General features: G+C 52.1%; 46 protein-coding genes (2 of these 46 cut by a window edge). 31 read left to right on the forward strand and 15 right to left on the reverse strand.

The window, feature by feature from the left end; all coding sequences use genetic code 11:
* From QET40_RS03715 to QET40_RS03730, 4 genes are all read left to right on the forward strand, one after another.
* Positions 1–2,901: the end of an alpha-2-macroglobulin family protein gene (locus QET40_RS03715; protein WP_280125836.1), read on the forward strand. 2,901 nt of this gene lie to the left of the window's left edge; the window shows 2,901 of its 5,802 coding nt (coding positions 2,902–5,802); its start codon lies off the left edge, out of view; the stop codon is at positions 2,899–2,901.
* Between the two features lie 43 nt (positions 2,902–2,944).
* Positions 2,945–5,218, forward strand: coding sequence for a transglycosylase domain-containing protein (locus QET40_RS03720; protein WP_280125837.1), 2,274 nt, complete (start codon positions 2,945–2,947; stop codon positions 5,216–5,218).
* Positions 5,219–5,309: 91 nt separating this feature from the next.
* A complete protein-coding gene (locus QET40_RS03725) occupies positions 5,310–6,755 on the forward strand; it encodes a sulfatase-like hydrolase/transferase (RefSeq protein WP_280125838.1) in 1,446 nt (481 codons plus the stop codon).
* Between the two features lie 2 nt (positions 6,756–6,757).
* Positions 6,758–7,981, forward strand: coding sequence for a DUF2264 domain-containing protein (locus QET40_RS03730; RefSeq protein WP_280125839.1), 1,224 nt, complete (start codon positions 6,758–6,760; stop codon positions 7,979–7,981).
* 100 nt (positions 7,982–8,081) lie between these two features.
* On the opposite strand, the gene QET40_RS03735 is transcribed toward QET40_RS03730, so the two are convergent.
* On the reverse strand, positions 8,082–9,077 hold the full coding sequence (locus QET40_RS03735; RefSeq protein ID WP_280125840.1) for a 2-enoyl thioester reductase domain-containing protein: 996 nt from the start codon (positions 9,075–9,077) through the stop codon (positions 8,082–8,084).
* A 202-nt stretch (positions 9,078–9,279) separates the two neighbouring features.
* Between QET40_RS03735 and rpmB the strand changes: the two genes are divergently transcribed.
* Entirely contained in the window at positions 9,280–9,543 is a 264-nt protein-coding gene (rpmB, locus tag QET40_RS03740; RefSeq protein WP_280125841.1) for a 50S ribosomal protein L28, read from the forward strand.
* A gap of 158 nt (positions 9,544–9,701) precedes the next feature.
* Here rpmB and QET40_RS03745 read toward each other — a convergent pair whose 3' ends face one another.
* Positions 9,702–10,136, reverse strand: a complete 435-nt coding sequence (locus QET40_RS03745; RefSeq protein ID WP_280125842.1) for a hypothetical protein — start codon at positions 10,134–10,136, stop codon at positions 9,702–9,704.
* A gap of 122 nt (positions 10,137–10,258) precedes the next feature.
* On the opposite strand from QET40_RS03745, the gene QET40_RS03750 reads away from it, so the two are divergent.
* From QET40_RS03750 to QET40_RS03775, 6 genes are all read left to right on the forward strand, one after another.
* Entirely contained in the window at positions 10,259–11,545 is a 1,287-nt protein-coding gene (locus tag QET40_RS03750; RefSeq protein ID WP_280125843.1) for an ankyrin repeat domain-containing protein, read from the forward strand.
* 215 nt (positions 11,546–11,760) lie between these two features.
* Entirely contained in the window at positions 11,761–11,946 is a 186-nt protein-coding gene (locus QET40_RS03755; RefSeq protein ID WP_280125844.1) for a hypothetical protein, read from the forward strand.
* A gap of 150 nt (positions 11,947–12,096) precedes the next feature.
* Positions 12,097–12,321 (forward strand): hypothetical protein, encoded by a 225-nt coding sequence (locus tag QET40_RS03760; protein WP_280125845.1) that lies wholly within the window; start codon positions 12,097–12,099, stop codon positions 12,319–12,321.
* 178 nt (positions 12,322–12,499) lie between these two features.
* Positions 12,500–13,642, forward strand: a complete 1,143-nt coding sequence (locus QET40_RS03765; RefSeq protein WP_280125846.1) for an acyltransferase — start codon at positions 12,500–12,502, stop codon at positions 13,640–13,642.
* Positions 13,643–13,711: 69 nt separating this feature from the next.
* A complete protein-coding gene (gene recA / locus QET40_RS03770; RefSeq protein ID WP_280125847.1) occupies positions 13,712–14,752 on the forward strand; it encodes a recombinase RecA in 1,041 nt (346 codons plus the stop codon).
* 529 nt (positions 14,753–15,281) lie between these two features.
* Positions 15,282–17,675 carry a M60 family metallopeptidase gene (locus tag QET40_RS03775; protein WP_280125848.1) on the forward strand — a complete coding sequence of 798 codons (2,394 nt, stop codon included), beginning with the start codon at positions 15,282–15,284 and terminating at the stop codon, positions 17,673–17,675.
* 66 nt (positions 17,676–17,741) lie between these two features.
* Here QET40_RS03775 and abc-f read toward each other — a convergent pair whose 3' ends face one another.
* Entirely contained in the window at positions 17,742–19,352 is a 1,611-nt protein-coding gene (gene abc-f / locus QET40_RS03780) for a ribosomal protection-like ABC-F family protein (protein ID WP_280125849.1), read from the reverse strand.
* Between the two features lie 134 nt (positions 19,353–19,486).
* Here abc-f and QET40_RS03785 point away from each other — a divergent pair, with 134 nt between their 5' ends.
* The 11 genes from QET40_RS03785 (at position 19,487) to QET40_RS03835 (ending at position 28,118) form a co-directional block, all read left to right on the forward strand.
* Positions 19,487–20,122, forward strand: coding sequence for a hypothetical protein (locus QET40_RS03785; RefSeq protein ID WP_280125850.1), 636 nt, complete (start codon positions 19,487–19,489; stop codon positions 20,120–20,122).
* Positions 20,123–20,253: 131 nt separating this feature from the next.
* The gene (atpB, locus tag QET40_RS03790; protein WP_280125851.1) at positions 20,254–21,153 is read left to right on the forward strand and encodes a F0F1 ATP synthase subunit A; all 900 of its coding nucleotides are present in this window, start codon (positions 20,254–20,256) and stop codon (positions 21,151–21,153) included.
* A gap of 88 nt (positions 21,154–21,241) precedes the next feature.
* Entirely contained in the window at positions 21,242–21,466 is a 225-nt protein-coding gene (locus QET40_RS03795) for an ATPase (protein ID WP_280125852.1), read from the forward strand.
* A 73-nt stretch (positions 21,467–21,539) separates the two neighbouring features.
* Complete coding sequence (locus QET40_RS03800; protein ID WP_280125853.1) at positions 21,540–22,079, forward strand: ATP synthase F0 subunit B; 540 nt, start codon at positions 21,540–21,542, stop codon at positions 22,077–22,079.
* A gap of 46 nt (positions 22,080–22,125) precedes the next feature.
* Positions 22,126–22,533 (forward strand): F0F1 ATP synthase subunit delta, encoded by a 408-nt coding sequence (locus tag QET40_RS03805; RefSeq protein WP_280125854.1) that lies wholly within the window; start codon positions 22,126–22,128, stop codon positions 22,531–22,533.
* Positions 22,534–22,573: 40 nt separating this feature from the next.
* Entirely contained in the window at positions 22,574–24,106 is a 1,533-nt protein-coding gene (atpA, locus tag QET40_RS03810) for a F0F1 ATP synthase subunit alpha (protein WP_280125855.1), read from the forward strand.
* A gap of 32 nt (positions 24,107–24,138) precedes the next feature.
* Positions 24,139–25,011: an ATP synthase F1 subunit gamma gene (gene atpG / locus QET40_RS03815; RefSeq protein ID WP_280125856.1), complete on the forward strand. Its 873-nt coding sequence runs from the start codon at positions 24,139–24,141 to the stop codon at positions 25,009–25,011.
* A 78-nt stretch (positions 25,012–25,089) separates the two neighbouring features.
* On the forward strand, positions 25,090–26,511 hold the full coding sequence (atpD, locus tag QET40_RS03820) for a F0F1 ATP synthase subunit beta (RefSeq protein ID WP_280125857.1): 1,422 nt from the start codon (positions 25,090–25,092) through the stop codon (positions 26,509–26,511).
* A 21-nt stretch (positions 26,512–26,532) separates the two neighbouring features.
* Positions 26,533–26,949 carry an ATP synthase F1 subunit epsilon gene (gene atpC, locus QET40_RS03825; RefSeq protein ID WP_280125858.1) on the forward strand — a complete coding sequence of 139 codons (417 nt, stop codon included), beginning with the start codon at positions 26,533–26,535 and terminating at the stop codon, positions 26,947–26,949.
* 100 nt (positions 26,950–27,049) lie between these two features.
* A complete protein-coding gene (locus QET40_RS03830; protein ID WP_280125859.1) occupies positions 27,050–27,580 on the forward strand; it encodes a hypothetical protein in 531 nt (176 codons plus the stop codon).
* Between the two features lie 124 nt (positions 27,581–27,704).
* On the forward strand, positions 27,705–28,118 hold the full coding sequence (locus QET40_RS03835; RefSeq protein WP_280125860.1) for a hypothetical protein: 414 nt from the start codon (positions 27,705–27,707) through the stop codon (positions 28,116–28,118).
* 185 nt (positions 28,119–28,303) lie between these two features.
* Here the strand turns inward: QET40_RS03835 and QET40_RS03840 are convergent, their stop codons facing one another.
* Positions 28,304–28,873, reverse strand: a complete 570-nt coding sequence (locus QET40_RS03840) for an elongation factor P (RefSeq protein ID WP_280125861.1) — start codon at positions 28,871–28,873, stop codon at positions 28,304–28,306.
* Between the two features lie 90 nt (positions 28,874–28,963).
* Positions 28,964–29,482: a SprT-like domain-containing protein gene (locus QET40_RS03845; protein WP_280125862.1), complete on the reverse strand. Its 519-nt coding sequence runs from the start codon at positions 29,480–29,482 to the stop codon at positions 28,964–28,966.
* An 83-nt stretch (positions 29,483–29,565) separates the two neighbouring features.
* Here QET40_RS03845 and QET40_RS03850 point away from each other — a divergent pair, with 83 nt between their 5' ends.
* Positions 29,566–30,675 (forward strand): DUF5009 domain-containing protein, encoded by a 1,110-nt coding sequence (locus QET40_RS03850; RefSeq protein WP_280125863.1) that lies wholly within the window; start codon positions 29,566–29,568, stop codon positions 30,673–30,675.
* 171 nt (positions 30,676–30,846) lie between these two features.
* Positions 30,847–32,286 (forward strand): Gfo/Idh/MocA family oxidoreductase, encoded by a 1,440-nt coding sequence (locus QET40_RS03855; protein ID WP_280125864.1) that lies wholly within the window; start codon positions 30,847–30,849, stop codon positions 32,284–32,286.
* A gap of 64 nt (positions 32,287–32,350) precedes the next feature.
* Here QET40_RS03855 and QET40_RS03860 read toward each other — a convergent pair whose 3' ends face one another.
* Positions 32,351–34,354, reverse strand: coding sequence for an SEL1-like repeat protein (locus QET40_RS03860; RefSeq protein WP_280125865.1), 2,004 nt, complete (start codon positions 34,352–34,354; stop codon positions 32,351–32,353).
* A 79-nt stretch (positions 34,355–34,433) separates the two neighbouring features.
* The gene (locus tag QET40_RS03865) at positions 34,434–35,576 is read right to left on the reverse strand and encodes an alkaline phosphatase (protein WP_280125866.1); all 1,143 of its coding nucleotides are present in this window, start codon (positions 35,574–35,576) and stop codon (positions 34,434–34,436) included.
* Positions 35,577–35,751: 175 nt separating this feature from the next.
* On the opposite strand from QET40_RS03865, the gene ilvN reads away from it, so the two are divergent.
* A complete protein-coding gene (ilvN, locus tag QET40_RS03870; protein ID WP_280125867.1) occupies positions 35,752–36,255 on the forward strand; it encodes an acetolactate synthase small subunit in 504 nt (167 codons plus the stop codon).
* A 119-nt stretch (positions 36,256–36,374) separates the two neighbouring features.
* Here ilvN and QET40_RS03875 read toward each other — a convergent pair whose 3' ends face one another.
* Entirely contained in the window at positions 36,375–37,244 is an 870-nt protein-coding gene (locus QET40_RS03875; RefSeq protein ID WP_280125868.1) for an HAD family hydrolase, read from the reverse strand.
* A 288-nt stretch (positions 37,245–37,532) separates the two neighbouring features.
* On the opposite strand from QET40_RS03875, the gene QET40_RS03880 reads away from it, so the two are divergent.
* Positions 37,533–38,981 carry an alpha-L-fucosidase gene (locus tag QET40_RS03880; RefSeq protein ID WP_280125869.1) on the forward strand — a complete coding sequence of 483 codons (1,449 nt, stop codon included), beginning with the start codon at positions 37,533–37,535 and terminating at the stop codon, positions 38,979–38,981.
* Between the two features lie 82 nt (positions 38,982–39,063).
* Here the strand turns inward: QET40_RS03880 and kdpC are convergent, their stop codons facing one another.
* From kdpC to QET40_RS03910, 6 genes are all read right to left on the reverse strand, one after another.
* Positions 39,064–39,624 carry a potassium-transporting ATPase subunit KdpC gene (kdpC, locus tag QET40_RS03885; RefSeq protein ID WP_280125870.1) on the reverse strand — a complete coding sequence of 187 codons (561 nt, stop codon included), beginning with the start codon at positions 39,622–39,624 and terminating at the stop codon, positions 39,064–39,066.
* A gap of 35 nt (positions 39,625–39,659) precedes the next feature.
* Complete coding sequence (kdpB, locus tag QET40_RS03890) at positions 39,660–41,768, reverse strand: potassium-transporting ATPase subunit KdpB (RefSeq protein ID WP_280125871.1); 2,109 nt, start codon at positions 41,766–41,768, stop codon at positions 39,660–39,662.
* 27 nt (positions 41,769–41,795) lie between these two features.
* Positions 41,796–43,499 (reverse strand): potassium-transporting ATPase subunit KdpA, encoded by a 1,704-nt coding sequence (gene kdpA, locus QET40_RS03895; RefSeq protein ID WP_280125872.1) that lies wholly within the window; start codon positions 43,497–43,499, stop codon positions 41,796–41,798.
* A 147-nt stretch (positions 43,500–43,646) separates the two neighbouring features.
* On the reverse strand, positions 43,647–45,632 hold the full coding sequence (locus QET40_RS03900) for a hypothetical protein (protein ID WP_280125873.1): 1,986 nt from the start codon (positions 45,630–45,632) through the stop codon (positions 43,647–43,649).
* A 194-nt stretch (positions 45,633–45,826) separates the two neighbouring features.
* Positions 45,827–46,516 (reverse strand): response regulator, encoded by a 690-nt coding sequence (locus QET40_RS03905; RefSeq protein ID WP_280125874.1) that lies wholly within the window; start codon positions 46,514–46,516, stop codon positions 45,827–45,829.
* 24 nt (positions 46,517–46,540) lie between these two features.
* Positions 46,541–49,219, reverse strand: coding sequence for a sensor histidine kinase KdpD (locus tag QET40_RS03910; protein ID WP_280125875.1), 2,679 nt, complete (start codon positions 49,217–49,219; stop codon positions 46,541–46,543).
* 256 nt (positions 49,220–49,475) lie between these two features.
* Between QET40_RS03910 and QET40_RS03915 the strand changes: the two genes are divergently transcribed.
* The 4 genes from QET40_RS03915 to QET40_RS03930 all read left to right on the forward strand — a co-directional run bounded on the left by QET40_RS03915 (position 49,476) and on the right by QET40_RS03930 (position 55,501).
* On the forward strand, positions 49,476–51,329 hold the full coding sequence (locus QET40_RS03915) for a sugar-binding domain-containing protein (protein ID WP_345783052.1): 1,854 nt from the start codon (positions 49,476–49,478) through the stop codon (positions 51,327–51,329).
* A gap of 267 nt (positions 51,330–51,596) precedes the next feature.
* Complete coding sequence (locus QET40_RS03920; RefSeq protein ID WP_280125877.1) at positions 51,597–53,660, forward strand: discoidin domain-containing protein; 2,064 nt, start codon at positions 51,597–51,599, stop codon at positions 53,658–53,660.
* A gap of 25 nt (positions 53,661–53,685) precedes the next feature.
* Positions 53,686–54,894, forward strand: coding sequence for a hypothetical protein (locus tag QET40_RS03925; RefSeq protein ID WP_280125878.1), 1,209 nt, complete (start codon positions 53,686–53,688; stop codon positions 54,892–54,894).
* A gap of 400 nt (positions 54,895–55,294) precedes the next feature.
* Positions 55,295–55,501 (forward strand): hypothetical protein, encoded by a 207-nt coding sequence (locus QET40_RS03930; protein ID WP_280125879.1) that lies wholly within the window; start codon positions 55,295–55,297, stop codon positions 55,499–55,501.
* Positions 55,502–55,885: 384 nt separating this feature from the next.
* Here QET40_RS03930 and QET40_RS03935 read toward each other — a convergent pair whose 3' ends face one another.
* On the reverse strand, positions 55,886–56,671 hold the full coding sequence (locus QET40_RS03935; protein WP_280125880.1) for an MBL fold metallo-hydrolase: 786 nt from the start codon (positions 56,669–56,671) through the stop codon (positions 55,886–55,888).
* 54 nt (positions 56,672–56,725) lie between these two features.
* Here QET40_RS03935 and recN point away from each other — a divergent pair, with 54 nt between their 5' ends.
* Positions 56,726–57,671, forward strand: the 5' portion of a protein-coding gene (gene recN / locus QET40_RS03940; RefSeq protein WP_280125881.1) for a DNA repair protein RecN. Its footprint extends 707 nt past the window's final position; the window shows 946 of its 1,653 coding nt (coding positions 1–946); it begins with the start codon at positions 56,726–56,728; its stop codon lies off the right edge, out of view.

A 57,671-nucleotide genomic window follows, 5' to 3' on the forward strand; every position in this document is an offset into this window, starting at 1 on the left:
TCGGATGAAACACTCATCCAGGCTCACCCGGCACACCCCGAAGCAATCCTGCCGAAGCGCGTCACCATTCCCGCCAACCTGCCGGGTATCTATACCGTTACCATCACCGGGCAGGATGAAGAAGGCCACCCCTTCCTCACCGCCACCAAATACTGGGTGTACGGCGATGGGCGTTCCCCCTGGCTGTATCGCAACGGTCTGGGAATGACACTCGTCCCGGACAAGACGCTTTACAAGGCAGGTGACACAGCCAAAATCCTTCTCCAGACCCCAATTGAAGGTGACGTAGTCGTCATGGTGGAACGCGATCGCGTCATGAGGACCTTCCGCAAGCGAGTCACCCTGACGGACAGCACGGTCGAGGTACCTCTCGAAGAAGGCGATGCCCCCAATGTCTATGCCTCCATCTTTCTGGTCAAGGGAGCCATCGACAGTGAACGCATCGCTGGCATGCCCCAGTTGAAACTCGGATACTGCTGCCTCAAGGTTGACCCTGAAGCATACCGCCTCAAGGTCGCTTGCAACACGCCTAAAGCCAGCGTCCTGCCCGGCTCTCAGCAGAAAATTTCCGGGGTAGTTACCGACTCCGCCAACCAGCCCGTCAAGGGAGCCGAAGTCACCCTCTTCGTCGAGGATGAAGGCATCCTCTCCATTCTGGGATACAAGAACCCCATGCCCCTGGACCACTTCTACCAGACGCGCATTCTAGGCGTCAAAACCCACTCCCCGCTGGGGCGGCTTCTGGATGAAAACCTGACGTCGAGAAGCTTCGACAATAAAGGCATCTTCGTCGGCGGCGGCGATGCGCTCAACATGCACTCCGATCATACCGATCTCCTGCGCCGCAACTTCAACCCCAGCGCATTCTGGAAGGCCGACCTGGTCACCGACGACAAGGGTTCCTTCCAGGTCAGCTACACCAACCCGGATACCCTGACGCGTTACCGCGTTGTCGCCGTTGCCGTCCAAGGCGCGCGCTTCGGTACGGGCACATCCGCCTACGTCGTCAGCAAGCCCGTGATGGCAGAACCCGGAACGCCGATGTTTGCCTCGCAGGGAGACGAACTGGAACTTACCGTCGAGCTCTCCAAGACCTCCTCCCGCCAAGGCAAATGGCAGGTAACGCTGGAATCGGCAGACCCGTCTATCGCCCGCATCAACACCGCCTCCTGCACACTCACCATCCCGGACAAAGGCACGGCCACCGCCTCGCTCCCCGTCACCTTCACGGGGACCGGAGAAGCCGCCCTGACCTGGATTGTCCGCCCGGTTGACGAACAGAACAAGCCCCTGCCCGAAACCGATGCGGCGGGACTCTCAGACCGCGTGGAATCACGCTTCCCGGTCACCTTCCCCGCCCCTCTGCTTCGAGAACGCCACACCTTCGTCCTCGACCAGTCAACGACGTGGGATCCCGCCGGGGCACTCACGCCCGAATTGCAGCAAGTTAAAGGCTCGCTGAATGTGGAGTTGTCCTCCTCCCCGTTGGTGTTCACGGCGGACAGCATGCGCTTCCTTCTGAACTACCCATACGGGTGCTTGGAGCAGGTCTCCTCCGCCATGGTACCATGGATCTACGCCGATGTCTTCTCGAAGTATTGCCCGGACTTCCCGACCTATACCACGGCCAAGCGCAAGAATACCCTCAACAAGGCTGTTGCCGACCTCCTGACGAGACAGGGGTCGAACGGGGCTCTCCCCTACTGGAACTCCGGGGAAAGCAATTGCGTGTTCTCTCCCTATGCCGCCCTCGTTTTGATGCTGGCCAAAGATGAAGGAATCCCCGTTCCGGAACAGGCTCTGAAAAGGCTCAACAAGAGCCTCGACAATCTGCCCCACGTCGATGCCAAGCCGTTGGCACAGTGGGTGCGCGCAAAGAGCAAACTCCTGACCGAAGCCGACTTCAACAAGCTGCTCGACTCAGCGGGTAAAACTGGCTCGCGCTCGGACATGTTGCTGGAAATTCTCGCCCTTTCGGAAAGTCCCGTGGGAAATCACCGCAGTGCCGCCACCGCCATGCTGGACCGTCTCCCCACGCAGGAAGAAAACACCGTTTGCGGCAACATTTCCCCTGCTTTGGAACTGCTCGCAAGAACGGCTCTGAAGCCGCAGGGGACAGATACGCTGCAGTGCCTCGACAGACTCTTCCAACCCTATGCTTCCGGTACCCGTTTCAACACGACCTGGAAAAACGCCTGGGATCTCATCGCCATAGCACACTTCCTGAAAGATGCCAGTCCCACCCAGCAGGATGCCACTGTCATCTGGAACGGTCAAACGACTGGCAGCCCCCTCACCGTACCCGCCAGTGGACAAGCCGTCAACCAGTCCCTCCCTCTGCCGTTCACCACGCCGGGCAGCTTCACCGTCTCCGGCGAAGGCAAGGTCTTCGGTCACTGTCTGGCGCAGGGCAAACCCACCCGCATCGACTTCCCCGGCATCACGGACAAGGGCATGACGGTTCTCCGCAAATACGAGATCATGGGCAAGGACGGTCAGTGGACACCCGCCTCGCGCTTCGTCGTGGGCGATACGGTGCGCATCACGCTGGAAGTCATCCCGACAGACCAGGGTTACCGCTACGTCGCCATTGAGGACAACATGCCTTCATCTTTCGAGGCTATCAACCCCGGGCTCCAACAAAATCCCGAAGCCATGCCAGACGGCTTCTCCTATCCAAGGGAAACATCCAACCTGCAATTCTTCAAGGACAAGGTCCGTTTCTTTGTGGACGATATGCCGGAAGGCCGCTCCTTCCGAGCCTCATATCTGGCACGCGTCGTTCGCGCCGGCCAGGCGACTGTTCCCCCAGCCAAGGCGGAGCTGATGTACGAACCTCAGGTATATGGATTGTCGATCAGTGAACGTTTCACCGTCACCAACAAAGAAAGCAGCAAATAAAGCATCTCCCCGGCTTCTGCTCCCGGTCGCCCGAAAGCTTCTCATGACAGTGGGAGGACTCGTGCTTGGAGTCGCCTTGTTCTGGTGGGGACTCCCGTGGTTCTTTCCTATCCCGGAGGCGCTTCGGGAACCGCTGATGAAGGGACTGGTCGTTCTCGACCGGAATGACGAATTAATCGCACGCATCCCGGACAAAGAACACAAACTCTCCCTTCCTGTGGGTATGGAGGCAATGCCTTGCGAGCTCGTCCAGGCCATTCTTGCCGCCGAAGACAAGCGCTTCTTCGAACATGACGCCGTTGACTTTATCGCCACCTGCCGCGCCGCAGGCTCCCAACTGGGCATCGGGAAGGGCATTCCCTCCGGGGCATCGACCATCAGCCAGCAACTCGTCAAAATTTCGCGTCCTAAATCGCGGCGTTCCATCCCTGTCAAGTTAAGGGAGATCCTCACGGCCAGGCGGTTGGAAATGAGTAAGGACAAGACATGGATCCTCAGGGAGTACTTGAACCGTACGGACTTCGGAAGCATGGCCTTCGGCGTGGAAGCAGCTTCGATCAAGTACTTCGGCAAGAGCGTCTCCCAACTATCGCTCGCACAGTGTGCGTTGCTGGCCGGCCTGCCCCAGGCACCGGGACGCTACAACCCCATCCTCCATCCCGACGCGGCGAGAGCTCGCCGCAACTACATCCTTACCCGGATGCAGGCCGAAGGAATGATCACGGAGGAACGGGCGACTCGTGCCAAAAATGAAGAAGTGGGCCTCGTCCGTACACTTCAGGGAAACCCGGAGATACCGTCTTCGATCGCCCCGCACTTCGTCTCACGGTTGTTGCGTTCCGGCAAAACGGGAATCATCTCAACAACGCTGGATGCCGGCATCCAGCGTCGGGCTCAAGCCATCGCCATCGAAGAAATGGGACACCTCCGCAACAAGGATGCCGGGCAGGCTGCGATCCTCGTTGCCAATCACGCCACCGGAGAAATCCTTGCCTGGGTCGGCTCCACCAACCGGCTGGATCCGAAGGGAGGCTTGCTGGACGGTGTCGTCACCCCTCGTTCTCCCGGTTCTACGCTTAAACCGTTCGTATACGGTATGGCATTTGATAACGGGGCGGCATGGCCCGGGCAAATCATTCCGGATGTCCCCTCCGAATTCCGCGATGCAAAAGGAACAAGTGCCCCAAAGAATTATAATGACCGCTACTCCGGTCCCGTTTCCGTCCGGAACGCCCTGGCTTGTTCCCTGAACATCCCCGCCATGCGCATCCTGAATCTGGCTGGTGGCACCGGAGCGCTCGTCAACGTACTACGCCAAGCCGGGTTCACTACCATCAACAGACCAGCCCGGGAATACGGACTGGGCCTCTCCATCGGCAACGCCAACGTCTCCCTTTTGGAACTGGTGCAAGCCTATGCCCTTCTCGCCCGGGGCGGCATGCCCGTCACATTGTACTGGGACCGCCTCAATCCTCCCGTCCGCACCTCAGGAAAACACGTTTTTTCTTTGGCAACCTGCAAGGCCCTGGCAGACATCCTCTCCGACTCCCAGGCGCGAGTAGAAGCATTCGGCATCGGAGGACCGCTTGACCTCCCTTTCCGAACAGCCGTCAAAACAGGGACATCCTCCGACTTCCGCGACAATTGGTGCATCGGCTTCACCGGACAATTCACCGTCGGCGTCTGGGTCGGCAATTTCGACTTCCGAAGAATGAAGGCCATAAGCGGGGTCAGTGGGGCAGGCCCTATCTTTCACCGCGTCATGGTCGCCTGCGCCAACGGCTCCAACCCGGGTTTCCCCGAAACGAAACAGGGACTTGTACGCGTACGCGTCGATAAACGCAACGGTCTGCTCTGGCCATCTACCCCACTCCTTTCCCCGGACTGGGCACAGGACGAATGGACATTCCCGAATCGCATCCCCGCCCAGGCAGGCCCTGAGAACTACGACGACCAGGGCAATGCCATTCTCGGCAGCGAATATGCAGACTGGTTCCGCAACGCCGAGGATTCCGATAAAGCCGGACTAGTTCTCAACGCCTCTCTGCCGTCCAGCATGGAAAGGCCGAAAATCACCGTCCCCCCTCCGGGAAGTGTGCTGGTTCTTGATCCCGATCTTCCGGACGGGGGACGGTTCCTGCATTTAAAAAGCAACCTTCCGGTTGACACCACCGTCTGGGAGTCCGACACGCTCACCGTTACTTTCCGTCACGGACGTCCGGTTGCAGAACTCATCCCCGGCAAGCATACCATCCGCGCTACGCACCAACCCTCCGGCACTACCTGCAAAACGTCGTTTACCGTCAGGCAACTCTAGCCGGTCGCTCTTTTTTCCGATTAGGAATAACAATTTCCTTTTCATTGAATATCGTGAAAGATCATTCTATTAGTCTCAGTAGATAATCACAATGAATCTCACTCTTTCTCTTTTTTCATGCCTGGCGGGAGCCTGCCTGGCCGTGTCCACAGTAGCCGGTGCCGCCGACCAGCCACCGAACATCCTGTTTATTTTCGCGGACGATCTCGCCTACGATGCTTTGGGAACTACTGGCGACGGAAGCGTCCAAACGCCCCATCTGGACAAATTACGCGATCAAGGTTGTTGTTTCGAACAAGTCTTTAACCCCGGCTCATGGACACCCGCCATCTGCCAGGCCAGCCGTACTATGCTAAATACGGGCAAAACCGTCTGGAAAGCCGCCAAATACAACAGAGCCAAGGACAAAACCCCCTTATGGCCGGAACTGATGCACCAAGGCGGCTACGAAACGTATTTCACCGGCAAGTGGCACGTCAAAAGCGTCAGTTCCCAACAAGTATTCGACCATGTCGGAACCGAGCGCGGCGGCATGCCGGAACAAACCCAACTCTGCTATGACCGGAAGTTCATCCCCGGCAAGCCAGATGCGTGGAGACCCGACGATCAAAGCCAGGGTGGCTATTGGAAAGGCGGCAAGCATTGGAGTGAAGTCGTCGCCGACGAAGCCTGCGGTTTTCTGAAGCAGGCAGGGAAATCCGACAAACCCTTCTTCATGTACGTTGCTTTCAACGCTCCTCACGACCCTCACCAGTCCTACGCCAAGTACCTCAACAAATACCCGGTAGACAAGATCAAGCTTCCCGAAACCTTCATGCCCGAATATCCCTACTGCAAGGGGATAGGAGCCGGCCCCAAGCTGCGCGACGAATGGCTTGCCCCCTTCCCTCGGACACCTCTTTCCATCAAGACCAACCGCAGGGAATACTACTCCATGATCACCCACATGGACGACCAGATCGGACGCATCCTGGATACGCTCGCCAAGACTATCAAAACGCCCACCTATGTCATCTTCACCGCCGACCAGGTCATTGCCATGGGCGACCACGGCATGATCGGCAAGCAGAATATGTACGAACCTGCCATCCGCGTACCTTTCTTCATCGTCGGACCGGGAATCAAACGCAACTCCACCGTCAAGACGCCTATCTATGTCCAGAGCATCATGCCTACGACTCTGGAACTGGCCGGCATCCCCAAACAGGATCATATCGCCTACCCCAGCCTGACAGACGAACTTCACGGCAAACAAGTCCAAGAACAGAACATCTACGGGTCCTATATGGCCACCCAGCGCATGATCCGGACATCCGAATGGAAAATGCTCATCTATCCGAAAATCAACAGAGTCCGTCTCTTCAACCGTAAGGACGATCCCGTCGAAATGAAAGACCTCGCGGAAAATCCCGCCTCAATCCCCACGATGAAAAAACTCTTTGCCGAACTCAAAAAGCTGCAAAAGGCGCAGAACGACACCATGAACCTCGAACCTTCCTTCAACGCTTTTATCCAATCAATTCCCCCCCAGTCCTAACCATGACAACGATCTCACGCCTCTTCCTTACAGCCGCAGTCCTTCTGGGCATAGGTCCCCTCCATGCCGCAGACACACATTCCAACGGAGCGAAAGAACGTGCCTACTGGGTCCAAAGCCTAACGAAAATTGCCGATCCCGTCTTGACAAATCTAGCCAACAATACGCTCCGTAAAAACATGCCCATCGTTGCGCGCACCAAAAACCGCTCACCCTTCGCCCATCTGGAATCCTTCGGGAGACTGGTCTGCGGCATCGCTCCGTGGTTGGAACTCGGTCCGGACAACACGCCGGAAGGCCGGCTCCGCAAGAAATACATCGATTTGACCGTCAAGGCGATCACCAATGCCGTCGATCCGGAGTCTCCGGATTTCATGATTTTCGACAAACCCTCCCAGCCATTGGTCGATACGGCATTCCTCATTCAGGGTATCCTGCGTGCCCCGAAACAACTCCTTGCCAATCTCGATGAAAAAACGCGCAACAACCTCATCGAGGCCATGAAAAAAACGCGCCGCATTACTCCGGGACAAAGCAACTGGCTTCTATTCGCCTCCATGGTTGAAGCCGGACTCCAGGAGCTCACGGGCACCTGCGATTCGAAGCGCCTGATGGACGGAGTCGTTAAATTCCGCGACAAATGGTACTATGGCGACAGTACATATGGCGACGGAGTCAAAGTCCATAACGATTACTACAACAGTTTCGTCATCCAGCCCATGCTGACCGACATTCTCCGCATCATGGAGAAACACAACATGGAAGGGGCCGACTTCCTCCCAACCCAATACAAACGTCTTGCCCGGTACGCCGCCATTCAGGAACGGCAAATCTCGCCGGAAGGCACCTACCCCGTCGTCGGACGCTCCATTACGTACCGCTTCGGCGCATTCCATGCCCTTGCACAAGCCGCGCTTCTGAACAAGCTGCCTTCCGGAGTCACTCCCCAACAGGTTCGCTGTGCCCTGACCGCCGTCATGAAACGCCAGATGGAAGCCCCCAACACCTTCGACAAGAACGGCTGGCTCAACATTGGTTTCTGTGGCAGCCAAATCAATATGGCAGAATATTACATCAATACCGGCAGCCAGTATCTGTGCTCCGCCGTCTTCCTCCCCCTCGGCCTCGCCCCCGAAGCGTCCTTCTGGAAGGCTCCCTGTAAGGATTGGACGAACAAGCAGGCCTGGAGCGGAGGCGATGTCGGCGCCGACCATGCCGACAATTGATCCCGCACACACGCAAAGCTCTCCTCAAACACAAAATCCCCGTGCGCTCTGTTTGGAACCGCACGGGGATCTTCATTGATATCAAGCAACATGAATGGGCTTATTTGCCCAAATCAAGGATGATCTTTCCATTGCGGAACTCTTCCTGAGCTTTTGCGGCAGCTTCGCGGATATCGTCGAGCGCATACACCGAATCCACGGCCTGGCTCAATTCTCCGGAGGCCATCCAGCCTGCCAGGCGGGCGTAGGCAGCTTCGATCTCCTCACGAGGAGACGACTTCAGCCACTGGGTCACCCAAAGCCCTTTGAGGCAGATACCCTTGAAGATCAGGAAGCCGTTCGGCACCTTGATGCTCTTCTTGCTCATCGCGCCAAAGGTAGCCATCGTGCCGCCGGGAGCCAGCATGTCCATCAGGCGCAGGGCGCTTTCTCCACCCACGGCATTGGATGCCAGCAGGGGGCGCACGCCGCCCGTCAATTCCAGCGTCTTCTTCACGACATCCTGCTCGTCTTCGCCGACGACAAGGTCGGCGCCGAGGGTCGTCAGTTCGTCTCGGAGATCATCCGGGCGGCGGACAAAATTGATCGTTTTAACACCCATCTGCTTCGCAATTTGAATCAGGCATCGTCCGACACCGGAGTTGGAAGCATTCTGGACAACCCAGTCGCCGGGTTTGAGATCGACAAAGCCTTCCAGCATACGCAGGGCCGTTAACGGATTCACCTTGAGCATGGCTGCCTGGAAGGGATCCACTTCATCCGCAACCTTAAGAAAAGAGTCCGCCGGGGCCGTCAGGAACCGACTCCACGACCCTATCCCGCGCAACATAATGACACGGTCACCGGAAACAAGGCCGGGAGCCGCCGATTCCTCGACAACTCCATAACCTTCCAGTCCTGCTCTGGAATCGGGAAACACGGGTTTCAACCCATACACCCCTTGCACAAAATTGACATCGGCGGGATTGATCGGCGCCGCAAGCATGCGCACCATCACCTCACCCTTTTGCGGCTCCGTCACCGGCCCGGTCATCACTTGAAGCTTGTCCTGCGGCTGACCACACTCGGAAAAAATCGCGTACTTGTTCTCTTGCATCGTCCTATTTGACAGCGAGTCAACCCGCCGGGTCAAGCATCACCTGTGTTCTGGCAATAAAATCAACGAGAAGGATTCGCCGATGAAAAAACAGAACGAACCGTCTTTTATAAAAAAATCGTAAAATTTTTATCAGTTATTCTTGACCTCGTCTGGATATAGGCTATCCTTCTTCTCCCGTAACCATTAACACCTGATTGCCATGTCCCGTATCTGCATCATCCGAGGCTCTGTCCCGCACACCGGCCGTCGCATTCACCGCTCCGGTCTCGCCAAGAAAAAGGGCGGTATCGGTCGCCACGTGACCAAGACTGTCAATCGTACCGTTTATCCTAATCTTCAAGAAAAACGCATCTGGGTTCCCGAACTGGGCCAGTTCATTCGTATGAAAATCTCTGTGAAAGCCCTGCGTACAATCAATAAGAACGGTGCGTACAACACCCTGAAAAAAGCAGGCCTCCTGTAAAAACATTCTGTCTTCGAACGTTTTTTGAACACTGAGTGCCTGCGGGGGTCCCAACCTACGCAGGTGCTTGTCGTTCCGAAAATAACTTCAATACGGGACGGTCTGTTGAGAGAGGCACCTTGAGGAAAGATTGAAAGGAATCGTATCCTCCTAACGTATTAAACATAGGTTCCGTGCCATAAATCAAAAAGATGAAAGCTCAAACCAAGATTGCCCTTCGAATCAATGACGATAACCCCAATCACCACTTGTGGAATAACCGTGGTGTCTGGTGGTGCCATGTAACAGTCCACAAACCAGACTCCACAGCGGAACGTCTGAGATTTTCCCTGAAAACCCGAGATATTGATAAAGCGCGCGAACGCAGAGATAAAATCTTTGCTTCGATTCAGCGCCACTTCGGTATCGCTGCCTAAAAAGGCATCAGGCAAACGCCAACGGATACCAGGCTCAATCACAGTAGCCGCACACATTAACAAACCCTTTTCAAAAACTGTTCTACCGATTCCGGTAGGGCAGTTTTTCTTTTTTCCTGAATATCCGCTTTGCCAAGTCCGGGAGAAAAACGGTCCCGCCGCATGTAGATGCATCAAAATTAACAGTCACCCAAAGGAAACAACTGACCTACCACCCCCGGAACTTCCTCCGGTGATTCTTCTTGGAAATGCTACAAACATTCGCTAACTTTGGATTCATAGGATTTTTTTCTCTTTTCATGATCTCCTTCCGTCCATCAACTCGCCACGTCATCTTATTGGCAAGTCTCCTGTTGATTTGCGGGGCAATCCTCACACTCCTCTGGCCACGCGAAATCACCTACCACTCCAAATGGACTCCTGAAGAACGGCAGGAAATCGCCGAGATCGCCAATTATTGGAACGATGTGCTAGACGCAGAAACACTGCACGTCATGCCTTCGATGGGCATTGGGTACATGCAAGTCAATTCACCAGAATACGGCTTCATCGCGAATCTCGTTCGCCACCTGCCAATCAAGGCACAGGAATCCATTCAGAAATATATCATCCGCTATAAAGCCAATCATATGCTCCAGAAAAAGCTGAATGTGATTCGCCAAACAGCTAAAACAGGAAATCCCCTCATCTACGATTCAGACTATTGGTCCCTGCTGACACAGGCTTGCGCGACCGGCAAAAACAGGCTTGCCAAACGATTGCTCGAAGAAGGCGCAGACCCCAATCTCAGCTCCCGCTCCGAATCATCCACGCAAGGTTATACGCCCCTGATGTTCGTGTGCATTTCGCCATATCTCAAAAAAGAACCGATTCCTCTGGAATCACGCATGGAACTCGTAAGGGTACTCTTACAGCATGGAGCAGACCCTTACATAACGACCGTAAGCGACCAGAAAGAATTGACTCTTATTGATATCGCCTGTCTTTCAACAGGGACATTCCAGGATCGGGAGCAACTTATTCTCAACCTATTGGATTTGGCGCCCAACTTCAGACTTTTCACCACAGCAGCCACATTGGAGGATTCACGGTCACAAATCCAGTTCCCTTTTTTTATGAGATACTCGAAAGTTGTCCGCAAGCTCGTCCAATCTGGAGCACCTGTCACCATGCCTGACGGGAAATCATACATCTGGAATATCTCATTGTATCGTCCCGATTGTTTTGAAATGGCCAAAGTCTTTCTGGAAGCAGGCCCGGAAAGCAACCGGGAATGGCTCCAGTTGCAACAATCCATACCAACGGCCCCATCCACCCCACCGTGCCATACCAGAAAAGAACTTGCCCAGTTGACACTTGACTTGCTAGCACTTCAATTTCAACCCTCCGAATCCAACATCAAGGAGCTGAATGAATTCCTCCTCTACCTCATCCAGCTTGGTGCCGATCCCGACCAACAGGCAAAACACCTCGAAACACCCCGGACATTGCTTCTCAAAGCTGCTTCATCTCCACACGTTCAAGAATTGTTACAGCACACATTGGGCACATCCAAACCGCCCCCAACAGGCAAAAAAACCTCATGAAATGCACAGCCAGAGTCTGCTGGACTTATTCTTGCGGCCATCGTTTTATTCACTGCCGCCTGGATCATTTTCTCGCAGTCGTCCAACATCACCTATCACCCCAAATGGACACCTGAGGAGCGCCAGGAAATTGGGGGCATCGTTTCCTATTACGAAAATGAATACTCGCCTGATGTTTTTCCGATCATATTGTCTTCCGACAATCAGCTCTCGAAATGGCTCGTTTTCTGCTGGATCACGGAACAGATCCCTCCATCAGGAACAAGGCTGGTAAAACAGCACGGGAAATCCTTCTTAAAGGGTCTCCGTTATCTTCTGCTCTGGCAAGAGACGGAAAGCTGGAAAAAGTCCTCGATCAGTTGCCGGAGCTCCCGGAAGATGAGGAAAGGCCGGAAAAATAAGGGATTCAGAAATTTTTTTGAACATTTCCGGAGAAAAAGTTGTTTCATTATATGCAAGGCAGCTACCGGATACGATCAAAATCTCCTCTCGGGCAGGAAAAAATGCTTTGCTCCAAGTCCGAACGAACCATTTCATAGAACGCAATTATTATGAAAACTCAAACCAAAATCGCACTGCGAATCAACGACGACAACCCCAATCATCACCTCTGGAACAACCGCGGCGTGTGGTGGTGCCATGTCACCGTCCACAAGCCGGATGCCACGGCGGAACGCCTGAGATTCTCCCTGAAGACCCGGGACGTGGAAAAGGCACGTTCCCGCAGGGATAAGATCTTCGCTTCCATTCAGGATCACTTCGGCATCGCTTCCTGATCCTTCTCTAGGGACGACGATCAATAGAGTAGCCTCCACGGAATTTTCCGGGAGAGTATCTTCTTCCAACAGCCGGCAGGTTCGCCTCCGGCTGTTTTTTTATTCCATATTTCGGAGGCAAGCATAAGCATTCCGCTCCGGCATGAAAGATTGCCGGTACCCGGTTCGTAAAAATGCTATGACTCAGCCGGACCTCCCTGCCCTTCCAACCAAGCCACACTACGTTATTCTGGACGGCTTGCGCGGGGTTGCCGCCATCATGGTGGTGATTTTCCACATTTTCGAAGCCAGCGCTACCGATCTGAAGTTTCATACGGACCAAATCGTCAACCACGGCTATCTGGGGGTGGATTTTTTCTTCATTCTCTCCGGATTCGTGATCGGCTATGCTTACGATGACCGCTGGGGAAAAATGAGTTTGTGGGAGTTCTGCAAGCGTCGCCTGACCCGACTCCAACCTATGGTCATCATGGGAATGGTGCTGGGAGCCGTTTTTTTCTATCCTCAGGCCTCGGAGCTTTTTCCCAGTATCGCCGGAACGCCTCTCTGGCTCATGCTGGCGGTGATGGCGGCCGGAAGCCTTCTACTGCCGGTACCTCTTTCACTTGATATCCGGGGATGGCAGGAGATGTATCCGTTGAACGGTCCCGGTTGGACGCTTTTCTTCGAGTACCTGGCCAATATCCTCTATGCCACTCTCATCAGGCGCCTTTCCAATATCTGGCTGGCATTTCTCGTCTTTCTGGCCGGATGTGCCCTGATACACCAGTGCTACACGATGGGCAACAATATCGGAGGATGGAGCCTGACGATTGAGCAACTCCAGGTCGGATTGACCCGGCTTGTCTTCCCGTTCTTCGGCGGTCTTCTACTCTTCCGTATCTGCAAGCCCTCACGGATCAAGCACGCGTTCTGGTGGTGCAGCCTCATCATCATCGGAGTCATGTGCATGCCCCATGTCGGCGGAGAGGAACACTACCATCTCAACGGACTCTACGATGCTTTCTGCATTATTGCAGTTTTCCCATTCGTCGTTTACCTGGGAGCCAGCGGCGTTCTCAGCGGGACATGTTCCAAACGTTTCTGCAAGTTTCTTGGAGAATTGTCGTATCCGCTTTACATTACACACTATCCGTTAATTTACCTCTACACGGCCTGGGTAGCCGACAACAAGATTCCTATAGCCGAGGCCATCCCCTTCGGCGCCCTTGTTCTGGCAAGCAGTATCATTCTGGCTGTCCTCTGCCTGAAACTATACGACGAACCAGTCCGTAACTGGCTCAAAAAACATTGGAATTCCGTGAGACCCGGAGCCATGTGACGGAAAGAATTGTCAGCTCACCCGATGGGCGCTTGAATATTCATCCGCTCCATTTATACTGCGTTGACTATGACGAGTGAAGCCCCTCAATCCGCTGATGCCGAAAAACTGGCGGCAGCCCGCAAACGCAACCTTGATCTGGCTATCTCCCAGATCCAGAAAGACTTTGGTGAGTCCGCCATCATGAGATTGGGCGACACTCACAAGAGCGATGTCGATGTCATCCCGACCGGAAACCTCCTGATTGACCGCGCTCTCGGCGTGGGCGGTTTCGCCCGAGGCCGTATTGTGGAAGTATTCGGTCCGGAATCTTCCGGGAAGACCACATTGACGCTGACAGCCATTGCCCAGGCTCAAAAGGCCGGAGGCCTTGCCGCCTTCATTGACGTAGAACACGCGCTGGATCCCCAGTATGCCTCCCGCCTGGGTGTCAATCTGGACGATCTGCTCGTCTCCCAGCCCAGCTCCGGGGAAGAAGCTCTCCAAATTTGTGAAGCTCTCGTCCGTTCAAACGCCATTGATGTCATCGTCGTGGACTCCGTAGCCGCCCTCGTCACCAGGCAAGAACTGGAAGGCGAAATCGGCGATTCCACCGTCGGCGCGCAAGCCCGTCTGATGTCCGCCGCCCTGCGCAAGCTGACCAGCTTTATCTCAAAGGCTCGCACGGTTTGCATCTTCACCAACCAGATCCGCGAAAAAATCGGCGTCATGTTCGGTAACCCGGAAACGACTCCCGGAGGCCGCGCCCTCAAATTCTACGCTTCCGTCCGCGTCGACATCCGTCGTATCGGTCAGATCAAAGCTTCGGACGGTTCCGTCAGCGGCAACCGTACCAAATTGAAAGTCGTCAAGAACAAGGTCGCGCCTCCCTTTACGGAATGCGAATTCGATATCATGTACAATGAAGGCATTTCCTCCGTTGGCAGCCTGCTCGATCTCGCCATGGAATACGATATCATTCAGAAGCGAGGCTCCTGGATTAGCTACAACGGCAACCAGATCGCCCAAGGCCGTGACGCAGCCAAGGAAGCCCTCAAGAATAACGCCGAGCTGTATGCCGAAATCGAAACCCTCGTCAAGCAGAAGCTGGACGAGAAGCAAGGCAAATAAATCTTACGAAAACACCGTAAAGATTTTCTCCTGAAAACAAGGTCGTTCCGCATTTCCGGAGCGGCCTTGTCGCATTTCAGGATTCGGACACAAGGTTTCAGGCCGACTTCAAGATGGGGGAACCATTTTTCTCGCTTATCCCCCCCAAAAAAAGAAACCGCTGTGCCGTCTATGGTGGTGAGCCACGTTCCCGTGTCTCAGTAGGGCGGGGACTTCCGCCATTCTTCTGAAGTATCCGCAAGGGACGGTTCATAGGAACAACGGGGCTGCCCCCATTATAATGTACTATCGGTTCGGGCCACCCGACCATTCGGCGACGCACACAGCAGTCATGAAGTAAAATAAGGTGACAGCTCGTAAAAATCAAAACAATTTTGATCCTTCACGCGTTAGACGTCATGGCAACCCGGGGCAATAGGAGAGATAGATCCCGGAGCTCCTTGTTTGTGAATGGGATTTGAAAGAAAAAGGGAGGATCTCCTGTATCTATAGTATGGTAAAAATATCCTTCATCCTTCTGCTTTCAACTATGACAGCCGGCCTCGTTTCCGGCGAACAGGAACCTCTCGCCAATATACCGCGCCATGGTATTACCCAAGAGATATGGGAAAGGCAACGAGGCAGTTCCGTTGCCGACATGACCCAAACGGAAGCCTACAAAAATGGGAAGCCAACGCGAACGAGTATTGTCAAAGAGTTGGATATTGATTCCCTCGGAGAAGAGTACGGAGCTCGCTACACTGCGATCCTCACTGTTCCCCGGAGCGGCAATTACACATTCTGGCTGTCTGGAGACGATACCGCCGAATTGTGGCTGAGTACCGGTGGCGATCTGGAAAAAATTGCCGGCCTAAACGTGTATACACCGCGTAAATCATTCAGGAACGATGCCAAATCACAACCGATCAGGCTGGAACAAGGCAAGAAATACAAGCTTCAAGTCTTGCATAAACAGGCCGGAGGAAACGATCATCTGACCGTCGCCTGGCAATGTGACGACAAACCAAGGGAAATCATAGGAACGGACTGCCTAACCCCCATCCTTGACGATTCCCAGAAAAAATCACTGGCGAAAACGTCCGCCCTTGACCAGCACAGAAACAAGCTCCAACGGGAATTGGCCAGCAAAAATGAAACAAACATTTCCGAGTGGCTCGACAATCTCTCCGACTCGGATCAGAAAATCGTCGCACATATCCTCCTTCAAAAGGAAAAATCCCTGGGTTCCCTATCTCCCGACAAACGCAAGGCCAACCTGAAAGCCTTCGCGACACTCGCCCAAGGCATCGTTCCCACAACCGACAAACCAATCAAAAATCCGGCAGCCAAGCGCCTCCTGTATCTGGAGGAAAAATATCTGGAATCGCTCACCCAGGACGAACTCAAAGCTTATGGCCCTCACCGTCTGGCACATATGCTGGGTGAAATTCCGAAGGATGCCAAAGCTGTCAGAAAAACAGTTCTTCTCTCGTCAAAAGGAGACAAGTGGGATCGTGAAATGGTATCTACCGGGGTTTATGCCCTGCCGGGAACCCCTATCACAGTGACCCTGCCTCCCGAATTGGCAAATGCCGCGCTGGAATTGATCATCGGCCACCATGTCCATGCAGGCATCCACCAAGATCCGCCTCTAACCAGCACGCCGAATACAACACGTCGGTTTCCGTTGAAAGGAACCAGAATTACGGCTATCTCTCCGCACGGAGGGATCGTCTTCATCCAGGTCCCCAAGGATGTCGCCCTGCAAAACGCTCCCGTGATTTTCGAGAATGTTCTGGAAGCCCCGCGATTCATCTTGGGCAAAACGGACAACGAAACTTGGAAAAAACTCCGGGAAGCTCCTGCTCCGTGGGGCGAACTTATTTCCGAAAACCTGTTGCTTCTCGTCAAATCGGACGATCTTCGCAAGCTGGACGATCCGACATCCCTGATGCAATGGTGGAATGAAAACTGCCGCCGCCACCAGGACTTCTACGCCTATTATCCCGGTTATCCCTTCCGCATGCATGCCAGCCTATACCCTCGTGAAGGCTACGCCTACTGGCCGTTGGAATGGCAACCGAAGAATATCGTACGCCTGCTGGATCTCGACGAGATGAAAACCAGAAACGACGGCCTCTTCCTCCACGAACACGGGCACCATGGAGACCCCGATGAAATTATCGTCGGCTACTGGGGAGAATCCACCTGCAACTGGGCCGGATACTATATGAAATCCTTGGAAGACTTCGACTGGAAGGATTCCCCGGATACACACATGCGCAAGCTCTTCGACCCCTCGGACAAGGCCCATGAAGAAATCAAGCAGGAAGGTTGGTACAAGATCTCTACCAAGGGAACCCACCACTGGTCCTACCCTATTACAAGCATGATGCTGGGACATACGGTGGACTTCGGCTGGCAACCGCTCAAAAACACGATCAGAAGGATGCGTAACCATGAAGATCCCATGTACAAATGGGACTTCGTCCAAGGCGACATGAATGATCAGAATGTGCGCGACCAGGCAAAGATCGATCGCTATCTCATCGGCCTTTCAGAAGAATGCCAGAGGGATGTCCGTCCATATTTCGCTCATTTTAAGTTGAAGCCATCCGCCGGAGCCGCCGAATATCTTGACAAAAAAGCCTTCCCGAAATGGGATTTATCCTACCTTCCCATGGATGCCGCCCTCACGACTCCGTCAAATATGCCTTTAACGATTCCCAATCCCGGACAATCCGTTCTGAGCATGGCCGGCCCCACGAAAATCAGCTGGAACACACGTACGGTTAACGGTGGAATCGTCAGAGTATCCCCCACTGGTGATGTGGTGTATACCCCCAAGCAAGGATTTTCCGGAGAAGACCGCATCTCCTACGTGCTGAAGAATCCGGTCGGAACCTCGCCTGTCAAATACCTCCCAGTCAATGTAGGCCAGTAGAAATGTCCTCCGTCCTTCTCATCTTTTTCCGATCACAAGAAAAAGGGAAGGACGGAGAAAAAAGAATCAGGAGGCAGTGATACCGCCCTTTTCGTCATCCAGAATCCCCGACTTTTCCAGGTAATAATCGTAACCGCCGGCATATGTCGTAACCGTACCCTGATTCACGTGGAGAGTCTTCTCTGCCAATGAACGGATGAAGTGAACATCGTGCGAAATGAAGACAAGAGTCCCCTCGTAATGCTTCAACGCCTGCACGAGTGCCTCGACGGACAAGAGGTCAAGGTGGGTTGTCGGTTCGTCCATCAGCAGGAGATTCGGAGGATCAACCAGGAACTTGACAAGACTCAGACGAGATTTTTCCCCACCGGAAAGTACTTGAACCCGTTTCTGTACGTCAGCCCGCCGGAAAAGGAAGGATCCGAGAATCGAACGGGCTTCCTCCTCGCGGATTTCATCACTGCACTTCATGATTTCCTCCAGCACCGTGTTGTCCGGATTGAGATTTTCCGAACGCGTCTGGGAAAAATAGCCGATGCGAGTCGTCGTCCCAGGGATGCGTTTACCCGCATTCACGGGCACAATTCCGGCAAGGATTTTCAGCAGGGTGGATTTACCGGCTCCGTTCGGACCGACCAGGACGATACGGTCTCCACGCTCAATCAACAAATCCAGGTTCTTGTAGACCTGGACGTCACCGTATGCTTGCCCGACTTTTTCCAGTTCCATCACCTTCTGAGTACTGCGTTGAGGTTGCGGGAAATTGAATTTGAAGACCTTGCGAATGGCCTTCGGCCTATTCACCAGTTTCATGCGTTCCAGTTGCTTAACGCGGCTCTGGACCTGGCCCGCCTTGGAAGCCACGGAACGAAATCGGTCGATAAACTCCTGAATGTGTTCAATTTCCTTCTGCTGATTGCGATAGGCGGCCTGGAGTTGTTCATAACGTTGTTCCTTGAGTTCCAGAAAGCGGCTATAATTGCCACGGTAGGGAACAAGTTCTTCGTCATCAATATCGTAGACAGTTTCGACGAGCTCGTCCATAAAGTCACGGTCGTGTGAAATCAGAAGGATAGCTCCGGGATAATTCTTCAAATATCGCTGGAGCCAGAGGAGGGACAAGAGATCCAGGTGGTTGGTCGGTTCATCCAGCATGAGCAGATCCGGCTCCATCACCAGCAATTTGGCAAGGTGGGCACGCATGACCCAGCCGCCGGACATTTCGCGGGCAGGACGATCGAAATCGCTATCGCGGAAGGAGAGCCCTTTGAGAATCTTCTTGGCTTTCGGCTCCAACTGGTACCCATTGGCGGCACTAAAGGTATCCATGGCATGGGCATATTCCTCCGTACTCATACGACCACTCTGTTCCGAGACCTTGATGACACGAAGGGCGGCAGCCAATTCCGGCGTTACGCCCATCGCGATTTCAAGAACCGTCTCATCGCGGGGATCGCCCGCCTCCTGAGGCAAATAGCCGATCACTCCATATTCATCCGTGCTAATGGATCCCTCGTCGGGCGTATCCTCGCCAAGGATCATGCGGAACAGAGTGGATTTGCCCGCGCCATTGGGACCGACCAGGGCGACACGTTCCCCCCAGTTGATCGTCATATCCGTTTCCCGAAACAGGGTCCTTCCGGCGTGCGCTTTGGTAAGTTTCTTGATTGTCAGCATGATAAATAGAGTAAAGCGACTTCAGCATAGGTAGGGATGGGACTTCAAGCAAGCATCGGGACAGATCAGGACACAAATTCATCTTTCTCCCTTTGGAATTTTCATATGGAAATGGTAGTTTCCCTTCCGATCTTATGCCTTACCGTCTGTTCATTACCATCCTGGCTCTTTTCTGTGTGTGGAATATCACATCGTGCTGCCAGGCTCCGCCGAAGGCATACGACACCAGCCCTTACGTCACCGCCAAAATCAGCGAGCTGCAACAGGACTTTCTGAAACTTCTGCCTCCGGGCCAAGCCCAAAAAACAGCCGCCAAAGAAGAAGCCTACTGGCTCGCCGACACGGCATACATTCAGTCCGCCAATATCGCCCGCAGCAATAACGCCATGTTTTTCGGGTGGATCAATAACATCATGGTCAACAGCCACATCCTGGACCGTGGCCTCTGCTATCACTACCAGCAGGATTTGTTCCGGGAACTTCGCAGACGCCGCCTCGACTATTTCACTCTGGGTCTCACCGTGCGCGACAAAGGCAAAGGCAGCTCGCATAGCTGCGTATACGTCAATGCCAAGGGCAAAGGACTGAAAGATGCTCTTGTCCTTGATGCATGGATCCATTGCGGACACCTCTCTATCATCCCTCCGGAAAAACGAGGCGACAACTGGCAGGAAGACCGCGCATGGCAGGATTACGCCGAACGCGCCTTCCCGGAAGAACACACATATCCCTTCCATTCCTATATCAGGGAAACCGGTCGGAATCCCTAGGAATAGGAGCCGCCATCCTGGTTGCGATGCCGTAAAATCCCACTTTCCTGCTTGCCAGCCCGAGTGGTTTTCCTCAGGATAGAGATGAGGAAAGGATGGGGCGAGTTGAAATTATTGAACACATAATTAAAATGTTAGCATCCCTACGCACATGGCTGTTTTCCGCAGTAGTTCTGACCATAGCCGGTTCGGCCGAAGCGAGCGGAGCCATGACTCTGGATGCTCCGCACCTGTTTTCCCTACCTCTTCCGGGGGGAATTGAACTGCCCTTTTCCAACTCGACAGTCATGCTGTTTCTGGCAGTCTGTGTAATCAGCCTGATTGTATGGCTTGGAACGCGGAAGATGGAATTAATCCCCCACGGAATCCAAAACGTCATTGAAGCCATCTACGAGGCTCTTTATAACTTCGTCCAGGGAATCCTGGGCCCCTATCTGACTCAGAAATACTTCTGGTATTTCGGGACTATTTTCATCCTGATCCTGTGCAGCAACTACATGGGGTTAATTCCCGGGGTAGGTATCGTTACGACAGTCAATGATGCCGGAGTCGTCGTTCCCGCATTTCGTGGGGCAAACGCAGACATGAACACCACGCTCATGCTGGGGCTGTTTTTCGCCGTCCTATGGTTCATCTGGAGCATCCGGGAACAGGGGATCAAACACTTCCTGCTTCACATTTTCGGTCCCAAGGGAGGAGTCAAGGGCATTATGGGATTCCTCCTCGTCCCGATTTTCCTCTTTGTCGGCTTGGTAGAATGCCTCAGTATCATGATCCGCCCGATTGCCCTGGCCGCCCGTTTGTTCGGCAATATCTTCGCGGGAGAAACCATCATTGAGCATATGTCCGAAATAGGGGGCCCCATCGCCAGCACCCTTTGCGTCCTTCCGTTCATGGCCATGGAAATACTCATCGGGTTCATCCAAGCGCTCGTTTTCGTCTTGCTGACAGCTATTTTCCTGAAACTGCAGGTAGGTGACTCGGTTCCGGATCATTCCTCCGATGCACCACTGAAAGAAGGAGGATCCTGACAGCAAAGGACCGTCATTTTCCATCACCGGATCATGGGCAAACTGTGAGGGTGATTCGACAACAACCAATAAATAGAGACCAAATAAAATGATTGAATACGTTCCCATGCTTGCCGAAGTAGCAGGCAATATTCACAACATCGGCTTCGGCCTTTCCACCATCGGTGCCGGCATCGGTATCGGCATCATCGGCGCCAAGGCTGCGGAAGCAACCGGACGCAACCCTTCCTCCTTCTCTTCCGTCATGGTTATTTCCATTACTCTGGCGGCTCTTATTGAAGGGGTTGCCCTGATCTCCATTTTCGTTAACTAAGCGGATTCGGTATCGTCCGGTCAGGAATACAATGCTGACCGGACGATTGACCCCGTATTCTTTTTCTTCAATTATGATCGTTACTATTCTCGCCGATGCCGGCAGTCAGTCCTGGAACCCGTTCGCTTCATTCGGTGTAACGAGTTGGGAGCCTCTTGTCTCCAACCTGATTGCCTTCATCCTGATGATCATCATCCTGCGCATTTTTGCCTTCAAGCCGATCCGGGAAATGCTCCAGAAGCGAAAAGACCGCATCGCCGAAGCCGAATACATGCGTGCCGAAAGCGAACGTAAACTGGCCTCTGTCCAGAAGGAAGCCAAGGAGATACTCGTCAAAGCCGGTCAGGAAGGCCAGGAACAGGTCGTCAAGGCCAAGGAAGCAGCTTCCAAACTACTCCAATCCAAGGAAGAAGAGGCAGCCCGTATGGCACGCGACATGATCGCCCGTTCGGAAGAAGCCGTTGCCATCGAGACCAAACAGGCACGGGAAGAACTCAAAAAAGACTTTGTCCGCATGGTAGCGCTCGCCACAGCCCAGGTTTCCGGCAAGGTGCTGACAGACGAAGACCACAGGCGCATTAACCAGGAATTGATCCAGGAGATCAAATCCTGACACCATCTCCCCTTTTCCCTCTATTTCATTCAGGCGAAACTTCATCATGAAAATTTCGAAGGACACCCAGACCAAGGCACGCAGGCTCCTGAAGCTATGTATGGTAAACGGCTTTCTTGATCATGCTCGCGTCCGGACAATCACCCGGACTCTGGCCGAACGAAAGCCGAGAAACTACCTGCCCCTTCTCTCGGCATTCGCTAATCTCGTCCGTCTCGAACTCGCCAAAAAAACTGTCACCGTACAAAGCGCCGTCCCTCTGACAGATGCGGAAAAATCCGACATCGCATCCGGGCTGGAACAAAAATACGGACCGGGCCTGGACTATGGCTGGAGTATCCTCCCCGAATTAATCGGCGGCATTCATCTTCAAATAGGCGACAACGTACTGGACGGTACTTTGAAAACGCGCATCGACAAACTCCGCCAATCCGTCGAATCCCTTCATTTCTGATTTCCCTCCCCCCTAACCAATTTTCCTCCAATACAATTCCATGAACAGCATTCTTCAAGAACTGGAAGCTGAAATCACCAAGGCCAGCACAGCAATCAACCAGGAAAACGTAGGTGTCATCCGGACGGTTGGTGACGGCGTTGCAAAAATCGAAGGCCTGAGCAACGTCATGCTAAGTGAAATGATCGATTTCCCCGGCGGAGTTAAAGGCATGGCCATGAATCTGGAAGAAAACGAAGTCGGGGCCATCATCATCGGCGACGATTCCGGATTGAAGGAAGGGGATGAAGTCAAAACCACCGGGAAACTCCTTTCCGTGCCCGTTGGTCGCGCCCTGCTCGGACGCGTCGTCAGCACCCTCGGAGAACCGTTGGACGGCAAAGGCCCAATTGCAGCCGAAGCCTGGTATCCCGTAGAAAAAATTGCCTCGGGCATCATCTCTCGTGAACCCGTTTCCGTACCCGTCCAGACGGGGATTCTGCCTGTGGATGCCATGATTCCGATTGGCCGAGGCCAGCGTGAATTGATCATTGGCGACCGTTCCACCGGTAAAACAGCCATTGCCTTGGACACGATGATTGCCCAGGGAGAACAAAACCGCAAAGCCGAAGCAGGACTTCTGCCCGGTCATCGTCCCCTCTACAATATCTACGTTGCCATCGGCCAGAAGAGATCCAAAGTCAAACGCCTCATCACCAAGCTTGAAGAAACGGGCACCATGCCCTATTCCATCATCGTCGTCGCCTCCGCTTCGGATCCTGCCGCCATGCAGTACCTGGCTCCCTATGCCGGCTGTGCCATGGGCGAATATTTCATGGACCAGGGAGAAGACGCCCTGATCGTCTATGACGACCTTTCCAAGCATGCCGTAGCCTATCGTCAAGTATCCCTCATCCTGCGTCGTCCATCCGGACGCGAAGCCTACCCCGGCGACGTGTTCTATCTGCACAGCCGCCTTCTGGAACGTGCAGCCCGCCTGAATTCCGCCCATGGAGGAGGCTCCCTGACAGCTCTACCCATTATTGAAACCCAGGCAGGCGACGTATCCGCCTACATCCCGACCAACGTCATTTCTATCACGGACGGCCAGATTTTCCTCGAAACGGATTTATTCTACCAAGGGGTGCGGCCGGCCATTAATGTCGGTATTTCCGTCTCCCGCGTCGGATCCGCCGCCCAGACCAAGATCATCAAAAAACTGGCAGGTTCGCTGAAACTGGACCTCGCCCAGTACACGGAACTCCAGGCTTTTGCCCAGTTCGGCTCAGATCTGGATCCCTCCACAAAAGCCAAACTGGAACGAGGCAGCCGCATCGTAGAAGTTTTCAAACAGAAACAGTACGAACCCATGTCCCTTGGTCTGGAAGCCGGCGTCCTTTACGCCATGCAGAAGGGTTACATGGACGACGTTCCCGTCAACCGGATCAAAGAATTCCAGATCGCTCTGGAAACGGATCTTCAGGACAAGCACGAAGATCTGCTTGAAGAAATCAACCGCGTCAAGGAACTCACGGAGGACATCGACTCCAAGCTCAAACAGGCAATCGAAAGTTTCAAGGCCATCTGGTCCTGATCCAGGCAGGAACCGTACCAAATTAAGCCATTATGGGAAATTCAAGAGACATCCGGCGGAGAATCAAATCCGTCAAGAATACATCGCAAATTACACGTGCGATGCAAATGGTAGCATCCGCCAAGATGCGGCTCGCCCAAGACCATGCTCTCAAGGGAAGATCCTATATAGGCGCCCTCGCCGAAGCGCTCTACCACCTTCGGGACGAAATCGCGGAGCAATCCAACCCCCTCCTGCGCGACAACCATTCCGATGTAGAACTGGTACTCGTCGTCAATACGGATCGCGGTCTCTGCGGCGGATTAAACGTGAACCTCTTCAAAGAAGTCCGCTCCCAGGTATCTCCCCAGGCCCATTTTGTCACTCTGGGCCGCAAATTGAATGCCACATTCGCCCGCGTCGGTGCCATCATCGACGCAACCTGGAGTCTGAGCGAGCCACTGCAACTGTTAGAACTCCGCCCCGTCTTCGACTACCTCATGCAGCAATTCCTGCACGGGGAATACGGACGTGTTCTGGTTGCATTCCCGTCTTTCGTCAACACCATGGTGCAGAAGCCGGTCATTCGCCAGCTCTTCCCGATTGATACGGAAGCCCTCAAGGCACTCGTCCAGGAAGGCGGACATGCCTTGCGCGATCAAGACGAGCAGCCCTACAAGCTGGAGCCCTCCCCCCACGAAGTCCTGAAAACTCTTCTCCCCCTCTACCTCTTCTATATCCTTGTCCAGATCGTACTGGAGGCACGGGCATCCGAACAATCCGCCCGTATGGTTTCCATGAAGGCCGCTACGGAAAACGCCCATGGTATCATTGATGACCTGACGCTGGAATACAACAAAGCCCGCCAAGACCAGATCACCAACGAACTTCTGGAAATCACCACCGCCATGAAAGCCATGGAATAACAGATCTCCGGCATTTCTGATCCTTTCAAACACTCATTTCAAGTTACCAATTTTCACCCCCATCCTCACCGTCTCATTATGAATACAGGCATCATCGTCCAGATCATCGGCGCCGTGGTTGACGTGGACTTTTCCCAGGCTCCGTCGATTCCCTCCCTTCTGAATGCGTTGGAAGTCGACCTCGTCGTTGACGGAAAACCCAAAACACTCGTCCTGGAAGTCCAGCAGCACATCGGCGACGGCTGGGTACGCACCATCGCGATGAGCTCCACGGACGGTTTGCGCCGGAGCATGCCCGTACGCGACACGGGAGCTCCCATCCAAGTACCCGTCGGAGAAGGAACACTGGGCCGCATCTTCAATGTCCTCGGCAACGCCGTGGACGAACGGGGCCCTGTCAAATACGACAAAAAGTACTCCATCCACCGTCCCGCTCCCTCCCTGGCAGAACAAGCCAACAGTACCGAAGTGCTCGAAACCGGGATCAAGGTCATCGATCTGATCTGCCCTTTCCTGAAAGGCGGCAAGGTCGGCACATTCGGCGGAGCCGGTGTCGGCAAGACGGTATTGATCATGGAATTGATCAACAACATCGCCAAGGCGCGAAGCGGCCTCTCCATCTTTGCCGGCGTCGGCGAACGTACGCGCGAAGGAAACGACTTGTACAACGAAATGATTGAATCCGGCGTCATCAACATCGAGGATCCGGAGCAATCTAAAGTAGCCCTCGTTTACGGTCAGATGAACGAACCCCCGGGCGCCCGTCTCCGTGTTGCACTGTCCGCTCTGTCTATGGCGGAATATTTCCGCGACGAAGAAGGCAAGGACGTGCTCCTTTTCATTGATAACATCTTCCGCTTCTCGCAGGCCGGCTCCGAAGTATCCGCCCTGCTGGGACGTACTCCCTCCGCCGTGGGCTACCAACCCAATCTGGCCGAGGAAATGGCCAACCTGCAGGAACGTATCACCTCGACCCAAAAAGGCTCCATCACCTCCATGCAGGCCGTTTACGTGCCTGCAGACGACTTGACGGACCCGGCGCCAGCTACCACATTCGCCCACCTGGATGCCACCGTCGTACTGGAACGCAGCCTGGCGGCACAAGGCCTGTTCCCTGCCGTTGAACCGTTAGCATCCACCTCTGCCGCTCTTTCTCCGGAAATCGTCGGAGAAGAGCACTATCGCGTGGCGCGCGGCGTACAGCAGATCCTCCAGCGCTACAAAGATCTTCAGGATATGATCGCCATCCTCGGCATGGACGAACTCTCTGAAGAAGACAAGCTGGTTGTTGGCCGCGCCCGTAAAATCCAGAAATTCCTCTCCCAGCCCGTCCATGTCGCAGAAGTCTTTTCCGGCATTCCGGGCGAATACGTCCCCTTGTCCGAAACCATCCGGGGATTCAGTGAAATTCTTGCCGGCAAATGGGACAATATTCCCGAAGGAGACTTTTTCATGAAGGGTAATATCGACTCCGTTATCGCCAAAAAGGAACAGTCCTAACGACATCCACCTGCCATCCTCATGCCAATCAGCCTTGAAATTGTTACGCCGCTAGGCGTTGCCCGTTCCCTGGACACCGAATACGTTTACGTCCCGGGCGCACAAGGAGAACTGGGCATTCTTCCGGGACACGAGCCCCTGATCACGATCATTTCCCCCGGAGAACTGCGCTGCAAGCCCGCCGGAACGGAACAAGAGGAATTCCTCGTAGTCGGCAACGGCTTTCTCCAAGTCGTCAACGACCGTATTACCGTCGTCACCGACTTGGCCTTGGAGGATGCCCAAATCGACGAGCATAGCGTAGAAAAAGCCATCGCCGCCGCCAAGGAAGCCTTGAAAGAACGTGAAACCATGTCCCGTGAAGAACAAGCCCGCTACGAAGCAAATCTCGCCAAGCAGCTAGCCGTTCTAAGCTTCAAAAAGAGAAAGAACAGGTAAAGGCTGTTCTGTTGAACGAAACCAGAAGACTTCGTGTCCAACCAGGTAAAGCAACCGAAATGGACAGTTGCCTGGAAATCTAATATTCCCCGTTACCACTATGTTATGGAATGATCGATTTGAAGCCCTGTTTCGTGAATCCGTCGCCCGCTTCCAAGAGGGGCAACACAACATCGAAACCTTTTTTACGGAACGCGAAAAAGCTTTTCTAGCCACCATCGGCTACAAGCCGAGGGAAATGTTCGACTTTGTTGAGGACTACGCCCAGGAAGGAGTGCCCACTCCATCCACGGCCCTTCTTGTTGCCGCAGTCCGGCGCGATTACTTCCTGACGATCCAGAAGGGGCAGCCGGATCTATCAGAACCGGTTACGGTCAATCAGCTCCCCACCTTCGGAGACCAGCTCCAGGACATTGCCTACCTTCCACGCATTATCAAGAAGGCAGAAGCCAAGCTGCGCGGCACTCTGGATCCGGACGTCATGTTCTGTTGCGGAGGAGACCGTAATTTCCTGCGTGAACACGGCAATATCCACCCGGCGGATTTTCTGAGAGTCGTCTGGGCAGCCGACAAAGATGAATCCAAAATAGCCGCCTACGTCAAAGCTGCCATGAGAGAGGCCGAATCTTGAGACTTCCCTACAAATTCAGTCTTGCAATTTTGAAGGGAAAATCCTAATAGATAAAACCGTTCGTTTGCCGGTTTCCAAGAAAAGAAGCCTGCATTCCTATTGACTCTAATTATCCCAATCTATCATGAATATCCAAACTGCCGTCCTTTGTGACTATGCCGCCGACTACCAAGGCAAACTTTGCTTCCAAGGTGCATTCGATACGCTTTTTGCCCAGAACACTCCCGTGATCCATCCGATGTGCTCCCTGGCTCTCCGCATCTGCATGACGCCCGAAGATGCCGGCGACCACAAGCTCGGTATTTCTGTCGTAGATGAAGACGGCAAAGCTCTTGATCCGGAACGCATGCCTATCACAGGCGATTTGACGGTGGCCCTTCCCGAAGGAGCTTCCTTCTTCACCCGCAACCTGATCATGAACTTCCAAGGATTGCGCTTTGAAAAACCCGGTGATTATTCCGTCGACATCGCTCTTGATGGCGACATCATCTGCCGCGTTCCCCTGCGCGTCGTCAAAGTCGACGCCCCCCAGGCCTAAGCATTCCGGCTTTTTCCCATGGCGGGTTTCCGACTTTCATGTCGGAGACCCGCTTTTTTTATCCACGGAAAACGGAGAAGCTTGGAGTATCCGGCAAGTCCCGCCACAAAAAACTGCGACGCCCTGCTTCAAGAAACAGGTACGCCGCAGTTGTTCAAAATAATTTCAGAGAAGGCGCGCCGGAATTATCCGTTAACACGACCAAGATAGGTGCCGTCTTCCGTTTTAACGGAAATACGTTCGCCGGGCTTAATGAACAGAGGAACCTGGACAACGAGTCCCGTAGTCATTTTAGCCGACTTGTACACGTTGTTTGCAGAATCGCCTTTAACACCTTCGGGAGCTTCTTCCACCGTCATGGTGATCGCAGCCGGCAGCTCAATTGAACAAGCCGTACCGTCCGTAAACAGGAGAATATAGATCTGGCCTTCCATCAGGTAGTCCTTGACGGGCTCGACAATGTCTTCCGTAACGGTTACATCTTCGAAGGTTTCGGGTTCCATGAAATGGTAGCCCATACCGTCTACGTAGCTAAATTCGTATTCTTCACGAGCCAAATTCACGCCTTCCAGAGATTCGTTGGAAGTCATGCGGAGATTGTACACTTTCTTGGAAGAAATACTGCGGATGGTCATCTGCACATAGGATGCCATGCGAGGCGGGCACTTGTGCTCCATGTTGGTGACAACACAAACGTCATTGTTATAATTGACGGCGTGGCCCTTGCGAAGGTTGATTACGGGTACTTTTGCCATTGCGCGGGGAGGATAAACGCACGGAATCAGGCAGTCAAGTTTTTGCAAGCTTAAAATGCAAATTCCGACACCATTTGTTTTTGAAAAAGCTCACTCCCCCCTGTCGACTTCCACCAGTTCCAGCAATCCTTTGGTTTCAGGCCTGTTGCGAATCATAACACGACTCAGATACCGGTGACAGGCAGGCTTCCTATAGTATCCGGCAACGAATTCTCCCGTTGTCTTGATCCGGAGAATATACCGGTACGATCCCTCCTGGATTTCTCCTGGCATGGCTTTGGCTCGAGGAACGGCTCCAACACGCAGGCACCATTCCCTCCACTGCCTGCCATGCCCCTGTTCACGGGAATGAACCCACGCCAGGGCATGAGAGATTTCATGGAAAACCGTGTCGATAATTTGTCCGGAATTATCGGAATTGAGTTTGACGAAGTGCCTGGAAAGAGTAATAAGCTGGTCCTTGTATCGGCAGGATCCCAGTCTTCTCCGGGCACGATCCCAGCGGAACGACCAGTTCACCAGCCCCCAACGGTTCAATTCATCGCGAACAAACCGCTCAATCTCTCCTTCGCCGGAGAACGAGGGATGCGTGTCTCTTTCTGCTGCCATGCCGGTGTATGCTACTCCGATCCATTCCGGCTACCATGTCGAATTCATGACATGGCGGCTTTCCACCTTTCCCTCCAACTCCCATGAACGCACCTCCCCCAGCCTCTCCTTCCCAGCGTATCGCAGCCATAGATGCCTTGCGCGGATTCGACATGTTCTTCCTCACCGGAGGCCTTTCCATCTTTCTGGCAGTTTCCCGCCTTGCCTGGAATCCCGTACCGGAATGGCTTGCCTATCATACACGCCATGTTCCGTGGATCGGATTTTCCGCGTGGGATCTCGTCATGCCTCTGTTCATTTTCATCGTCGGATCGGCCATGCCGTTTTCCATCGGCAAGGCTATGGGACAATCTCCGAAGTGGAAAATCTATCTGAAGATTCTGAAAAGAGTCGTACTCCTTTTCCTCCTCGGCATGGTAGCGCAGGGCAACCTGCTCTCCTTTCAACCGGATCGTATCCACCTGTTCTGCAACACCCTTCAAGCCATTGCCGGCGGATATCTGATTGCTGCCATCTGCATGCTTCACCTGCCCCGTTCCTGGCGTCCCTGGATCGCCTTGGTTCTGCTTGCCGTCTATGCCTTGGTTCTGCAATTCATTCCATATGGCGGAAACCCTGCCGGAACTCTGGAGCCCGACAACAACCTTGCCCTCTATATCGACAAGACTCTGGAGGGACGCTTCCAGGACGGCACCAACTATGCCTGGATCCTGCCTCAGCTTTCTTTTGGCGCATTGACTCTTTTGGGAGTATGGGCGGGAGACATTCTCAAACATGGAACGGGGCATGCCCAAAAGGTGGCAATGCTTGCGACGGCAGGAGCATTATCCCTGGGACTCGGCTATGCCTGGAGTCTGCAGCTTCCTATCATTAAGCATCTGTTCACCAGCTCCATGGTTCTATGGGCGGCAGGATGGTGTTTCCTTCTTCTGGCAGTTTTCTACATCATTGCCGATATTCTGAAACAAAACTGGCTCTTCTTTCCCTTGAAGGTTATCGGGTGCAACGCCATTTTTGTCTACATGTGGACATGTGTTTGCCCCCCGGAGGGTAATTTGTCCCGGGCTCTATTTGCGGGGTTCAGCTCCTGCTTCGGCAATGCCTCCAACTTTGTTTTCCAGCTCTGCAACTATGCGCTCATTTGGGGGATCCTGTACTTTCTCTATGCGAAAAAGACATTCATCAAAATCTGATCTGTCGGTTCAGGAGTGCAAAAACATCAGACCATCAATTAAGTATATACGCACTAAATCCCGATTTCTTTCAAAAAAAATGCTTTGATCTCAAAAAACACATTTTGTGTGTATTAACGGCATTTTTCTATTTGCAGAAGGAGGGCAAATCATCCTATATGGTTCTTTACCATGATCTCTAATAACTCTTCTCGACGTTTGTTTCTGAAACAGGCTCTCGCCATCTCGGCAGCAGCCTCCGTACCAACCTTCTGGATTCCGAAGTCCTACGCCGCCACACCGGGTGGACGTATCATCAGCCCGAACGATAAAGTCAACCTTGCCCTCATCGGCATTGGCAACCGGGGTGGAGAAATAGGCCTTGCCATGAACTCCACCGGCCTCTGCAACATCGTCGCCCTGTGCGATGTCGACATGGGCGCGCCCCATACGCGCAAGCTGATGTCCAAGTTCCCTGACGCACCTCGTTTTCAGGATTTCCGCAAAATGTTCGACAAAATGTCGGACAAGATCGATGCCGTCTGCATCGGTGTTCCGGATCATAGCCACTTCCCCATTACCATGGAAGCCATGGCCCGCGGCAAACATGTCTATGTGGAAAAGCCCATGGCCCGTACATTCCAGGAAATCGAACTCATGATGAAGGGAGCCGATAAATTCGGCGTCGTCACCCAAATGGGCAACCAGGGCCATTCGGAAGGCAACTACTTCCAGTTCAAAGCCTGGAAGGAAGCTGGCATCATCAAGGACGTTACCGCTATCACGGCCCACATGAACTCCGCCCGCCGCTGGCACGGCTGGGATCCAAAAATCACGCACATGCCCCTGGGCGAACCTGTCCCCAAGACGCTTGACTGGGACACATGGCTGAGTGCCGTCGCCCACCATGACTACAACCACGATTACCACCTCGGCCAATGGCGTTGCTGGTACGACTTCGGCATGGGAGCCCTCGGCGACTGGGGCGCTCACATTCTCGACACCGCCCACGAATTCCTTGAACTGGGGCTTCCCTATGAAGTCAACCCGTTGATGTTAAAGGATCATAATCCTTTCTTCTTCCCAATGTCCTCCACCATCCTGTTCCGCTTTCCGGAACGCAGCGGCATGCCTCCCGTGGATATTACCTGGTACGATGGTGTCGATAACATCCCCGCTGTGCCGGAAGGCTATGGGGTCTCCGAAGTCGATCCCAACATACCCACCGTCGCCGGCGGCAAACTCCAACCAGCCAAGCTGAATCCCGGCAAGGAAATTTATTCGAAGGAGCTCACCTTCAAGGGAGGTTCCCACGGTAGCACACTCTCCATCATCCCGCCCGACAAGGCCAGGGAAATGCAGTCCCGCCTGCCCGAAGTACCGAAGAGCACATCCAACCACTTCGCCAACTTCCTCCTGGCCTGCATGGGCAAGGAAAAGACGCGTTCCCCGTTCTCTGTTGCCGGGCCGCTCAGCCAGGTATTCTGCCTGGGCGTCCTTGCCCAGCGCCTGAACCGAAAGATCATTCTGGACCGCGCCACCAAGCAGATCACAAACGATGAAGAAGCCAATAAGCTTCTCGCCGGAGCCCCTCCCCGCAAGGGCTGGGAACAGTACTACAACATCGTCTAAGCCATGCTTCGGTGAACATGTCACATCAAAACACCTGTCCCGGAATAATCCGCCGGGACAGGTGTTATATTTGTTCCGTCAACGCATCAAAACGTTCCCGGCACCCCTGGTGCGGCCACGAGCCATTGGAACAGGCCTTATAATAACGAAGCGCTTTTTCCTTGTCCACCTGCGTTCCAATCCCTCGTTCATGGACTATGCCCAAAACATAACAGACGGGACCTTCCATGGGAACTCCGTGAAAATCGGGATTGTCCATAGACATAGCAAGCCGATAGGCCTCACTTTCGTCCCGTCCCGGAAACTCCGGATGCCGCAACACCATGGAAATGGCATCTAATTTGACACAGTTGGGAAAAGACAATTTCCTCTTGATGTGATCATTCCAGGGCCATCCATCATCATATTTCATCATCCACAGGCAATATGGAACCGAAGGAGCTACCAGGCTCATCAGGTTGCGCCACGCCTTCCCCAAGTCGACGGGGACGCCGATTCCTTGTTCATAAATTCCGGCAAACGCATAAGTCATCGTCAAATTGCCCTGCCGATAACATTTTTCTCCCCAAGCCGCCATGGCATCTCTGACAGGAGGAGAAGCCAGTTCCATCACATGCCGGCAATACGCCATAGCCTCTGCATCCATTCCTTCCCGACACATGTCATTAAGCCGGGCACAAATGTCACGCACATCATCCATGCCGGATGTTTTGATCTGCTCTCTCAACTGGTAGGCTTCGTCACGTTTCAGAATTGCCTTCCCATAAAGATCTCTTAACTGATCCATAGACTCTCGGGAAAACCAGGAACGCAGAATTTCATTCTCGAAACAAGTAGATATTTCGAATTTCCAATCCACCTCGCAATGTTTCCAATACGGCAAATAACCGGCTTCCGACAAAGTCCGGTGGAAGATAATCATGTTCTCCCACTCTTCCCGCGAAAAATGCTTGACACATGACATGCCAAACCTTAACCACACGAACATAGCCGATAAATTCCCCTGACAAGCAGCCCTGTAGGCATAATCGGAACAGATCCGGCATGTCTTCCAAGTTTCGGAAGATTCCTCCGAAACCATTCCGTAGCGGAAAAAGAATTGCTCGTAAATCTTCTGATTGGTTCTGATCGGCATAAAGTCCAATTCAGGCAAAACTTTGAGCCAAGACAGACTCTCCTTCATCTCCTGAATAATCCAGGAATCAAGGCTCAATGAAGAGATATAGCCAAACCGAGGCTCAAATCTGATCCATGTGTCAAAAAGCAACTTCACTAATTGCCCTGCTGCATGGGTATCGCCCGCATCGGCTTTCTTTTTCAATTCTTCAATCACATATTCTCCCAGCGCAGGAGAATCTGTCTTCACGCACATATCCTGCAAGACCATATACGCCATAGCATCCCCGGACTGGATCGCTGCGTCAAAATCTCCATAACCGTTTATTAAACTGGGAAGAGGATGATGACCAGGCCACAAGCTGTCCCATATCACATAATCCACCGCGGACTGTCTCAATTCCCGGAGATAATGAAGCAAGAACAAGGCACCCCGGCGTTTCAAATCAATCGCCCGCTTTAGCCAGTATTCCACCTCATGATACTCCCCCCACGTCAGCTCGACGGCTCCATCTTTTTTGTATTCCAAAAAGGATTTGGCCATCATTAGGCAAGCATCGGCATTATTCTGTGCAGCCAGTTGCCGGATTTCCGCACGGGACATTCCTTCCAGAGGCAACCGATTTAAATCCGGTGTTTCTCCCACTTTCCAAGGAATGAGCTCATCCTTCCGAACCAATCGCTCCAGCTCGGAATCCAAACATCGCTGCCGTTCTATCAGTTGATTAAATTCATCTTCCGACAACCCGGCATGCGTATTGTATGTATTCGCTGAATCTGTAACCCCACTGAGTAGACACCATTCCGGATAGGGCTGGCGGGAATCATTCCAATACTTCCTCACGCGCTCGGCATTGCCTTCTCCATATTCGCCAAGCCCCAGCCAAAAACACAAAGAACCGACAAGTAACGCCGAAGCCACTCCGCCGATAGACAAGCGCTTCTTCATCATCCGGCCCTGAATTAATCATTAAATCAATCGCCCGAAGCCTCATTAGAGGAACTTCGAGCGATCGAAGCAATTCACTTTCTCACTTACTGCCATCCTTGAGCGCTTCGCGAATTCTGTTGCAGATTTCGGTATTTTCATACACTCCTGTGAAAACACCGCTACCAGCTCCATAGGCATAAACGGGAACAGCTACTTCATTGTGATTGCCGGTCGAGAATTTGCATTTCACTTCACCCTTTTCCTTATCGCCGCCAATCAGTGTCAGGCCGCCCGTATTGTGATCCGCAGTAATGACGACGAGCGTACCGGGGTGTTGCGATGCCCAGGAAAGCACCTTGCCGACGGTACGATCAAAATCGTACAATTCATCCAGCATAACAGGAAGATTGTTGGCATGGGCTTCTTTATCGATCTTGGAACCTTCGACCATTAGGAAAAATCCCTTTTTATTGCCTGCCAATATGTCAATAGCCTTCATCACCGCCTTTTCCAACACGTCGCCACGCTCGGACGGCTTGGCCAAATTACCCTTATCCACTACTGCAAATACCCGGCCTTCTTTAACAGCATCCGTCTCTTCCCAATTCCTGGCTATAGTATAGCCGGCTTTCTTCATTTCGGCGAACAAATCACGTCCGTCGGGACGCCCTTCGAACTTGGCCGAGCCACCACCGAAAATAAAATCTGCCTTACTGGTCGGAAAACAGGCGGCAATATCCCAAGCTTGGGAACGATTCGGAGCATTCGCACAAAAAGCAGCCGGAGTTGCATCCGTTAAATCGCATGTCACGACTACGCCGGTCGATTTACCCATACCGGCGGCATCGTCAACAAGGGAATCAAGTTTCTTGCCATCGGGGGTCATGCTAATAGTACCATACGTTGTCTTGCAGCCGGAAGCCAGAGCCGTACCGGAAGCTGCGGAATCCGTTATCAGTTTGTCCGTACACCAGGTTTTCGCAAGACCGGTTACCGTGCAATGCTCCAGATTCAACTTTCCCTTGTTAGCAGCCCACGCCGTAAACACATGGTGCATCCCCATGCCGTCGCCGATCATGAAGATAACATTTTTAACGGGGACATCGGAGGGTACGGCAGCAACGGCTTTCACGGGATAATCCTTTTCAAAGGTATAAACCTGTTCGACATCCACCTTGGCGGCCCATGCGGAGGCATACGCCATTGCCGCACACAAACCTAAAGAAAGAAGCGTCTTTTTCATCGTTGTCGCACTATAAATCTTCCTGAATAAAAGCCAAGAGTAAACAAAAAACAAATTCGTCAAAATGTTACGGGACCTCTTACTAACGCATCTTCCGGTTTTGCCGGATTTCAACGGGCTTGACGCTTACCCCCGATTCATGCACAGTATGTGCCGCTTAACAAAGCGATACATTATGACCCGTCACACCATATCAGTACTTGTTGAAAATAAATTCGGCGTGCTTGCCCGCATTGCCGGACTTTTCAGTGGACGAGGCTACAATATTCATTCATTGAACGTGGCCCCGAGTCAGGATCCCCGATTCTCGCGCATGACAATTGTCGTCCGCGAACGGGAAGATGTCCTGAATCAAATCATCAAGCACCTGGAAAAGCTAGTCAACACGGTCGAAGTCATCGACTTCAGAAATACCGACAACGTGTATCGCGAAATCGTTCTTCTTCGCGTCGGTGTTACGGCGCAGACGAGGCATGAAGTTGTCGAACTCAGCCGTCTGTTCCACGCCCAGATCGTGGACGTCACCAAAGATACGCTCACTATTGAAGTCACAGGCGACGAATTCAAAATCGACCGGTTCCTGACGTTGATGAAGGACTACGACATCCAGTTGCTGACCCGCAGCGGCAAAATCGCTCTTCCCAAACCGGAACAGGAAGATTGCGATCGGAATGCCTAATCTATTTTAAGTAACTCTTTCGATACTATCCCCTGCGGAATTCGCTTCCGCAGGGGATTTAAGTTATAGAAGTTCCACCTTCTATAAGGTTTCCGCTTTACGTTTCCCTGTCAATTCGTTCAACGGTGACCCAGCATCGTTTTGAACAGTCCCAAGCCAATCAAAAAATAGGTCACAAGCATGAGGATCAGCAAAATTTCCTTGCTGGAAAACGGATAAAGTATCTCCGACATGAATCCCAAGGCCAGGAAAAACATAACCAGCAAAATCAGGGTGTATCCCCAAAAAGACTTCCAAGGTTTGGGATTCCATATGCAGGGACGCGTCTTCCTGTCCAAATATAGCCTAAGCTGACTTATAGAAACAAACAGGTATGCGGGAACGGCCGCACGAAGGGCAGGAACGTCAGCCGTCGAAGCCCAAGCCGCAGAAACTGGAACAACTCCGGCAATCCGGGACGATTTCACATCGGCAGGAACATCGCCGACATACACGACATCTTCCGAGGCGCGAATATTAAAAATTTCACACAAATGATTAATTCTATTTGCCTTGACTACCTTCTCCGGAGAGCCTGTTCCGATAAAGCTGCCAAAGAATCTTGTGAGGCCGAATTGTTCCAATGTGATTTTTGCCGTCTCCGGTTCTTTGCCAGTGACAACTCCCAGGCAAATTCCTCTTTCTTCCAGCATTTCGAGCACCTCTATAACTCCGGGAAAAGGAGCAGGAGCCATTTCAGGATGCAATTCCTTATAATAGCGTAAAAACAACTCGTAGGCTCTTTCCCTCTTTTCCTCACTATCCGGCAAAAGACGATTGATCACTCCGCGGTCGGACGGTCCGAAGTAACAAGAGATTTCTTCATCTCCCAGTTCCCTGCCGTCTATGTCGCGAATCGTACGGCGGAAAGCTTCAAGGCACAACGGAAGCGTATCGCCCAACGTACCATCCATATCAAAAAGAACCGCCCGGATCATAGACAGAAGCATGCGGACACCTCGCAGGAGAGTCAACGACCATCTCAGTCTTAGCTCAAAAGAAAATAACAGGAACAAACGACCACGAATCACGTTATTTCTTTCAATGTCATATCATTACAAATGATGTCCATCGTACAATTTGAAACGAAATGAATCTTTCCGGTAAAAATTCATTGTCAAATGGAATTCTTCCGGCAATTATTCCCACGACAGAAAATTCGATAGCATAATGTACAAGCCATACATCACGTCTTGATAACACTATGTATCGAATGATCCAAAATACACAGTATCAACATGAAAAATATTCTCTTATCTCTTGCTCTTACACTGGCTCTGATGCCTTTCGACGGCTATGCCAAGCCAGCGCCTCCCAAACAGAGAGTGGAACTCAAGCATGGTTCCCACCGCACTGGCATGCGCACCGATGCCGACATGCAACAGTGGCGCGATTCCGGCTTGGGACAGTTCATCCACTGGGGGGTTTACGCTGTACCGGGCGGTCACTGGAACGGGAAAGTCTTCGGCGGCGCCGGAGAATGGATCCGCGTCTGGAATGAAATTCCCCACGACGTGTACGACAATTTTTACAAACAATTCAATCCCACCGAATTCGATGCAGCCAAGTGGGCGAAGCTCGCCAAGGAAATGGGAGTGAAGTACATGATCTTCACCACCAAACACCACGATGGTTTCTGCATGTGGCCTAGTAAATACACGGACTATACCATTGCCAATTCTCCGTACAAAAAGGATATCGTCAAGGAATTGGTCGATGCCTACACGAAGGAAGGTATCGACGTTCATCTCTACTTCTCCATTATTGACTGGAACCACAAGGGTTACATGTCCGGCACCCCGAAAACGCCGGAACAAAAGGCCGCCTACGAGGAATTCAAGAAGTTTACCCGCAATCAACTTTTCGAATTGCTGGAAAAATATCCCGAAACGAAAGGATTGTGGTTCGATGGTTCCTGGGATGCTTCCTGGAAGAGTGAATATGCCTGGGTCGACCAACTCGGCCAAGACCTGCGCAAGGCCAAACCGGGACTGATTATCGGCAGCCGTTTCCGCGCCGACGAAAACGGCAAACGCCACTACGACACTAATGGCGACCTCATCGACGACTATGACCAAACCTGGGAACGCGACCTCCCGGAAACTTACGACCAAGTGAAGGGTGTGGACTGGGATTGCTGCATGACGGTTCCCGAAAACGGCTGGGGTTATCATGCCACTTGGCTCACCTACGCCAAAAACAGTTACGATCTGATCGACATGATCATGCATGCCAATTCCATGGACGGCAACTTCGTCCTTAACTTCGGACCCGATGCCAAGGGCAATATCCGCCCAGAAGAAACGAAACTCGCCAAAGAAATAGGCGCATGGATGAAGGTCAACGGAGAAGCCGTTTACGGTGCGCATCATGCTAACCTAAAGCCCCAAGGCTGGGGTTACTACACTCAGAAGGAAGGTAAAACCTACCTTTCCGTCTTCAACCGTCCAATAGACAACCGGGTGAAGGTCGTCCTGCCCGGCAGCAAGGGAGCTCCCGAAAAAGCCTACCTTCTGGATGGTAAGACTCCTCTTGAAATCCTGCCCGGCGGCAAGAACAAAAGGAATGAAAACATCTACTACATCGCCATTCCACAGGATTACAAGACTGACAAGCCTTTCGTCATCGTTCTCGAAGGCGAAATCAAGGGAAGTAACAAGGGCAAGTACCAGCAGGCTTTGACTTAAAATATCCTTCTCCGAATCCATAGGAAAGGCGGTTCTTCCATGCTATTGGAAGAGAGCCGCCTTTCTCATTGATACAAAAAAGTTAGTTAAGCGCATCCAAGGCCAGGTTCAACATGAGGACATTGACTCCGTCCTCTCCCAGAAAACCGCCGGAAACCGTGTTTTGCCGTATCAGCTCTCGGACTTTACAGGAGGAAAGACGGCGAGCCTTCGCCACGCGTTCGACCTGAAATTCGGCTGCCGCCGGGGAAATATGCGGATCCAATCCGCTACCGGAGGCAAACAGGAGATCGGAAGGAACAGGAGTCCCCGACGGAAATCCATGGGATTTCCACAAAAATTCCCTCCGTTCCTCAACGATCTTTTTCAATTCGGCAGAACTCCAGGACAGATTACTCGCCCCCGACGGAAGCGTCGCATAATCCGCTGCCGATGGACGCGGCCAGAAATAATTCTCTCCGGTGACAGGTTGGGCTACCAATTCGGAACCGACCAAACGACCGTCTTTTGCCTGCAGCATGCTTCCACGCGCTTCACGAGGAAACAAAGCTAATCCCAACCCTGTAACAAGCAGAGGGTAGACCAGGCCGGTTACGATAGCCAGGGCGAGAAACAGTCTCAGATTATTGCATTTCAATTTCATAATATTCAAATAGTTCGAGTTTTTCAGGGAAAAGATCAGACCAAGTGGATGGCGTTGATCAGGACATCTATCGCTTTAATGCCGATGAATGGAACGATCAGTCCGCCTACACCGTATACCAGAATATTACGACGAAGCAGGGAGTCCGCCGTTGCCGGTTTGTAACCAACGCCACGTAACGCTAGGGGAATCAGAGCCACAATAATCAAAGCATTAAAAATTACCGCGCTCAGGATGGCGCTTTCCGGAGAGGCAAGCCCCATCAAATTCAGCCCGGCAAGAGGCCCTTCCTTCCCCCCTACCGTGATGTAAAGACCAGCAAAAATAGCGGGAATAATCGCAAAATATTTGGCCACGTCATTGGCAAATGAAAACGTCGTCAAAGCTCCGCGTGTAATCAGCATCTGTTTGCCTATTTCCACAATTTCAATAAGTTTTGTCGGATTGCTATCCAAATCCACCATATTGCCGGCTTCCCGGGCGGCTTGTGTGCCGGTGTTCATGGTGACCCCGACATCAGCCTGGGCCAGAGCGGGAGCATCGTTGGTACCATCTCCCGTCATGGCAACAAGATGTCCGGCTGCCTGTTCGTCACGAATGCGCTGGAGTTTCATTTCCGGCGTAGCTTCAGCCATAAAATCGTCAACACCAGCTTCGGCAGCGATCGATGCAGCCGTCAGGGGATTATCGCCTGTCACCATGACTGTACGAATACCCATTTCGCGGAGGTGGGCGAAACGTTCCTTGATTCCGCCCTTGACCACATCTTTCAGATAAACAACTCCAAGCACATCTGCATTCTCGGCAACTACGAGCGGAGTGCCTCCAAAGCCAGCTATTTGTTCCACATGGAACCTGACTGCTTCCGGGAAATGCCCGCCTTGTTCCCGTACCCAGGTATCAATACTGTCCGCCGCTCCCTTTCGGATAGCAATTGTTGGTTGCCCTTCTCCGGCAGCAACATTGACTCCGCTCATGCGGGTCAAAGCTGTGAATGGAACGAATTCCGTCTGGCGGGAAGCAACTTCACGTCCCCGAATACCGAATTTCTTTTTGGCAAGAACAACGATGCTGCGGCCTTCAGGCGTTTCATCCGCCAGAGAAGCCAATTGAGCAGCCCGGGCCAAATGATCGGGTTCAATCCCGGGAGCGGGGATAAAATCCTCCGCCATGCGATTACCCAGCGTAATAGTGCCCGTTTTGTCCAGCAACAAGACATCAATGTCCCCGGCTGCCTCTACGGCACGACCCGATGTTGCCAGTACGTTCCGGCGGACAAGACGGTCAATACCACTAATTCCGATGGCACTCAACAACCCGCCTATCGTCGTCGGAATCAGGCAAATCAACAGGGAAACGAGTACGGGAATACTCAAATTGCCGGATGCTCCGAATCCGGCAGCTTTCGCTTCATTTTCGATTAATCCGGCCATAGCCGGCAAGGTACAAATAACCACAATAAAAACGCAGCTCAAAGCGACAAGCAAAATGCCCAAGGCAATTTCATTCGGCGTTTTCTGACGATTGGCTCCTTCGACCATGGAGATCATGCGATCAAGAAAGGAATGACCAGGCTCCGCCGTTACCCGGATGATAATGGAGTCACTGATGACTTTAGTACCTCCCGTGACGGCACTACGATCACCTCCGCTTTCACGGATGACCGGAGCAGATTCTCCCGTAATGGCAGATTCGTCCACACTGGCAATCCCCTCAATCACTTCACCGTCCGCCGGAATGGTATCTCCGGCTTCACAAATGACCCGCTGATCTTTTTTCAATGTATCGGCTGGAACAATCTCCTCCGTTACACCGTTGAGCAGCCTTGCATTAACGTGCGTTCGCATCTTTTTCAGTGCATCGGCCTGGGCTCGTCCGCGCCCCTCTGCCAGAGCTTCGGCAAAGTTGGCAAATAGGACGGTAAACCACAACCATAACGTAATTTGCAATGTGAATCCGAAGGATTCTCCGGAAACCGCCTCGCGAATCAGAACTACCGTCGTTGCCAGTGCACCAAGAGCCGTTATAAAAATGACAGGGTTCCTGATCAAAATATCTGGGTTGAATTTACACAGGGCATCAAACAAAGCGCGACGCATCATGGTCCCACTCATCCAAGAACTGTTTTTTGGTTTGTCAGACATATAAATAAAATTTTGATAGATAGATTATTATAAAGATATTCCGCTTGAGAGAAGCAAGTGTTCCAGAATCGGTCCCAACGCCAGCGCCGGAAAGAATGTCAGAGCCCCAACAATAAACACCACGGCAATCAACAGGACGAGAAACAGGCCGTTGTCGGTTCGCATCGTCCCCATAGCTTGGGGAACAACTTTCTTGGCAGCCATGCTTCCTGCAACAATCAACACAGGGATGATCGCTCCGAAGCGCCCCAAGAACATGGCCAGTCCGCCTAACAGACTATAAAACGGAGTACTCCCCACTCCGAGGCCGGCAAAGGCGCTGCCGTTGTTATTGGCCTGGGAACCGAAGCAATAGAGGATTTCGCTCAAGCCGTGAGGACCATGGTTCAGGATCCCGGCCCGGCCGACATCCGCGCCGGCGGCAATCCCGGACATCAGCAAAACGGTCACGCCCGTCACCAAAATCCCCACCATCGCCCAGCGGACTTCACGAGCTTCAATCTTTTTGCCAAGGAACTCAGGCGTTCTTCCTACCATTAACCCGCAGAGGAATACGGTAACAATGGCAAAAAGAAGCATGCCGTATAAACCACACCCAACACCGCCAAAGATAATCTCGCCCAGTAACATATTGAACAAAGCCACACCTCCTGCAATCGGGGACATGCTGTCGTGCATGCAGTTGACGGCACCTGTGGAAGTTACCGTTGTTGCTACGGAAAAAAGCGAACTATTGGTAATACCGAATCGAACCTCTTTGCCTTCCATCATGGAAACTCCCTGTCCATAAATGGGATTGACAGAATGTTCCGCCCACAACGATAACGCAGACATGCCGATAAACATCACCATCATGGCAGCAAAAATGATCCATCCCTGTTTTTTATTGCCGATCATAACGCCAAACGCATAGGGACATGCACAGGAAATGAGAAGGAGACCGGCTACTTCGAGTAAATTGGACAGAGGAGTCGGGTTTTCAAAAGGATGACAGCTGTTATTACCGAAAAAACCGCCTCCGTTCGTCCCGAGATGCTTGATGGCAATCTGCGAGGCAGCGGGACCATGAGGAATACTTTGTTCAATACCGTTCAATCCTACAACCTGAGTCGGACCATCCAGGCACTGGGGAACACCTTGAGAGATCAGGGCAAGAGCCAATACCAGCGCTAACGGTAACAGGATATAAAGAGTCGTACGGGTTACATCCGACCAGAAATTACCGATAGAAGAGCTTTCCCTGCTCTTCAATCCGCGGATCATTGCCGCCATGACGGCAATACCGGTTGCCGCGCTCAAGAAATTCTGGACACACATCCCCGTCATCTGCGACAGGTAGCTGACTCCCTCTGGGCCTTCTCCGGAATAAAACTGCCAGTTTGTATTCGTCATGAAGCTGACGGCCGTATTCACGGCAATATCCCAGCGCATGTTGGCAGCCCCCCCCGGATTCAAGGGAAGCCATCCCTGCACGAGCAGCGTGGCGAGTAACACGCCGAAACCCGCCATATTGAACAAGAACACGGACCAGGCATATTCCTTCCAGCCCATCCGTTGTCCGGGATCAACACCCGCCACTTTATAAATGCCGCGTTCCAACGGACCTAACAAACGGGAAAGTATCGTTTGTTCCCCTGTCAGAACCTTCGCTATCCAGCTCCCCAGAACGGGGGCGGCAGAGACCAGTATCCCGAAAAACAGGATGATAATAAACAAGTCATGTGAAGACATGCCTTCACCATACCCATAAAAAATATTTCAGGTAGTTAACTGCTTCCTTCTTACCATTAAGAAAAAATTAATTTCCTTGCAGAATCGCCGTAATTCGCCCGAGGGAAGGTCAGGTTCCCCTGTTTGGCATAACTCTCGCCGGAATGGTTATAACTGCGGCTGTGACAGGATATTTTGTGTCTCCTTTGTCGTGCCGGAGATGATCCAAATGGGATCGGCCTTTCTGAAACCGTGATAGGCAGACTCAAGAATGTCTTCCGACGCCACCTTGTCGCCGCTTGCGCGTTCGAGAACATTGAGGAAAATTCTCCCTCCCTCTTCCGAGATGCTCATCAAGGCACTAGTGTCTCCATGTTTCTTCTGGTAGTCGTGGAAAGCTCGAATCGTTTTCCAGAATGTATCCCCGCCGACATTGCAAACCGCCAGCGTGCGGGATGGTACTTCGGAAAAATCAAAGGCTTGTTCCAGCATGGCATTCCACAAGGAAGTATTACCGCCACGCTTGCCGGGCAGAGCAAGCATCATCACGGATGACTTCGTATCCGCCCGTCCGTCAACACAGACAAAATACCCATGCCCCAAATCGAGCCAATCGGCTCCAGCGGGAGATTTGAGCACCCACAGTTTCTCCCCGGCCTGATTGGAAAAAGCCATTTCCTTGATTCCCTCACTTGTGGTACCCGTCCAGGTGGCTGTGATCGGGGCTTCATCCGCCGTGGTGATGCTCATAGAGCCCGTACCACGATCCGGGATTTTCAGGAACTTGATGGTAGAGGCACCTTCCTGAAGTGCTTTTTCGTAATTTCCTTGGGTTGCAGCATTGGGGTTGCCGATGTTCACCAAAGCACTTGTCCACAAGCCATTCCCTGGGGCACCCTTTTTAATGACCGGAGCCACAGTTACACTCAACTCCAAATCTCCGCCCGGTGGAAAAATACGAACATCGCTGAGTCCATAAATCGATGATGCCTCCAGACTTTCCCCGGATTTCAGCACACGTGCGCCATCTACTCCTTGAATTCCACAGCCCAATTCCATCAGTTGTTCCGTCTTTTCATTGCTGTCTGCCTCTTTCCAGACATACCGGAATACCGCATTTTCCCCCCATGTTGCAGGCAAGGCAATATCGTAACCGCTTTTATTAGTCAAAGTCACTCGTAACCCGAAGGAATATCCGAATGGATCTCCGCTGTCATACGGTTCCAGTGAAACTGCCAAAGCGGCGTTGGGATCTTCCTGCGGCGCCGGATAAACCTTGCTGCACGCACCGTCTCGCCCAAGCATCCAGATTTCATCTCCGACAATGAGTTTATCTCCCCGTGTTCCATTCAACCCCAGCTTGGTCTCATATTCCGTTTTGCCCGTTCTGAGATTCAAAATGGAAAGTCGACTGCTCCACCGCGACCAGGCGATATTGACAAGTCTGTCGTTATCCATCCATTCCGCTCCCGACAAATCATCCGATGAAATCTTCCATTCCGACAAATCCAGTTGTGTGCATTCTCCCGTCGCCGGGCGAATCATCCATGCTCCGGCCTCGTAGCCGTCATCCTTCGTTTTGTTGGGAATGCCGCCCAAAGCCACAATCCATCCCTCTGGGTTTTCCGTAGCAGTTACCATGCTAAAAACCACATTTTCAGGTCCTTTCCACGGGACAGGCTGTCTATCTTCCTTGCGATCCAGGAAAAAATAAGGACGCCCAAACCGGCTGGCCATTGCCATATTCATCGCGATATGGAAGCATGCACTGTCGGAATCCATGACAACATAACGGCCTGTTTTCGACTGCGGCTCCTTGTCCTGGTTGGGGAAGGTTTTCATTTCCTCAATCAGGCGGGATGGCGATTGCAACCTCTTGCGTATAAATGGGCGGACGGGATTATCAGTCCATTGGAATCCATCAAATCCATGGGCAAACTCCTTTTTGTTCTGCTCACCGTCATAACCCGATTCCGGATAGACGGAATACCCGATGTAGTCAGGCGACTCAGGAGTCAGGCAACGGACAGAAAACAGTTGCCCATCCTTGGCTGTGTACGCTTTTTTTTCAACCCATGGGACAGACTCTACCGCATGGGAGGACACACCGATGCAAATGCTCAGACATAGAATCAATAACCCGACGGATTTCATGGGATAAAATAGATGTTGGATTTCTCGTTAACAACTTTCGTGTAATGAAATAGAATAACTCCACAAGAGGGAGCAACACCTACTCTTTCACATGCTGCTGGAACAATCCATGATCTAGGATTTCCAGCACGGGAATTCAACTCAAATCGAGAAAACGTACGTTTTTCCCCTGCCCTATTCCCACAGGAATAACATCACTCCGCAGCAATTCTGTATCCTAATCCGGATTCTGCCCGAATGATGCGGCGGGCAGGATCGGTATCTCCGATTTTCTGACGAAGATGAGCTAAATGGACCCGCAGGTAGTGCGTGTCTTCCTCATGGTTGGGACCCCAGATTTCACGAAGAATCTGCCTGTGAGTCAATACTTTGCCACGGTGAACGAGAAGAAGTCGCAAAATGTCGTATTCCTTCTGGGTCAAGTGGACTTCTTCTCCGTTCATCGTCACACGGTGTGCGGCAAGATCAACGACGACAGAACCTAATTTGAATGCCGTCGGTTCCGGGCCATGTGATACGCGGCGAAGCATTACCCGCAACCGTGCCAACAGTTCACCGCTCCCAAAGGGTTTAGTCAAGTAATCATCCGCACCGGCATCCAGGGCCTTGATTTTGTCTTCTTCCTGATCCCAGGCCGTCAAAATCAGAATTGGTACTTGAGTCCATTCCCTGAGACGGTCAAGGACTTCCAGCCCGGATATATCGGGCAATCCCAGATCAAGAATGACAGCGTCGGGACGCTTTAGAGCGATTTCATTCAGTCCGAGAGTACCATTCTCGCATTCACGGACTCGGTACCCGGCTCCGGTCAGCGTAAGGAAGAGTAGCCGGCGGATCTGGCGTTCATCATCAATAACAAGTATTTCAGGCTGGTAATCGCTCATGGCAAAGAAATGCGGGAAAGGAGTCTATTTAGGTTCAGAAGGGAATTCCTCCCAGGGAAGAGATAGACGGAAACACGCACCTCCCTCACGGGGACTATGGAGGGAAACCATACCTTTTTGCACTTCCATGAAACCCTTGACGATAGAAAGACCCAGTCCGAGACCGCCGGGACGTCCACTCCGAAACCGATCAAAAATGTGTTCAGCCATCCGTGAGTCTATACCCGGGCCTGCGTCACAGACCTCCAGTACGAACTCCCTGCGCGATCTGTCGATCCCGGCGGAAACGTCGATTGGCGTTCCGGGCGGGGTATGGATGCAAGCATTGATCAGGAGATTGACCAAAGCCTGTTCCATCAAAGAAAAGTCGGCTCGGACCAGTGGTAATTCGTCTGAGGCCAGAATACGGGTCGGATGACCGCGACGCACCTCTTCCGTTGCTTCCATGGCACATTCGAGGATGTCTCCCACATCACACCAATCCATTTTCGGCAGGAGGGCTCCCGATTCTATACGTGTAACATCCAAAAGGTTTCTAACCAAGTGCCGGAGGCGACGGGCGGCAATTCCCGCTTCGGAACAAAGCTGGATGGCCTCATCCGAAACTTCGGAGGAGTGGGAAGAAAGGCTCTCCTGCAATTTTTCACTCACTCCCTCTATGACGGCCAATGGAGTTTTGAATTCATGAGAAACGCTGTCCAACAAGGCACGGTGCAACTTGTCCGATTCCTCCATCAGACGGGCACGTGCCTGTATAGCCTGCAATTGTTCCCGTTCAATCGCCATTGCCAGTTGAGAGGCCATGTTTTCGATCAAATCCCGCTGAGCGACACTGAGGTGTTCGTCCGCGTCGGCCAAGATACCAAGAACTCCCATGCAGACCTCCCCGCTGAGCATTGGAATATAGAATCCGCGGGAGCTGGGCAGGGTTTCCGTAAAACGCCCCGCGCTTCTGCGGTTTTTGTAGCACCAATCCGCTACGCTGAATTCCTTGCCGTCCACCTTGTAGGTGTCCGCACCGGACTTCAAAGCGAGTCTTCCCTCGGAACCAATAGTAAAAATAGCCATCTTGGCACCGAAGATCTGATGGATCTGTATGATAGCGCTTTGGACGATGTCATCCATGCTACGGGCGGTTGAAACAGCACGGGAGAAAAGAAACAAGGCATTCGTCCGCGTTTCGCGTTCGCTCTCCATGCGTTCCTTGGAACGAAGACGCGAAGTCAACCTGCCTGTCGTTGCCGCGACGATGAAGAACAGAATGAACATCATCACGTCCTCCACCCGGTCGATCCGGAAAGTCATGTGGGGAGGGATAAACAATAAGTCCCAGAGCACCGCACTTAACGCCGCCGCCAGGAAAATAGGCATCGGACCAATAAAAAATCCCAGTACGACAACCATGCACAAATACAAAAAAGCCGGAGCAAAATATCCGAGGTGTATGGCTGCCAGCCAACCGATCAGTGTCATCAACAGCACAGCGGCCAACGCCATACCGCTCTCTTTGACGTCAGACGGTTCCGGGCGATACCAGCTGCGCCAGCGCATCCTGCGCGTCCTGGGCTCCGCCGGGACGACATAAATATCAATCAAACCGCTTCCTCGAACAAGTTTATCTACCAATGTGGGGCGATGCCAAAAACCGAACAAGGGATCCTGCCGCGGTTTACCGACGACAATTTGGCTGACATTACGCAAATGAGCCATCCTCAACAGGGTCTCCGGAATATCCTTGCCCGGCATGACGACGACTTCGGCTCCCAGTCCACGAGCCAATTCCAGGTTGGAGTCGAGTCTCCCTTGGTTTTCCTGTGAGAGTTCCTCCCCGGTATCGACATAGATTGCTATCCACGGAGCATCCAGAGCATATGCCATCCGCCGCGTCCAACGCACCAGCCGGGTAGAAAAAGGACTGGGTCCCACAGCAACCATCAAGCGCTCACCGCTACGCCAGACCATTGACCGCTGCATCCCCGTGCGCACGGATTTCAACTCATGATCCACTCGCTCGGCGGTCATGCGCAGAGCGAGTTCCCGCAAAGCCGTCAAGTTGCTTTCACGAAAGAAATTCTGCATGGCGGCCGTGGCGCGATCGGGAACATACACCTTGCCCTCCTCCAGGCGGGTCAGAAGCTGGGAAGGGGTGATGTCCACGAGCTGGATGCAATCCGCTCCGGTCAGGACAGAATCCGGGACGGTTTCATGGACAGTCACTCCCGTAATGTCACGGACGGTATCGGCCCTGCTTTCCAAATGCTGGACATTCAGCGTCGTATACACGTCAATACCGTGCCCGAGCAATTCCTCAACATCCTGAAAGCGCTTGACATGGCGGCAGCCGGGAGCATTGGTATGAGCCAGCTCGTCGATCAGGATCAATGAGGGGTTACGAAGCAAAGCAGCTTCCAAATCAAATTCCTCCAGTTCCGTTCCGCGATACTCGATACGACGACGCGGAATGACAGGCAGATCGCCAAGTAGATTCTGGGTTTCTTTCCTGCCATGCGTTTCCACGATTCCGATGACCACATCAACGCCACGTGCCCTTTCAGCAGAGGCGGCTTCCAGCATGGCATAAGTCTTACCGACACCCGGAGCCATCCCGAAAAACACTTTTAACTTGCCGCGCCTGTCCCGAGCCTCGGCTTCCTGAATGGAAGCAAGCAATTCGTCCGGGGTACTTTTGTAATCGTCTTTCATAATGTCCGGGCAGCCCTATTGAGGTATGGAAACGCCGGGAGAAGTCCCCCCCGTCGCCGGGCTTGCGCCCATTCCGGCACAAACGATGCCATACCATAAACTACTCCGCTTTTTCGATAACACATGCAAGAGAGTCATACCAGTCAAGGAAAAGCCGGAATCCGCTAAGATTTCATTAAATTCCCCTGGTAAATGCCGGAAAACAGAACGTTTTTGTGAAAGGCTCCGACAAACAACCGCGTACAACTCGCATATGATGAAAACTCTTTCCCTTTGCTTCCTGTCCCTGTGCTGCACGGCAGCAACTGCTTTAGCCGTGCCACGGGCCGAGTATCCAAGGCCGCAGTTCGAACGCAATACATGGAACAATCTCAATGGCGAGTGGACGTTTACGTTTGATTTCAGCGGATCCGGCCTGGAACGGGAATTCTTCAAAACCAAAGGATTCGACCAGAAAATAACTGTTCCCTTCTGCCCGGAAAGCAAGTTGTCGGGAGTGGAGTTCAAGGACTTCATCAACAATATGTGGTATCATAGGCACGTCTCTATCCCGAAGGACTGGGACGGAAAAAAAATCCTGTTGAATTTCGGCGCCGTCTACTACAAGGCGGAGGTCTTCATCGATGGAACATTCGCCGGACGCCACATCGGAGGTTCATCCTCGTTCTCCGTGGACATTACCCCCTTTGTCAAACCGGGTGATTCCCACGACCTCGTCGTCTATGCGACCAGCGACTTGCGCAGCGCCAAACAGGGCTCCGGCAAGCAAGCCCTCCAGTATTCTTCCTACGGGTGCAATTACACGCGCACAACGGGAATCTGGCAGACGGTGTGGATGGAACCCGTAGCGCCGGAAGGGTTGCAATCCGTCCAGATCATCCCGGATATCGACCAGAAACAACTTATCGTCCGTCCCAGCTTTTATAAGACATGCGGCGGTTCTTTCCGGGCCATACTCAAGGAAGGAGACCGTGTCGTCGCAGAACAAACCGTCACCGCAAGCCCGTTCTCCACAGTTGTACTGCCCGTCCCGGACATGAAGACATGGAGTCCCGAATCCCCGTTCCTGTACGACACCGTATACCAGGTCCTCGACAAAACGGGCAAGATCGTTGACGAAGTGAAAGGCTACGCCGGCATGCGCAAAATACATGTCGAGGGCAACAAGATCTATTTGAACAATAAACCCTATTACCAGCGCCTCGTGCTTGACCAGGGATTCTATCCGGACGGAATCTGGACAGCCCCTTCCGACGAAGCCCTCAAAAAGGATATCGAACTCTCCAAATCCGCCGGATTCAATGGCGCGCGCCTCCATCAAAAAGTCTTCGAAGAACGTTTCCACTACTGGGCCGACAAGCTCGGTTACCTCACTTGGGGAGAATCCCCCAGTTGGGGCATGGATGCCAATGATATCGAAACCGCCCGCAATTTCATCCCGGAATGGACGGAAGTGGTCGAACGCGACCGCAATCATCCTTCCATCGTCGTCTGGACCGCATTGAATGAGGAATTCTGGCCGGATCGCATCCAATACCCTCGCTTTGTAGAAGATCTGTACAAATTCACCAAACTTGCTGACCCGACGCGCCCATTCCATGACGCCAGCGGAGGTTCGCATATCAAGACGGATATCTGGACCGTCCATCACTATGAACAGGATCCCGCCAAACTTGCCAAAGCCCTCTTTGACGGAAATAAATTTTTCTCTCCCGCAAGGCATGAAATCCACCTCCCCTCGATGAATATCGGCTTCAACGGCCTGAAGTTCGCTGACCAATATACTTTCCCGGACTATGACGGCAACATGCCTTACCTTGTCGACGAATTCGGTGGCATCAAGTGGAGCGATGCCCCCCAGGACCAGAAGAAATCCTGGGGATATGGCCAAGCCCCCAAGGATCTGAATGATTTTTATTCCCGTCTGGAAGGCCAGGTAAACGGCATTCTGGGATTGTCCGACCATGTCTGGGGTTATTGCTACACCCAGTTGACGGACGTCGAACAAGAACAAAACGGCATCTACAAGTATGACCGGACACCCAAGTTCGATATGGGAAAAATCAAAGCTATCTTCGGCAAAAATCCAAAATTTACTCGACAAAATTAATTCTGTGAAGGCTTTTGTCCAACAAACTGCACCTTAACAGAAAGGCCACATTTCCAAAATAATCATTGAATTACATAAATTATGAAGGAATTAACTATCATTACACTGGCAATATCTCTTTCCTTTCCTTTGAATGGAATTGCGGAAAACCAGACCAAAGATCTGCTCTCTTTTTCTCAAAACAAATTTCTACTACAACAGGGGCAATTCAAAGCCCTTGAACAATCACTCCAGGAAGTTATCCGAAAAGCCGTCACAAACAAATGCGTGGAATCTATTCTTTCTGATGAAAAACTCATGCATCTGGTAACAGCCGCTGAATTGATCCGCATCACCGGAGCGGAACACATGGATGCGCTTTTCGCCAAGAACAAGAAATACGCACGATTCCTGTCCACTTTCTTGCAGGATCCCGAATGGATGCAGCTCTACCTGCGGGCAGGCCTCGTGCCTACCGATACAGAAGTAGGGCTGCGAGTTCTGGGAGATATCTGGAATGCAGACGGCCAATCAAAGGATTTCAGACAATACCTTCCCTTGGCAACGGGCATTGCTTCTTCCTGGGGTGCCGGCCGAAACCACACAAGGCTCCAATTGTCAGAACACCATCCTGCGAAAGGCAAAAAAACCAATCCTGTTTGGCGGTATAATTTCTTCAAAACATCCTACAAGAACAACAAGCTTCACCCCAACTTCATGAAGCTCCAGCCTTGGGAAATCCGTTTCATCGTAGCTCATGCTATTGACGATGTCTCTTTCCAATATTGCCAAGACAACATCTATATACCCTGGAATCAATACACGGGTGCTTGCTGGTTTGCCAATTACAAGGGTGGGTCCGACTTCGGGGATAGTATTCACAATGGTCTTTTATTCTATGCTCCCTGCAGCAGTGAAATCGGAGCCGCTCAAAAAACAGTTGAACAAGGTGGCGTTTGCGGTGCTCTTTCCACTATGGCGGTTATCGCCTGCGCCGCCCGCGGCATCCCAGCTTATGCCGTTGGCCAACCTGGGCATTGTGCCTACGGTTTCCGTTTGGAACGCGGCAAGTGGCAGGGAGGATTTGGTGGCCCTCTGGGGGGCATGAAGGAATACATTTTCTTCGAAGGAAATGACCCAATCTCACGCGAATTGATGGAAGCCGTTTTCGCAGATGACAACAATGTTGTCCAGTCTTACCGCGAAGCCTCGCTGGCTCGCGTATTAACAGCCATGGGTGAAGATAAATTCGCCCATATCGCCTGGGAAAAAGCAATCAAGACAGCTCCCCTGAATGCCTTTTTCAGACAGGATTTCCAGCAGTTCGTTCAGGACCGTAACCTGTTCACCCAGCAACAGTGGTTTGACTATGCCCGGTCCCTTCTCAAGAGTTTCAAAGGACACGGTTTTGCCGCCATGGAAATTCTGAAATCTGTAGAACCCCAATTCCTAGCAGAACAAAACACTCAAGCTAAGTTGGACTATTTCGCGGATGTTCATAAAATCCTAGCTACCACGCCAATGGCTTGGTCTATCGATCCTACCTGGATTTTTGATGCGGAAGCAAATTTCCTCAACGATCCGGTTGCCAACGGAAAACTTTTCTCTCTCGCTTTGAAAGAATATTTCTATACGGGAGACGGAGCCCTCTTTGGTTCCATGTTAAACTGGGGGGTGAAAAATCTCGTTGAACAGGGTATGAGTGAAATTTTCAATTATGCTTTTAAAGAAGCCGTTACCGCCGGCCCCGGCACGGGAGAATCTACTGTCCAAGGAGAAACTCACAAAACAGATGAAAAAGCCTTAGGAAATGCCTATGGACAAGCCATTGCAGGTGCAGAAAAAGCCCGTTCTAAGGAAGCCTTCCTCATGCTGAACAAATACGCCGCTCCATTCCGTAAACAGGAAAGTGGCCCCTCTTCGAAGCAATTAGATTGCCCGCCCGGCACTTTGGCTTCTAAAGGTGGATTTACCATTCCTTCTTCCAGTAACCGGAGAAGAGACAGGCCCTGCGAACACGCGAATGTTTTAACGGAAGAAGCCGGATTTTTCTGTACAAACGAAGAAGATAACCCACACATCGTAATCGAACTTCCCGCTTCCATCAAAATGTCAGGCGTTCTCATCGTCAAAGCTCGCAATAATCAGGAGGTCATGAAAAACATTAAAGTCAGTCGTTCCACAGACGGTGCCACTTGGTTTGAAGTCGCCGCGACAAACGATATGCCCTACCAATGGAAAATCGAAACTCCGGATGCTCCGGATACCCGCTGGATCAAAGTTGAATCTACTAACCCGGACAAGACCTACTTGATGCTGCGCAACATCCTCGTCTTCAAAAAAAACGCTTAATGACTTATAACCAAGGATTCAATCTGTGAAAATCAATCTCTTAACTCAAGTTATCGCCGCTTTTCTTCTGACCTGTATCGCAAGTGCTACCGATATCCTTCCCTATCTGGAAGCTTTCGAAAAAGCAAAAACGGAAAAGAAATCCATCATCGTCCTCTCGGACGGTTCCGACTGGATGCCCAATTCCCCGGAAATCCGGAAAGCCTACCAGAAACTCGTTGAAGGTTCTTCTCTGGACGACAAAGTCATCTGGGCTATCAAGGACGACAAATCGAACATGACGGAAGAAGAAGAACGAGCTGCCAAGGACCTTCCTTCTCCTCCCCTCAAAGTCTGGTTCTTCCCCGGACTGCAGATTGTCGATACTGAAGGGCGAGGCGTTTTTCTAATGCAAAAATTGACCCCTCAGCAAATTGCTCAAGCAGGGGCTGCATTGCAAAAAGCCGTCCAGTCACTTGAAAAACGTGACCAGTATTGGGCACAAGCCGCTAAAATAAAAGGTCCTCAAGCGGCCGAACTGCTTGCCAAGGGACTGGAACTAATGCCTTCTTACGCCTTGGCCTACCGTCCTTACAACGCGATCCTCGACCGTCTGAAAAAGGAAGATCCAGAAGACAAGAAAGGATACTATCTCCGTTTTACCTTTAATTCCTCTGGATTCCTCAGTAGAGAAATCAATCCTTTGCTCAAAGAAAAGAAGTATAAGGAAGCCTACGCTTTGGTCGACAAACTCCTCCAGTCCCCTGGATTGACCAAGGATCAGAGACAACATGCTTCTATTGCCAAATGGCGTATCGCCCAAGCGGAAGGGAACCGTGACAAAGCATTACAGTATCTTAAACAAACCGCAAATATGAATCTGAAAACCAGATTTGGCCAAGACTGTCTCCGTTTATACAATTTCTACACACAGCCTATCTATCTCCCCTCTCTGCGCTGGTTCGACATAGACATTCGTCCCGACTGGACTCTCACCTTTGTCAAAGTTGGTAGTGCCATTAAGGGAGCAGGAACTTATGAAATTAAATTTGAACAGCTGGACAGCAAAACTCGTTTCCGTAATCTGGCATTCAAATCGGGTAAACAAACTCTAGCCTCTATCAAAGATAACAAGGAAGGATATACCTTCGAACTGACATTGACCAGTAAAACTCCTTCGAACATCGTTCTCGAATTTGAATCGCGCGGTTCTGAACATGGAGCAGGAAAAATTATCATCACTAAAAAATCCTGATCAGAGTCTTTACTCATTCAGATTTACAAACGCTCATAGTACTTTAACATGCCTATGACCATTTTTGAGTATGGATTTCTCAGACTCTAAGGCTTTTTCTTGACAACTGAACCAAAAAGTTCCATAAAAAGAACTCCATTCCAATTTTATAAAGCCCCCATCCTTGGAAAATTCGCTTTAGTGCCGTTTACCCAATTGATAGCACTTCCTTTCAGTATTTAGATAACATCAATATTTCCTGGGATCAATATGGGAATTCCTGTTGGTTAGCTAGTTATAAAATTTTTCAGATTTAGGTGAAAGTATTCACAACCCCATGTTCTTCATTCCATGCGGTACAGAAATGGGATTGGCCTAGCAAGGCGTCGAATGGGGTGGTATTTGCGGTAAACTTTCCATTATGGGATCCATTGCCTGTGCCACCCGAGGCATCCCGGCCTACGGTATTGGCCAACCGGAGTACTGTGCTTATGCTTTCCGCATGGAACACGGCAAGTGGAAGGGTTGTTTCGGTGGCCCGATTGGAGTTAGAGATATGAAGGAATATATCTTCTTCGATGGTAACGATCCCATCCCTCGCGATTTGATGGAAGCTGTTTTTCACTGATGATAACAATGTTGCCCAGTCTTACCGTGAAGCCTCGCTAGCCCTCATCAGGGAAGACAAACTTGCCCGCGCTGCCTGGGAAAAAACGATCAAAACAGTTCCTCTAAATGCTTTTTCAGGGAGGATTTCCAGCAATTCGTACTAGATCGTAACTTGTTCGCTCCAGAACAATGGTTTGATTATGCGCGGTGCCTCCTCAAGGATTTTAAATGAACCTACATACTTGACTATACACCTTCAGGTACCGTCCACGAATTCGAAGCTTGTTCCGAAAGCGGAGGAGAAATCCTCATCACCAAAAAATCCTGATCTCCTTCCCTTGTTTTTTTCTTTGTAAACAGTCACAATTCTGATTGAAAATCACGCTGTTTCGTTCGTCACCAATCAATAAATCTCAATTTTCATGCCGTCATAGGCAGGCATGACGTGAGGAGAAAGCTGCCCGGAGAGTTCCTCATAATCAAAATCGTGTGAGATATGGGTCAAATATCCGGATTTTGGCTGTACCTGGTTCATAATCTCCAGATTTTCCTCCAGCGACAAATGTGTTGGGTGATCCAATCTTTTCAGGCAATCCAGAATCAAAACATCAAGATCTTTCAATAGTTCCATGGAACTTGCAGGAATGGATTTGACGTCGCAGATGTAACCAACACGCTTCCCGGAGTACTGGAAGACATATCCGTTTGTTTGAACATTACCATGTAACACCGGTACGGGGATCACGCTGATAGAGCCTATGCGGAATTCCCTTTGAACCGGACGCGCATCAGGACGGACATATCCCTGATAGGTATTGTCCGGAGAAAAGGCCCAAGGGTACATGGTCTGAAGTACTTGCAAAGTCTCTGGCGATGCGTACAAGGGTAAACGTTCTTCCCGGCACCAACAGAAGGCTCGTAAATCGTCAAATCCGGCTACGTGATCCAAGTGACAATGCGTGTATATGACAGCATCGATCGAGGAAATATTTTCACGTAGTGCCTGCTGGCGCAGATCCGGTGTAGAATCGACAAGAATTCTCGTATCCGCACAATCAAGCAAAATGGAAGAACGGAGTCTCTTGTTCCGCCCATCACTCGACCGACAAATCCGGCATTGACATCCAATTAAAGGAACTCCAGTTGAAGTACCCGTACCGAGAAATAGAAGTTGAAGTCCTGATGTCATGGATTGCGTTTCGCGTAGAACATGCCATAATACCACCCGGATCAAAAGCCCGTAATGCTCACCTTCCTCAAAATCCAGAATTTGGCCCTCGTCGACCAGCTCCTTTGGGAGCCTGGTGAAGGATTCTCGTGCATCACCGGGGAAACCGGCGCCGGCAAATCCGTCCTCATCGGAGCCATCCGCCTCGTCCTAGGTGAACGCGCCGATAAATCGATGATCCGCACCGGAGAACAGTCCTGCACGGTAGAGGCCCTCTTCAATCTCCAGGCGGATTCCCCCGTTCATGCCCTGCTGGAGCAATGCGGCCTGCCCGCCTGCGAGGACGGCGTACTCACGGTCCGGCGCATACTTTCCCCCTCGGCCACACGCCAGTTCATCAACGACAGCCCCAGCACGACAGCTTTCCTGAAGGAAGTCGGCGAACAGCTCGTCGACATGCACGGTCCCAACGACAACCGTTCCCTCATCTCACGGGAAAGGCAACTCTCCCTCCTTGATGCCTATGGAGAACACACGGACTCCCTCGCCGCTTACGAACACGTATGGCAGGAATGGCAGAAAGCCATCCGCGACTACCAGGAACTTTCCCGCGCCGAGGAAGCCACCGAACTCGAAATCGAACTCCTCCGCCACCAGATTCAGGAAATCGAAGATGCCGCGTTCACTGCCGAAGAAGTGGAAACCCTCGAAGAACGCTGGCAGCGTGCACGCAACGCCTCCAAACTCCGCGATGCCTCGGCTCGCATGGCCCTCCTCCTCGGTGGAAACGAATCCTCGCTTCTCACACAGTTTCATGAACTCGTCAAAGCCGGGCACGATCTGGAACGACTCGACCCCTCAACGGAATCCTGGCTCGCCTCCCTCAACCTCATCGATGTCGAAATCCGGGAACTGGAAGCCAACCTCGACAACTACGCAGGCAATCTTTCCTGCGATCCCGCCGAAATGATTGCTTTGGAAGAACGCATCGGGCTTCTGGAAAACCTGAAACGCAAGTACG

This window comes from Akkermansia sp. N21169 (assembly GCF_029854675.1).
GTDB lineage: Bacteria > Verrucomicrobiota > Verrucomicrobiia > Verrucomicrobiales > Akkermansiaceae > Akkermansia.

What these genes read in the sequence shown, in the direction of transcription:
- QET40_RS03720 (WP_280125837.1), top strand. Translation starts at nt 2,945, where the DNA reads ATGACAGTGGGAGGACTCGTGCTTGGAGTCGCCTTGTTCTGGTGGGGA.
- QET40_RS03725 (WP_280125838.1), top strand. Translation starts at nt 5,310, where the DNA reads ATGAATCTCACTCTTTCTCTTTTTTCATGCCTGGCGGGAGCCTGCCTG.
- QET40_RS03730 (WP_280125839.1), top strand. Translation starts at nt 6,758, where the DNA reads ATGACAACGATCTCACGCCTCTTCCTTACAGCCGCAGTCCTTCTGGGC.
- QET40_RS03735 (WP_280125840.1), bottom strand. Translation starts at nt 9,077, where the DNA reads ATGCAAGAGAACAAGTACGCGATTTTTTCCGAGTGTGGTCAGCCGCAG.
- rpmB (WP_280125841.1), top strand. Translation starts at nt 9,280, where the DNA reads ATGTCCCGTATCTGCATCATCCGAGGCTCTGTCCCGCACACCGGCCGT.
- QET40_RS03750 (WP_280125843.1), top strand. Translation starts at nt 10,259, where the DNA reads ATGATCTCCTTCCGTCCATCAACTCGCCACGTCATCTTATTGGCAAGT.
- QET40_RS03755 (WP_280125844.1), top strand. Translation starts at nt 11,761, where the DNA reads ATGGCTCGTTTTCTGCTGGATCACGGAACAGATCCCTCCATCAGGAAC.
- QET40_RS03760 (WP_280125845.1), top strand. Translation starts at nt 12,097, where the DNA reads ATGAAAACTCAAACCAAAATCGCACTGCGAATCAACGACGACAACCCC.
- QET40_RS03765 (WP_280125846.1), top strand. Translation starts at nt 12,500, where the DNA reads ATGACTCAGCCGGACCTCCCTGCCCTTCCAACCAAGCCACACTACGTT.
- recA (WP_280125847.1), top strand. Translation starts at nt 13,712, where the DNA reads ATGACGAGTGAAGCCCCTCAATCCGCTGATGCCGAAAAACTGGCGGCA.
- QET40_RS03775 (WP_280125848.1), top strand. Translation starts at nt 15,282, where the DNA reads ATGACAGCCGGCCTCGTTTCCGGCGAACAGGAACCTCTCGCCAATATA.
- abc-f (WP_280125849.1), bottom strand. Translation starts at nt 19,352, where the DNA reads ATGCTGACAATCAAGAAACTTACCAAAGCGCACGCCGGAAGGACCCTG.
- QET40_RS03785 (WP_280125850.1), top strand. Translation starts at nt 19,487, where the DNA reads ATGCCTTACCGTCTGTTCATTACCATCCTGGCTCTTTTCTGTGTGTGG.
- atpB (WP_280125851.1), top strand. Translation starts at nt 20,254, where the DNA reads ATGTTAGCATCCCTACGCACATGGCTGTTTTCCGCAGTAGTTCTGACC.
- QET40_RS03795 (WP_280125852.1), top strand. Translation starts at nt 21,242, where the DNA reads ATGATTGAATACGTTCCCATGCTTGCCGAAGTAGCAGGCAATATTCAC.
- QET40_RS03800 (WP_280125853.1), top strand. Translation starts at nt 21,540, where the DNA reads ATGATCGTTACTATTCTCGCCGATGCCGGCAGTCAGTCCTGGAACCCG.
- QET40_RS03805 (WP_280125854.1), top strand. Translation starts at nt 22,126, where the DNA reads ATGAAAATTTCGAAGGACACCCAGACCAAGGCACGCAGGCTCCTGAAG.
- atpA (WP_280125855.1), top strand. Translation starts at nt 22,574, where the DNA reads ATGAACAGCATTCTTCAAGAACTGGAAGCTGAAATCACCAAGGCCAGC.
- atpG (WP_280125856.1), top strand. Translation starts at nt 24,139, where the DNA reads ATGGGAAATTCAAGAGACATCCGGCGGAGAATCAAATCCGTCAAGAAT.
- atpD (WP_280125857.1), top strand. Translation starts at nt 25,090, where the DNA reads ATGAATACAGGCATCATCGTCCAGATCATCGGCGCCGTGGTTGACGTG.
- atpC (WP_280125858.1), top strand. Translation starts at nt 26,533, where the DNA reads ATGCCAATCAGCCTTGAAATTGTTACGCCGCTAGGCGTTGCCCGTTCC.
- QET40_RS03830 (WP_280125859.1), top strand. Translation starts at nt 27,050, where the DNA reads ATGTTATGGAATGATCGATTTGAAGCCCTGTTTCGTGAATCCGTCGCC.
- QET40_RS03835 (WP_280125860.1), top strand. Translation starts at nt 27,705, where the DNA reads ATGAATATCCAAACTGCCGTCCTTTGTGACTATGCCGCCGACTACCAA.
- QET40_RS03840 (WP_280125861.1), bottom strand. Translation starts at nt 28,873, where the DNA reads ATGGCAAAAGTACCCGTAATCAACCTTCGCAAGGGCCACGCCGTCAAT.
- QET40_RS03845 (WP_280125862.1), bottom strand. Translation starts at nt 29,482, where the DNA reads ATGGCAGCAGAAAGAGACACGCATCCCTCGTTCTCCGGCGAAGGAGAG.
- QET40_RS03850 (WP_280125863.1), top strand. Translation starts at nt 29,566, where the DNA reads ATGAACGCACCTCCCCCAGCCTCTCCTTCCCAGCGTATCGCAGCCATA.
- QET40_RS03855 (WP_280125864.1), top strand. Translation starts at nt 30,847, where the DNA reads ATGATCTCTAATAACTCTTCTCGACGTTTGTTTCTGAAACAGGCTCTC.
- QET40_RS03860 (WP_280125865.1), bottom strand. Translation starts at nt 34,354, where the DNA reads ATGATGAAGAAGCGCTTGTCTATCGGCGGAGTGGCTTCGGCGTTACTT.
- QET40_RS03865 (WP_280125866.1), bottom strand. Translation starts at nt 35,576, where the DNA reads ATGAAAAAGACGCTTCTTTCTTTAGGTTTGTGTGCGGCAATGGCGTAT.
- ilvN (WP_280125867.1), top strand. Translation starts at nt 35,752, where the DNA reads ATGACCCGTCACACCATATCAGTACTTGTTGAAAATAAATTCGGCGTG.
- QET40_RS03875 (WP_280125868.1), bottom strand. Translation starts at nt 37,244, where the DNA reads ATGCTTCTGTCTATGATCCGGGCGGTTCTTTTTGATATGGATGGTACG.
- QET40_RS03880 (WP_280125869.1), top strand. Translation starts at nt 37,533, where the DNA reads ATGAAAAATATTCTCTTATCTCTTGCTCTTACACTGGCTCTGATGCCT.
- kdpC (WP_280125870.1), bottom strand. Translation starts at nt 39,624, where the DNA reads ATGAAATTGAAATGCAATAATCTGAGACTGTTTCTCGCCCTGGCTATC.
- kdpB (WP_280125871.1), bottom strand. Translation starts at nt 41,768, where the DNA reads ATGTCTGACAAACCAAAAAACAGTTCTTGGATGAGTGGGACCATGATG.
- kdpA (WP_280125872.1), bottom strand. Translation starts at nt 43,499, where the DNA reads ATGTCTTCACATGACTTGTTTATTATCATCCTGTTTTTCGGGATACTG.
- QET40_RS03900 (WP_280125873.1), bottom strand. Translation starts at nt 45,632, where the DNA reads ATGAAATCCGTCGGGTTATTGATTCTATGTCTGAGCATTTGCATCGGT.
- QET40_RS03905 (WP_280125874.1), bottom strand. Translation starts at nt 46,516, where the DNA reads ATGAGCGATTACCAGCCTGAAATACTTGTTATTGATGATGAACGCCAG.
- QET40_RS03910 (WP_280125875.1), bottom strand. Translation starts at nt 49,219, where the DNA reads ATGAAAGACGATTACAAAAGTACCCCGGACGAATTGCTTGCTTCCATT.
- QET40_RS03915 (WP_345783052.1), top strand. Translation starts at nt 49,476, where the DNA reads ATGAAAACTCTTTCCCTTTGCTTCCTGTCCCTGTGCTGCACGGCAGCA.
- QET40_RS03930 (WP_280125879.1), top strand. Translation starts at nt 55,295, where the DNA reads ATGGGATCCATTGCCTGTGCCACCCGAGGCATCCCGGCCTACGGTATT.
- QET40_RS03935 (WP_280125880.1), bottom strand. Translation starts at nt 56,671, where the DNA reads ATGACATCAGGACTTCAACTTCTATTTCTCGGTACGGGTACTTCAACT.